General features: G+C 70.0%; 55 protein-coding genes and 1 pseudogene (1 of these 56 cut by a window edge). 32 read left to right on the forward strand and 24 right to left on the reverse strand.

What is annotated here, in order from left to right:
* The 9 genes from IPZ69_RS26490 to IPZ69_RS26530 form a co-directional block, all read left to right on the forward strand.
* On the forward strand, positions 1-220 hold a 220-nt coding region (locus tag IPZ69_RS26490; protein ID WP_374293935.1), incomplete at its 5' end, for a hypothetical protein.
* Positions 217-2,775, forward strand: coding sequence for a hypothetical protein (locus IPZ69_RS26495; protein ID WP_235457006.1), 2,559 nt, complete (start codon positions 217-219; stop codon positions 2,773-2,775). The genes IPZ69_RS26490 and IPZ69_RS26495, both read left to right, overlap by 4 nt.
* 98 nt (positions 2,776-2,873) lie before the next feature.
* A complete protein-coding gene (locus tag IPZ69_RS26500; RefSeq protein ID WP_235457007.1) occupies positions 2,874-3,869 on the forward strand; it encodes a substrate-binding domain-containing protein in 996 nt (331 codons plus the stop codon).
* Positions 3,870-3,938: 69 nt separating this feature from the next.
* On the forward strand, positions 3,939-5,510 hold the full coding sequence (locus tag IPZ69_RS26505) for an Ig-like domain-containing protein (RefSeq protein ID WP_235457009.1): 1,572 nt from the start codon (positions 3,939-3,941) through the stop codon (positions 5,508-5,510).
* A 182-nt stretch (positions 5,511-5,692) separates the two neighbouring features.
* Entirely contained in the window at positions 5,693-7,549 is a 1,857-nt protein-coding gene (locus IPZ69_RS26510; protein WP_235457010.1) for a DUF916 domain-containing protein, read from the forward strand.
* Between the two features lie 31 nt (positions 7,550-7,580).
* Positions 7,581-8,483, forward strand: coding sequence for a hypothetical protein (locus IPZ69_RS26515; protein WP_235457011.1), 903 nt, complete (start codon positions 7,581-7,583; stop codon positions 8,481-8,483).
* 21 nt (positions 8,484-8,504) lie between these two features.
* Entirely contained in the window at positions 8,505-9,812 is a 1,308-nt protein-coding gene (locus IPZ69_RS26520) for an Ig-like domain repeat protein (RefSeq protein ID WP_235457012.1), read from the forward strand.
* Positions 9,809-10,738: a sortase domain-containing protein gene (locus tag IPZ69_RS26525; protein WP_235457013.1), complete on the forward strand. Its 930-nt coding sequence runs from the start codon at positions 9,809-9,811 to the stop codon at positions 10,736-10,738. The genes IPZ69_RS26520 and IPZ69_RS26525 overlap by 4 nt, the downstream gene beginning before the upstream one ends.
* Before the next feature lie 109 nt (positions 10,739-10,847).
* The gene (locus IPZ69_RS26530; RefSeq protein WP_235457067.1) at positions 10,848-11,612 is read left to right on the forward strand and encodes a phosphate ABC transporter ATP-binding protein; all 765 of its coding nucleotides are present in this window, start codon (positions 10,848-10,850) and stop codon (positions 11,610-11,612) included.
* 7 nt (positions 11,613-11,619) lie between these two features.
* Here IPZ69_RS26530 and IPZ69_RS26535 read toward each other — a convergent pair whose 3' ends face one another.
* Positions 11,620-12,465, reverse strand: a complete 846-nt coding sequence (locus IPZ69_RS26535) for a hypothetical protein (RefSeq protein WP_235457014.1) — start codon at positions 12,463-12,465, stop codon at positions 11,620-11,622.
* Positions 12,466-12,634: 169 nt separating this feature from the next.
* Here IPZ69_RS26535 and IPZ69_RS26540 point away from each other — a divergent pair, with 169 nt between their 5' ends.
* Together IPZ69_RS26540 and IPZ69_RS26545 are read left to right on the forward strand one after the other, a co-directional pair.
* Positions 12,635-13,090 carry an NUDIX hydrolase gene (locus tag IPZ69_RS26540; RefSeq protein ID WP_235457015.1) on the forward strand — a complete coding sequence of 152 codons (456 nt, stop codon included), beginning with the start codon at positions 12,635-12,637 and terminating at the stop codon, positions 13,088-13,090.
* Between the two features lie 149 nt (positions 13,091-13,239).
* Positions 13,240-13,749 (forward strand): hypothetical protein, encoded by a 510-nt coding sequence (locus tag IPZ69_RS26545; protein WP_235457016.1) that lies wholly within the window; start codon positions 13,240-13,242, stop codon positions 13,747-13,749.
* A gap of 102 nt (positions 13,750-13,851) precedes the next feature.
* Here IPZ69_RS26545 and IPZ69_RS26550 read toward each other — a convergent pair whose 3' ends face one another.
* From IPZ69_RS26550 to IPZ69_RS26560, 3 genes are all read right to left on the reverse strand, one after another.
* The gene (locus IPZ69_RS26550; RefSeq protein ID WP_235457017.1) at positions 13,852-14,406 is read right to left on the reverse strand and encodes a L,D-transpeptidase family protein; all 555 of its coding nucleotides are present in this window, start codon (positions 14,404-14,406) and stop codon (positions 13,852-13,854) included.
* A gap of 729 nt (positions 14,407-15,135) precedes the next feature.
* Positions 15,136-16,011, reverse strand: a complete 876-nt coding sequence (locus tag IPZ69_RS26555; protein WP_235457018.1) for a PhzF family phenazine biosynthesis isomerase — start codon at positions 16,009-16,011, stop codon at positions 15,136-15,138.
* Positions 16,012-16,156: 145 nt separating this feature from the next.
* Positions 16,157-16,705, reverse strand: coding sequence for an RICIN domain-containing protein (locus tag IPZ69_RS26560; protein WP_235457020.1), 549 nt, complete (start codon positions 16,703-16,705; stop codon positions 16,157-16,159).
* A gap of 669 nt (positions 16,706-17,374) precedes the next feature.
* On the opposite strand from IPZ69_RS26560, the gene IPZ69_RS26565 reads away from it, so the two are divergent.
* The 3 genes from IPZ69_RS26565 to IPZ69_RS26575 all read left to right on the forward strand — a co-directional run bounded on the left by IPZ69_RS26565 (position 17,375) and on the right by IPZ69_RS26575 (position 20,211).
* Positions 17,375-17,578 (forward strand): cold-shock protein, encoded by a 204-nt coding sequence (locus IPZ69_RS26565; RefSeq protein ID WP_235457021.1) that lies wholly within the window; start codon positions 17,375-17,377, stop codon positions 17,576-17,578.
* A gap of 138 nt (positions 17,579-17,716) precedes the next feature.
* On the forward strand, positions 17,717-18,232 hold the full coding sequence (locus IPZ69_RS26570) for a DinB family protein (protein ID WP_235457022.1): 516 nt from the start codon (positions 17,717-17,719) through the stop codon (positions 18,230-18,232).
* 794 nt (positions 18,233-19,026) lie between these two features.
* On the forward strand, positions 19,027-20,211 hold the full coding sequence (locus IPZ69_RS26575; protein WP_235457023.1) for a type III polyketide synthase: 1,185 nt from the start codon (positions 19,027-19,029) through the stop codon (positions 20,209-20,211).
* Positions 20,212-20,393: 182 nt separating this feature from the next.
* On the opposite strand, the gene IPZ69_RS26580 is transcribed toward IPZ69_RS26575, so the two are convergent.
* On the reverse strand, positions 20,394-22,556 hold the full coding sequence (locus IPZ69_RS26580) for an ATP-binding SpoIIE family protein phosphatase (protein WP_235457024.1): 2,163 nt from the start codon (positions 22,554-22,556) through the stop codon (positions 20,394-20,396).
* 297 nt (positions 22,557-22,853) lie between these two features.
* Between IPZ69_RS26580 and IPZ69_RS26585 the strand changes: the two genes are divergently transcribed.
* The 5 genes from IPZ69_RS26585 (at position 22,854) to IPZ69_RS26605 (ending at position 27,584) form a co-directional block, all read left to right on the forward strand.
* Positions 22,854-24,023: a sensor histidine kinase gene (locus tag IPZ69_RS26585; RefSeq protein ID WP_235457025.1), complete on the forward strand. Its 1,170-nt coding sequence runs from the start codon at positions 22,854-22,856 to the stop codon at positions 24,021-24,023.
* Entirely contained in the window at positions 24,020-24,679 is a 660-nt protein-coding gene (locus IPZ69_RS26590) for a response regulator (protein ID WP_235457026.1), read from the forward strand. Before IPZ69_RS26585 ends, IPZ69_RS26590 begins: the two co-directional genes overlap by 4 nt.
* 115 nt (positions 24,680-24,794) lie before the next feature.
* Complete coding sequence (locus IPZ69_RS26595) at positions 24,795-25,433, forward strand: GOLPH3/VPS74 family protein (protein ID WP_235457028.1); 639 nt, start codon at positions 24,795-24,797, stop codon at positions 25,431-25,433.
* Between the two features lie 15 nt (positions 25,434-25,448).
* Positions 25,449-27,014, forward strand: a complete 1,566-nt coding sequence (locus tag IPZ69_RS26600; RefSeq protein ID WP_235457030.1) for a carboxylesterase/lipase family protein — start codon at positions 25,449-25,451, stop codon at positions 27,012-27,014.
* Between the two features lie 156 nt (positions 27,015-27,170).
* Positions 27,171-27,584 carry a hypothetical protein gene (locus tag IPZ69_RS26605; RefSeq protein ID WP_235457032.1) on the forward strand — a complete coding sequence of 138 codons (414 nt, stop codon included), beginning with the start codon at positions 27,171-27,173 and terminating at the stop codon, positions 27,582-27,584.
* A 3-nt stretch (positions 27,585-27,587) separates the two neighbouring features.
* Here the strand turns inward: IPZ69_RS26605 and IPZ69_RS26610 are convergent, their stop codons facing one another.
* Together IPZ69_RS26610 and IPZ69_RS26615 are read right to left on the reverse strand one after the other, a co-directional pair.
* Positions 27,588-28,016 (reverse strand): ankyrin repeat domain-containing protein, encoded by a 429-nt coding sequence (locus IPZ69_RS26610; RefSeq protein ID WP_235457033.1) that lies wholly within the window; start codon positions 28,014-28,016, stop codon positions 27,588-27,590.
* Positions 28,017-28,269: 253 nt separating this feature from the next.
* Positions 28,270-28,668 (reverse strand): VOC family protein, encoded by a 399-nt coding sequence (locus IPZ69_RS26615; protein WP_235457034.1) that lies wholly within the window; start codon positions 28,666-28,668, stop codon positions 28,270-28,272.
* Between the two features lie 93 nt (positions 28,669-28,761).
* Between IPZ69_RS26615 and IPZ69_RS26620 the strand changes: the two genes are divergently transcribed.
* On the forward strand, positions 28,762-29,751 hold the full coding sequence (locus tag IPZ69_RS26620; RefSeq protein ID WP_235457035.1) for a helix-turn-helix transcriptional regulator: 990 nt from the start codon (positions 28,762-28,764) through the stop codon (positions 29,749-29,751).
* A gap of 63 nt (positions 29,752-29,814) precedes the next feature.
* On the opposite strand, the gene IPZ69_RS26625 is transcribed toward IPZ69_RS26620, so the two are convergent.
* Both IPZ69_RS26625 and IPZ69_RS26630 read right to left on the reverse strand, forming a co-directional pair.
* Positions 29,815-30,111, reverse strand: a complete 297-nt coding sequence (locus IPZ69_RS26625; RefSeq protein WP_235457036.1) for a hypothetical protein — start codon at positions 30,109-30,111, stop codon at positions 29,815-29,817.
* A 116-nt stretch (positions 30,112-30,227) separates the two neighbouring features.
* On the reverse strand, positions 30,228-30,797 hold the full coding sequence (locus IPZ69_RS26630; protein WP_235457037.1) for a TetR/AcrR family transcriptional regulator: 570 nt from the start codon (positions 30,795-30,797) through the stop codon (positions 30,228-30,230).
* 91 nt (positions 30,798-30,888) lie between these two features.
* Between IPZ69_RS26630 and IPZ69_RS26635 the strand changes: the two genes are divergently transcribed.
* The gene (locus tag IPZ69_RS26635) at positions 30,889-32,370 is read left to right on the forward strand and encodes an MDR family MFS transporter (RefSeq protein ID WP_235457038.1); all 1,482 of its coding nucleotides are present in this window, start codon (positions 30,889-30,891) and stop codon (positions 32,368-32,370) included.
* A gap of 131 nt (positions 32,371-32,501) precedes the next feature.
* Here IPZ69_RS26635 and IPZ69_RS26640 read toward each other — a convergent pair whose 3' ends face one another.
* The 5 genes from IPZ69_RS26640 to IPZ69_RS26660 form a co-directional block, all read right to left on the reverse strand.
* Positions 32,502-33,200 (reverse strand): ABC transporter, encoded by a 699-nt coding sequence (locus tag IPZ69_RS26640; protein ID WP_235457039.1) that lies wholly within the window; start codon positions 33,198-33,200, stop codon positions 32,502-32,504.
* Entirely contained in the window at positions 33,197-34,732 is a 1,536-nt protein-coding gene (locus IPZ69_RS26645; protein ID WP_235457040.1) for an ABC transporter permease, read from the reverse strand. The genes IPZ69_RS26640 and IPZ69_RS26645 overlap by 4 nt, the downstream gene beginning before the upstream one ends.
* Positions 34,729-35,601, reverse strand: a complete 873-nt coding sequence (locus tag IPZ69_RS26650) for an ABC transporter ATP-binding protein (RefSeq protein ID WP_235457042.1) — start codon at positions 35,599-35,601, stop codon at positions 34,729-34,731. Before IPZ69_RS26650 ends, IPZ69_RS26645 begins: the two co-directional genes overlap by 4 nt.
* Before the next feature lie 64 nt (positions 35,602-35,665).
* Entirely contained in the window at positions 35,666-36,493 is an 828-nt protein-coding gene (locus IPZ69_RS26655) for an anti-sigma factor family protein (RefSeq protein WP_235457043.1), read from the reverse strand.
* 85 nt (positions 36,494-36,578) lie between these two features.
* Positions 36,579-37,121: an RNA polymerase sigma factor gene (locus tag IPZ69_RS26660; protein WP_235457044.1), complete on the reverse strand. Its 543-nt coding sequence runs from the start codon at positions 37,119-37,121 to the stop codon at positions 36,579-36,581.
* Positions 37,122-37,402: 281 nt separating this feature from the next.
* Between IPZ69_RS26660 and IPZ69_RS26665 the strand changes: the two genes are divergently transcribed.
* Positions 37,403-38,038 carry a hypothetical protein gene (locus IPZ69_RS26665; protein WP_235457045.1) on the forward strand — a complete coding sequence of 212 codons (636 nt, stop codon included), beginning with the start codon at positions 37,403-37,405 and terminating at the stop codon, positions 38,036-38,038.
* 98 nt (positions 38,039-38,136) lie between these two features.
* On the opposite strand, the gene IPZ69_RS26670 is transcribed toward IPZ69_RS26665, so the two are convergent.
* Entirely contained in the window at positions 38,137-39,144 is a 1,008-nt protein-coding gene (locus IPZ69_RS26670) for a GlxA family transcriptional regulator (RefSeq protein WP_235457046.1), read from the reverse strand.
* Between IPZ69_RS26670 and IPZ69_RS26675 the strand changes: the two genes are divergently transcribed.
* From IPZ69_RS26675 to IPZ69_RS26685, 3 genes and pseudogenes are all read left to right on the forward strand, one after another.
* A complete protein-coding gene (locus IPZ69_RS26675) occupies positions 39,123-39,818 on the forward strand; it encodes an enoyl-CoA hydratase-related protein (RefSeq protein WP_235457047.1) in 696 nt (231 codons plus the stop codon). The genes IPZ69_RS26670 and IPZ69_RS26675 overlap by 22 nt on opposite strands.
* Before the next feature lie 113 nt (positions 39,819-39,931).
* Positions 39,932-40,981, forward strand: coding sequence for a lipocalin-like domain-containing protein (locus tag IPZ69_RS26680; RefSeq protein ID WP_235457048.1), 1,050 nt, complete (start codon positions 39,932-39,934; stop codon positions 40,979-40,981).
* A 492-nt stretch (positions 40,982-41,473) separates the two neighbouring features.
* Positions 41,474-41,679, forward strand: a pseudogene (locus IPZ69_RS26685) (DUF2637 domain-containing protein); the annotation flags it as partial.
* On the opposite strand, the gene IPZ69_RS26690 reads toward IPZ69_RS26685, so the two are convergent.
* The 4 genes from IPZ69_RS26690 to IPZ69_RS26705 form a co-directional block, all read right to left on the reverse strand.
* Entirely contained in the window at positions 41,643-42,065 is a 423-nt protein-coding gene (locus IPZ69_RS26690; RefSeq protein ID WP_235457049.1) for an ATP-binding protein, read from the reverse strand. The pseudogene IPZ69_RS26685 and the gene IPZ69_RS26690 sit on opposite strands and share 37 nt — an antisense overlap.
* Before the next feature lie 196 nt (positions 42,066-42,261).
* Complete coding sequence (locus tag IPZ69_RS26695; RefSeq protein WP_235457051.1) at positions 42,262-42,399, reverse strand: hypothetical protein; 138 nt, start codon at positions 42,397-42,399, stop codon at positions 42,262-42,264.
* Between the two features lie 455 nt (positions 42,400-42,854).
* A complete protein-coding gene (locus IPZ69_RS26700) occupies positions 42,855-43,643 on the reverse strand; it encodes a zf-HC2 domain-containing protein (RefSeq protein ID WP_235457052.1) in 789 nt (262 codons plus the stop codon).
* 25 nt (positions 43,644-43,668) lie between these two features.
* Positions 43,669-44,271, reverse strand: a complete 603-nt coding sequence (locus IPZ69_RS26705; protein ID WP_235457053.1) for a sigma-70 family RNA polymerase sigma factor — start codon at positions 44,269-44,271, stop codon at positions 43,669-43,671.
* A gap of 1,044 nt (positions 44,272-45,315) precedes the next feature.
* Here IPZ69_RS26705 and IPZ69_RS26710 point away from each other — a divergent pair.
* Genes IPZ69_RS26710 through IPZ69_RS26720 form a run of 3 tightly spaced genes read left to right on the forward strand, consistent with a single transcriptional unit; the run spans position 45,316 to position 47,077 of the window.
* Positions 45,316-45,609 (forward strand): plastocyanin/azurin family copper-binding protein, encoded by a 294-nt coding sequence (locus IPZ69_RS26710; RefSeq protein WP_235457054.1) that lies wholly within the window; start codon positions 45,316-45,318, stop codon positions 45,607-45,609.
* Positions 45,609-46,619, forward strand: a complete 1,011-nt coding sequence (locus IPZ69_RS26715; RefSeq protein ID WP_235457055.1) for a metallophosphoesterase family protein — start codon at positions 45,609-45,611, stop codon at positions 46,617-46,619. Before IPZ69_RS26710 ends, IPZ69_RS26715 begins: the two co-directional genes overlap by 1 nt.
* The gene (locus IPZ69_RS26720; protein WP_235457056.1) at positions 46,616-47,077 is read left to right on the forward strand and encodes a hypothetical protein; all 462 of its coding nucleotides are present in this window, start codon (positions 46,616-46,618) and stop codon (positions 47,075-47,077) included. Before IPZ69_RS26715 ends, IPZ69_RS26720 begins: the two co-directional genes overlap by 4 nt.
* A gap of 20 nt (positions 47,078-47,097) precedes the next feature.
* Here the strand turns inward: IPZ69_RS26720 and IPZ69_RS26725 are convergent, their stop codons facing one another.
* The 3 genes from IPZ69_RS26725 to IPZ69_RS26735 form a co-directional block, all read right to left on the reverse strand.
* Positions 47,098-47,271, reverse strand: coding sequence for a hypothetical protein (locus IPZ69_RS26725; RefSeq protein ID WP_235457057.1), 174 nt, complete (start codon positions 47,269-47,271; stop codon positions 47,098-47,100).
* 138 nt (positions 47,272-47,409) lie between these two features.
* The gene (locus IPZ69_RS26730; protein WP_235457058.1) at positions 47,410-48,168 is read right to left on the reverse strand and encodes a DUF2182 domain-containing protein; all 759 of its coding nucleotides are present in this window, start codon (positions 48,166-48,168) and stop codon (positions 47,410-47,412) included.
* On the reverse strand, positions 48,165-48,779 hold the full coding sequence (locus IPZ69_RS26735; protein WP_235457059.1) for a DUF1326 domain-containing protein: 615 nt from the start codon (positions 48,777-48,779) through the stop codon (positions 48,165-48,167). Before IPZ69_RS26735 ends, IPZ69_RS26730 begins: the two co-directional genes overlap by 4 nt.
* A 914-nt stretch (positions 48,780-49,693) precedes the next feature.
* Between IPZ69_RS26735 and IPZ69_RS26740 the strand changes: the two genes are divergently transcribed.
* On the forward strand, positions 49,694-49,981 hold the full coding sequence (locus IPZ69_RS26740; protein ID WP_235457060.1) for a hypothetical protein: 288 nt from the start codon (positions 49,694-49,696) through the stop codon (positions 49,979-49,981).
* Between the two features lie 228 nt (positions 49,982-50,209).
* Here the strand turns inward: IPZ69_RS26740 and IPZ69_RS26745 are convergent, their stop codons facing one another.
* Positions 50,210-50,416: a hypothetical protein gene (locus IPZ69_RS26745; protein WP_235457061.1), complete on the reverse strand. Its 207-nt coding sequence runs from the start codon at positions 50,414-50,416 to the stop codon at positions 50,210-50,212.
* Positions 50,417-50,922: 506 nt separating this feature from the next.
* Between IPZ69_RS26745 and IPZ69_RS26750 the strand changes: the two genes are divergently transcribed.
* Entirely contained in the window at positions 50,923-51,639 is a 717-nt protein-coding gene (locus IPZ69_RS26750; RefSeq protein ID WP_235457062.1) for a transglycosylase SLT domain-containing protein, read from the forward strand.
* 326 nt (positions 51,640-51,965) lie between these two features.
* Positions 51,966-52,745: a VOC family protein gene (locus IPZ69_RS26755; protein ID WP_235457063.1), complete on the forward strand. Its 780-nt coding sequence runs from the start codon at positions 51,966-51,968 to the stop codon at positions 52,743-52,745.
* A 17-nt stretch (positions 52,746-52,762) separates the two neighbouring features.
* On the opposite strand, the gene IPZ69_RS26760 is transcribed toward IPZ69_RS26755, so the two are convergent.
* The gene (locus IPZ69_RS26760) at positions 52,763-53,239 is read right to left on the reverse strand and encodes a DUF7919 family protein (RefSeq protein ID WP_235457064.1); all 477 of its coding nucleotides are present in this window, start codon (positions 53,237-53,239) and stop codon (positions 52,763-52,765) included.
* Positions 53,240-54,013: 774 nt separating this feature from the next.
* Between IPZ69_RS26760 and IPZ69_RS26765 the strand changes: the two genes are divergently transcribed.
* Positions 54,014-56,176 carry the 5' portion of a hypothetical protein gene (locus IPZ69_RS26765; protein ID WP_235457065.1) on the forward strand. The gene runs 3 nt beyond the window's last position, so only the first 2,163 of its 2,166 coding nucleotides appear in the window; the start codon lies at positions 54,014-54,016; the stop codon falls past the right edge of the window.

Below are 56,176 nucleotides of genomic sequence, written 5' to 3' on the forward strand. Positions count from 1 at the left end.
GGTCGACCCGGACACCGGCCAGGTGATCGGCACGGACGGTTCGACGGGGGGCGGCGGCAGCGGCGGCGACGCGTATGCCGTGCCCGTCTCCACCTCCAAGGGCATCGGGGACGGCATGCAGCGCGCGCTGATGGCGCTGGCGGCCGTGCTGCTGCTGGTCATCACGGTCGGACCGCCGCTGCTGAACTCCCGGCTCCGCGCGAAGCGAGGGCGCTCATGAACGCCTCCCGCCGGTCGCTCGCCGGCCTGCTCATCGCCCTCGCCCTCGCGCTGACCGGCACCGCCGCGGCGGCCCCCCGGGCCGACAGCGGATCCAAAGCGGCGGTCACCGTCCCCGGCCACGGCCCCTACGCCAACCTGAAGGTGTCGGTCAGTCAGACCACCCATCTGGTCAACCAGGTGGTGAAGATCTCCTGGAAGGGCGCCACCCCCACCGTCTCGGACACCAACTACGCCGCCGACTACCTGCAGATCATGCAGTGCTGGGGGGACGCGGCCGACGGCCCCGACCCGGAGCAGTGCCAGTTCGGCGGTTCGTCCGCGCTCGGCGCCGGCGCGGGCAGCCAGGGAGCCGGTGCGTACACCAACACCCGGCAACTCACCTACGGTGGCCTGAAGGACCCGGCCCAGCAGCTCCCGCCGCCGACACCGACCGGCATCTCGTACATGCCCTTCCGCTCGGTGACCGGTGATGTGATCAAGACCGGCAACTGGAACGAGTTCTACGACGTCAACAGCACCAACGAAGTCCCCTACGCCCGCAGCGGTACCGACGGCACGGGCCAGGTGTACTTCGAGGTCCAGACGTCCCTGGAGGCGCCGGGCCTCGGCTGCGGCGCGGTGCCCGCGGGGAGGACGAACCCGGCCACCGGACGCAAGTGCTGGCTGGTCGTCGTGCCGCGCGGCGAGAACGAGGTCGACGGCAGCCCCTACCGGTCCCAGCCGAACGGCCTGCTGCAGTCCTCGCCGCTCAGCGCCACCAACTGGCAGCACCGCATCGTCGTACCGCTGAGCTTCGAGCCGATCGGCAACTTCTGCCCGATCGGCGCCGACGAGCGCAGCACCCTGGGCGACGAGACGGTCGCCGAGGCGGTCCTGCGCTGGCAGCCCGCCCTGTGCCAGACCGGGCGCAAGACCATCTACGGCTACGCCCAGGTGACCGACGACACCGCCCGCGCCAAGCTGGTCTCCGGCAGTCCCGGCATGGTCTTCCTCAACCGGCCGGCCATCGGAGACCAGGTGCCCGCGGGCCAGAAGCCCGTCTACGCTCCCATGACGCTGTCCGGCCTGACCATCGGCTTCTTCATCGAGAGCCGGGCGGGCTTCAACGCGCCCGGCCCCGTCAAGGCGCGCGACGGCACACGGCTCACCTCGCTCAACCTCACCCCGAGACTGGTGGCCAAGCTGCTCACCGAGTCGTACCAGGACGGGAACTCCCGCTTCGCGCCGAGCACTCAGAACAACCCGTTCAACCTGGCGCGCGACCCCGAGTTCCGAAAGTACAACCCCGACTACGCGGACCTGGACTTCGGTGGTTCCCTCGGTGACGCCATCGTGCCCGAGGCCCTGTCCGACGCCGCCTGGCAGTTGTGGAACTGGGTCGGGCAGGACCCGGCCGCCCGCGAGTTCCTCGACGGGACCGCCGACACCAAGGGACGCTACGGCGACGCCTCCTTCTCGGGAATGACGGTCAACCCGGCCTACAAGGGCATCAAGCTGCCCATCAACGACTTCCCCAAGAGCGACCCGTACTGCCAGCAGTTCCAGGACCACCCGGACAACCCGCTGTGCGTGCAGGACAAGCACCCGTACTCCTCCGACATGCACGGCGGCGCCAGGGCGGTCGCCCGCGGCGACACACTGGCCCGTACCACCTGGGACAACACCACCCTCCCGCCCGCCTACAAGAAGAACCCCCCGCAGCCCGCGGGCCAACGGGCCGTGCTCGCCGTGACCGACACGGCGACCGCGAGCCGCTACGGGCTGGTGACGGCGAAGCTGCAGAACGCGGCGGGCCGTTTCGTGGCCCCCACCAAGCCGGCGCTGCTGGCGGGTGAGGCGGCGATGAAGCCCAGCGGTGTCCCGGGAGTGCTGCAGAGCAACCCGAGGGCGAGGTCCGCGGGCGCCTATCCGCTGACCCTGCTCACCTATGCGGCGACCGTGCCGGAGAAGCTGACCAAGAACGAAGGCCAGGACCTCGCCACGCTCCTGAGGTTCGCGGTGGACAAGGGGCAGCAGCCGGGTGTGTCCGCGGGGACCCTCCCGGACGGGTACGCCTCGCTGCCGCAGGACCTGCGCCGGCAGACCGTCGCCGCGGCCGGCGCCATCTCGTCCAGGGCGGGAGCGAAGACCGGTTCCGGCTCCGGTGGCGCGAGCGGTGGTTCGGGCGGCGGCTCGGCCGGTGGTTCGGGTGGCCCGGGGTCGTCGAGCGGCGGTGGCACGTCGAGCGGCGGTGCGGGCGCCGGCGGGACCTCCGGCGGGCCGTCCGCGGGCGGTGCCGGAGCCTCGTCCAAGGCCCCGTCTTCCTCCCCGTCCGCGGGCGCGAAGCCGTCCGGCTCGCCGGCGCCCACGGCACCCGCCGCCAGCGGGACCCCCGCACTGCTCACTCCGCCCTGGGTGCTCGGCCTCGCGCGCTACACCCTCCTGATCGCCCTGGTCGTCGGGCTCGCCTCCGCCGTCAGCGGCCCCCTCCTGCCGAGGGTGGCACCACAGCTGGCGGCCGGTGTCGCGGCCTGGCGGGCGAGGGGCCTGACACCACGCGAGCGAGGGAGGTGATGCCCGTACCCGACCGATCGACAGGTCCGCGCCAACGAACTGTCTGACATGGGCGCCGGGCACCACCCGGCGCAAGCCTATCCGAGGGGTAAACCCGCGTGAACAGAAAGATAGCGATCGCCGCCGTCGGCGTCGCCGGCCTCCTCACCGGTACCGTCTGCGCCGGCGCCGCCGTCGCAGACCCGTCCGGTACTCCGACCTACCGACAGCTGTCCGGTGTGGGCTCCGACACCACCCAGGGCGTGATGAACGGCCTCGCCAACTCCATCACCATCAACGGCACCAAGGTCCTCGGTTCGTACGACGCCACCGGCTCGGCGAACATCACCACCAAGGACCCCGCCACCACGCCCGGCTGCACCATGACCCGGCCGAACGGCTCCAACGCCGGCCGCGCCGCCCTGCTGACCTCGCAGCAGGCGAACAACGGGTGCCTGGACTTCTCCCGGTCCTCCAGCCTCAACCTCTCGGCGGCGACCCCCGGCCTGACCTATGTCCCGTTCGCCGTGGACGCGGTCAGCTACGCGATCACGCCGACCAGCCAGGTGCCGCGCAAGCTCGCTCTGACCGACCTCAAGGCGATCTACCACTGCGACCCCAACTACGTGGGGACCGGGCCGAACTACAGCATGACCGTCTACCTGCCGCAGGCGGGTTCCGGCACGCGCTCCTTCTGGGAGTCCACGATGGGCATCACCGACGCCGACGTGGTCGCCGGCGTCTACCCGTGCATCAAGGACACCAAGAACGGCTCGCCCGTCGAGGAGCACGACGGACGCGTTCTCGACGACAAGTCGATCGCCCCGTTCTCCATCGCCCAGTACAACGCGCAGAGTTCGCAGACCATCGCGGACGTCCGCGGCCGGGCCATCCTCGGCACGATCGACGACGTCTCGCCGAACACCCTCAACGGCGGCTTCGGCGTGAAGCGCGACGTCTACAACGTGATCCCGACCAGCAAGATCGGCACGGCGCCCTGGAGCACCGTGTTCGTCGGGAACAACTCCCTCATCTGCCAGCAGAACAACGTGATCAACACGTACGGGTTCGCGACGAACCCGAACTGCGGCGACACCACCAAGCAGACCCCCTGACCCAGCCGGTCGAACCCCCCACGTTCGCAACCACCTTCGGCAACACCTTCGAAGAAGGAGAGCACAACCGTGTGGAAGTTCAGACTCTCGCGGGTCACGGCGGGCGGTCTCGCGGGCCTGGTGGCGCTGCTGACGGTCGGCCTGGTGGCCCCGTCGGCGTCCGCCGCTGACATCGGTACCGCCACCGTCACCCCGGCCACCGGCACCGACACCTCCAGCATGACCCTGACCACGTCGGGCGCCTGCCCGGCGAACGCCACCAACGTGATCGTGTCCGTGACCGGCACCGGTTTCCCGGCCGCCGGCCAGAACGTCGTCGGCAACTCGCCGATCAGCTCCTACGGCACGGACGCGGGCGGCGGCCTGATCATCCCGCTGACCCAGACCATGCGGGACTACGCCAACACGGCCGGCTTCACCACCCTGACGGGCAAGTACACCTTCCTCGTCACCTGCCGTACGGCGTTCAACGCCACCAGCCTCGGTGACTTCCCCGCGTCGGTCTGGTTCACGTCCAACACGACGTACCAGAACACCGACCCGTCCGCGAAGACGCCCACCACCACCTCCCTGGCGGTGAGCCCGGCGAGCCCCGTCACGACGGGCACGAACGTCACGCTGACCGCGACCGTGGCCCCGGCCGCCGCAGCGGGCACCGTGCAGTTCCGCGACAACGGCGCGGCGCTGGGCGCCCCGGTGACCGTGAACAACGGCACGGCCACCTTCAGCACCAGCACGCTGGGCGCGGGCCCGCACTCGCTGACCGCGGACTTCACGCCGACCGACCCGGCCTTCGCCGGGTCCTCCTCCAGCACGGTCGCCTACACCGTGAACCAGGCTCCGGCCCAGCCGACGACCACCGCGCTCGCCGTCTCCCCGGCCGGTACGGCGGCCCAGTTCAGCCCGGTCAACTTCACGGCCACCATCACGCCGAACGGCGCGGCCGGTTCCGTGAAGTTCCAGGACACCGTGGGCGCCACCACGACCACTCTGGCCACCGTGCCGGTCTCGGGCGGTCAGGCGACCTACAGCACCTCCAGCCTGCCCACCGGTGACCACTCCTTCTCCGCCACCTTCGTCCCGACGGACACCACCAAGTACACCGGGTCGTCCTCGGCCCAGGTCGCGTACGTGGTGGGCCCGTTCGCCGGCGTCACCGCCTCCGAGAACATCACCACCACCGTCAACTCGGGTGCGCTGGTCATCAGCGTGGACAACCCGAACGTCACCCTGCCGTCCCCGGTGCTGAACCCCACCGGCGACCTGCTGACCACCGCGGGCAAGATCAACCCGGTCACGCTGACCGACACCCGTGCCGGTAACCCCGGCTGGTCGGTGAGCGGCCAGGCGTCGGACTTCTCCGACGGCGGCACGCACACCATCAACGGCCAGAACCTCGGCTGGACCCCGAACGTGGTCGACAAGTCCGCCGGCCAGACCGCCGCGGCCGGTGCCGTCGTCGACCCGGCGAACGGTGTCGCGTCCGGTGACGCGGGCAACGCCGGTCTCAAGTCGTCCCGTTCACTGGCCACCGGCACGGGGCTCGGCACCGCCCACTTCGGCGCCGACCTCGCGCTCAAGGTGCCGACCTCGACCGTGGCCGGCACCTACACGGCCACGCTCACCCTGACGGCCATCTGACCCTCCCGGATGGCCTGGGGCGCCGTCGGCCCCCCGGCGTCGCCCCGAGAGTCCGGGGCGGGCCCCTTCCGCCCCGGACTCACCCCCGCTTCGCGGGGCGAGCCGTCCGCCCCGACTGCCTTTCGGGGCGGGCGGCCGTTCCTCCGTTCTGCCCGCGCTCGCGCCCGATCGGACGACTCGACATGATCAGCACGACAGTCCGCCGCCTCGCCGCCTTTCTCGCCGTCTGCGTCCTCGCCGTTCTCCCGGCCACCGCCGGCAGCGCTTCGGCCGCCGCGTCGACTCCGGCCGCCCGGCCGAGCGCCGCCCCGCACGGCCGCACCACCTTCGGCATCCAGCCGTCGGGGGCGAAGAAACCCGACCAGCGGCCGAACCTCTCCTACAGCGTGACCCCGGGCGCGGCCCTGCGGGACCACATCGCCGTCTGGAACTACGGCACCAAGCCGATCACGCTTCGGCTGTACGGGGGCGACGCCTTCATCACCGCCGACGGCGGCTTCGACGTGCTCGCGGCGGGCAAGAAGTCGACTGCCGTGGGCTCCTGGGTGAAGCTCGGCAAGGGAAAGGTGACGGTGCCCCGCCGCTCACGCGTCATCGTCCCGCTCACGCTGACCGTCCCGCGGAGCGCGACCCCCGGCGACCACGCGGGCGGCATCGTCGCCTCGCTCTCCGCCACGCGCACGGACGCCAAGGGCAACAAGGTCAGGGTCGACCAGCGCGTGGGCGCGCGCATCTACCTGCGGGTCTCCGGCAAGCTCACCCCGCGGCTCGCCGTCGACGGCCCGCACACCGACTACCACGGCACGCTCAACCCCTTCGGGACCGGGTCCGCGACGGTCACGTACACCGTGCGCAACACGGGCAACGTCCGGCTGGGCGCGCGCCAAGTGCTGCGCGTGAGCGACCTGTTCGGCGGCGGCGCCACCGTGCGGGGGCCGCGTGACATCGCCGAACTGCTGCCCGGCTCCGCCCTGACGTTCACCGCCTCCGCGACCGGCGTCCTGCCCACGGTGCGGGACACCGCGACGGTCACCGTCGACCCGGTCCCGGTACGCGGCGACGTCCCGCCCCCCGTCCGGCCCCGTGTCACCGCGGCCGCCGGCTTCTGGGCCGTGCCGTGGACTGTGCTGGGCCTGGTGCTGATCCTCCTCACCGCCGTGACGGTGAACCTCGTACGGCGTCGTCGGCGGCGCCGGGGCGCGGGCGCCGCGAACCGCCGTCCCGCCCCGGCCGGACCGAGCCGGGCCCCGGCCGGGCGCGCCACGGCGATGACCGCGGGCCTGGTCGCCGCGGCGATGGTGCTCGTCGGCGCGCCCTCCGCCCGGGCGGCGGACGCCGGGCAGCTCACGGTCTCTCCCGCGCACGGCAGCGACACCCAGCCCATCACCCTCACCGCGTCCGCGCCCTGCCCGACGGGGACGTCGAACGTCATCGCACGCGTCGCCGGTGCCGGATTTCCGCGCGGCGGCCAGATCGTCGTGGGCAACGCGCCCGTCGCCACGTACCCGAAGGCGCCCGGGGGAGGCTCGTCGATCCCGCTGATCTACACGATGCGGGACTACGCCACCACCGCCGGATTCCACACCCTGCGCGGCACCTACACCTTCACGCTCACCTGCCTCAAGGGGGCCTTCTCCCGTACGGGCCTGGGGGACTTCACCGGGTCGCTCCGCTTCGCCTCCGGCAAGGCCTACCGGGACGGTACGAAGGCCGAGGTGTCCGCGGCCGCGGGGGCGTCGTCGCAGCCGTCCGCGTCGGGTGGGCAGGGCGGTCCGGGCGCGTCGGCCGCGCCGGGCGGCGCCGCCTCGGGCAGCGGCGGGGCGGCACCGGCCACGCCGCCGAACGGGTCCGGGGCGCCCAACGGCGCTGCCGGTCTCACCAAGACGGTCGCCGAGGCTCCGGTCCAGCACTCGAACACCATGCTCATCGCATTCTCGTCGGTCGGATTCGTCGTCGCCTTCCTGGCCTTGCTCGTGGGCGCCGTCTTCTGGATGCGGGGCCGCCGGGCCCGCACCGTCCAGTCCGCATCGGGCGACTGAAACCCACACCAAAGCCAGAGGAGACATCAACGTGTCGATGAAACGCCTGTCCCGTCCGGCCGCCGCCGGACTCGGAACGCTGCTGCTGGCCTGCGGAACGGCGGGGCTGCTCGCCGTGCCCGGCGCGCACGCCGCCGCCGGCGGCAAGCTGGAGGTGGGCCCGGCCAAGGGCAAGGACACCGAGACCATGACGCTGACCTCGGCGGGCGCCTGCCCGTCGAACGCCACCAACCTGATCGTGTCGGTGACCGGCTCCGGCTTCCCGGCGGACGGCAAGGTCGTGGTGGGCAATTCACCGCTCGGCACCTACGGAACGACGCCCGCCGGCGGCTACGTCGTCCCGCTGACGGAGACGATGCGGGACTACGCGAACGAGGCGGGCTTCCAGAAGCTGCAGGGGCGCTACGACTTCACCCTGACGTGCCGTACCGCGTTCAACGGCACCAGCCTGGCCGACTTCACCGCGCCGATCTGGTTCACCTCCAACACCGACTATCAGAGCACCGACCCGAACGGCGGGTCCACGACCACCCCGTCCGCCTCGACGACGCACTCCGGGAGCGCGACGCCGTCGGACACGGCGACCCCGACGGACACCGCGGAGCCGACCGACACCGGGGAGCCGACCGACACGTCGGAGCCGACCGACACCGCCGCCCCCAGCGACTCGGCCACCACGGGTGACTCGGGCGGCAGCACCTCCGGCGGCGCCGGTGGTTCCGGCGGCTCCGAGGGCATCGGCACCAACGTCAACGGCGGCTCTGGTGGCGGCGGCGGATCCCTCGCCCACACCGGCGCCAACGCGGCCCTCCTCGGTTCCGCCGCCGCGGCGCTCGTCCTGGTGGGCGGCGTCCTCGTCCAGTCCGTACGCCGACGCCGGCTGCTGACCTTCGCCGACACCCCGCACCACGTCACCGACCGCTCGCACGACTGAGGCCAGGAGAAAAGACAAGCCATGATGTTCACTTCAGCGCGCCGCACACTCCCGGCCGGCATCGCCGCCGTACTTGTAGCCGGAGCGATAGGGCTCGGCGCGAGCGGAGCCGTGGCGGCTTCGCTCGGCACCCTGGACGTGAGTCCGGCCACCGGCACGGACACCACCGGGATGACCCTCACCACCTCGGCCGGGTGCCCCAGCCCGGCGACCAACCTCATCGTCTCGGTGACCGGTTCGGGATTCCCGGCGGACGGCCAGATCGTGGTGGGCAATTCACCGATCAGCGCCTACCAGACGTCCGTCGACGGCGGGATCGTGGTGCCGCTGACGCAGACCATGCGGGACTACGCGAACACGGCGGGCTTCACCACCCTGCAGGGACGCTACGACTTCACGCTGACCTGCCGGGGAGCCTTCGGCTCGACCACGTACGGCGACTTCGGCTCGCCGATCTGGTTCACCTCCAACACCGCCTACCAGAACACCGACCCGGCGGGGTCCGTGACCGCCACGACGACCACGCTCACGGCCGCTCCGGCGAGCCCGGTCGTCGAGGGCACGTCCGTCAAGCTCACCGCGACGGTCGCGCCGAACACTGCGGCCGGCACGGTGCAGTTCAAGGACGGCGCCCAGGCACTCGGCAGCCCGGTCCCCGTTTCCTCCGGAACGGCATCGTTGACCACAAGCGCCCTGGCCGTGGGCAGCCACTCGCTGACCGCCGAGTTCACACCGTCCGACGCCTCCGCCTACGCTCCCTCCACCTCGGCCGCGCTGCCCTACACCGTCAAGATCAAGGCGCCCCAGGTCGTCACGGCACCGAAGGTGACCGGCACGGTCAGGGTCGGCTCCACGGTGACGTGCAGCGCCACCTTCAGCGGCGCCACGTCCTACACCTACGCCTGGCTGCGTGACGGCACCGTGATCGGCGGCGCGACCGGGCGCACCCGCGGCCTCGTCGCCGCCGACTACCCGCACAAGATCGCCTGCCGGGTGACCGCCACCAACAGCACCGGCAGCACCACCGCGACCAGTCCCTCCGTGACCGTGGCCCTCGGCCCGGCCCTGAAGAACACGGTGCGTCCGTCGATCACCGGAACCCCGCGGGTCGGCAAGCGCCTCACCGCCAAGCCCGGCAGCTGGAACCCGACGGCCACGTCGTACGGCTACACATGGAAGCGCGACGGGCACGCGATCCGCGGCGCGACGCACTCCACGTACGTCCTCACCCGTGGGGACAAGCGCCACCTGATCACGGTGACCGTCGTCGCGAAGCGGGCCGGCTATGCCAACGGGACGATGACGTCCAAGTCGGTGAGGGTGGGATGACCTCGCCCGGCATCGTGGCGCAGGCTCCCTCCGACGGCGGGTCGCTCGACGACCTGTCGCGGGGGGAGCCCGCCCGGGTACGGCAGACCCGCTCGGCCGGCCCCGGGGTGCGTGTCCTCGGGGTCGCGCTGAGCATCCTCGGCGCGCTGCTTCTCGGATTCGTCCTGGATGTCGGCCCGTTGGGCGACCTCCGCCATGCCCGTGACCGGCAGGTCGACTACGCCGCCCTCCGGGGCGCCCTAGCCAACGGGGTCGCCCCCGTCGGCGGGGCGGTCCGGCCCGGCACGCCGGTGGCGGTGCTGGATGTCCCCGCGCTCCATCTGCGCGAGGTCGTCCGGGAGGGCACCACCGCGAAGGACCTGGCCCGGGGTCCGGGGCACCGCCGGGACACGCCGCTTCCGGGCCAGGCAGGGGTGAGTGTCGTCATGGGCCGCCAGACGACTTTCGGGGGCCCGTTCCTGCACCTGCGCGAGCTACGTCCGGGGCTGCAGTTCACGATGACCACGGGTCAGGGCAGGCACACCTTCCGGGTGATCGGTCTGCGCCGGGCCGGAGATCCGCAGCCGCCGGCCCCCGCGGCGGGCCACGGCCGCCTGACCCTGGTCACGGCGGACGGCACGCCCTTCATGCCCCGGGGCATACTGCGCGTCGACGCGGACCTGGTCTCGCAGGTCCAGGCGGCGGGGGCCCCGGGCGTGACTCCGGGCGCCCTGCCCGAGGACGAGACGCCGATGGGCGTCCAGCGCTCGGCCTGGCTGCCGTTGGTGCTGTGGGGACAGGCACTCCTGGCCGCGGCCGCGGCCGTCGCGTGGACCCACGCCCGCTGGGGCCGCCGGCCCACCTGGGTGGTCGGCGTGCCCCTGCTCGGCGCACTCGGCCTCACGGTCGCCGACCAGGCGGCACAGCTGCTGCCCAACCTGATGTGACACCCGATGTGACGCCGACCGAGGACTTGCCTTGACAGACCAGAGCAGTGCCACGGAGACCGAGACCACCCTTCCCCTCCCGCCGTACTCGGACGGCGCCGGAGCCACCCTGGACACCCGCCGGATCTCTGCCTGGTTCGGTGACCACAAGGTCCTCGACCGCGTGTCGCTGACCATGCCGGCCGGCCTGGTGACAGCTCTCATCGGCCCCTCCGGCTGCGGCAAGTCGACGTTCCTGCGGATCCTCAACCGCATGCACGAACTCATCCCGGCCGCCTCCCTGGCCGGTGAGGTGCTCCTGGACGGCGAGGACATCTACGCCCCTCGTCGCCGTCTGACCGAGACCCGGCGCCGGATAGGCATGGTCTTCCAGAAGCCGAATCCCTTCCCCGCGATGTCCATCTACGACAACGTCACCTCGGGCCTCAAGCTCACCGGCACGCATCTGCACGGCGCCGCCCGCGACGACCTCGTCGAGGAATGCCTCACCAAGGCGGGCCTGTGGCAGGAGGTGCGGACCCGGCTCCGCCAGCCCGGCGGCGCACTCTCCGGCGGCCAACAGCAACGCCTGTGCATCGCCCGCTCTTTGGCCGTACGCCCCAAGGTCCTGTTGATGGACGAGCCCTGCTCCGCCCTGGACCCGACCTCCACCCTCCGCATCGAGCAGACGATCCGCGAACTGGCCCGCGAGGTGACGATCGTGATCGTCACCCACAACATGCAGCAGGCCGCCCGCATCTCCGACCAGTGCGCATTCTTCCTGGCCGAACAGGGCACCCCCGGCGCCATCGTGGAACACGGCCCGACGTCCACGATGTTCTCCACCCCGTCCGACCCTCGCACGGCGGACTACGTGGAGGGCCGCTTCGGCTGAGTCGCCCCTACAGGGCGGCGATGGCGGGGCGCAGGAAATCCGTGGCGAGATTCGAGCGCATGAGTTCCCTGCCTGTCTCGGCACGGGAACGCCGCTCATCGGCATGCTCGACGTAGTGACGACAAGTGTCAGTAATCTTGGCGTAGTCGGTGAAAGCCAGACCGGCAGCGTACTGGGCTTCCTCTTCGGCGTCGCAGCCGTGCTCGGACACTACGAACCTGCCGTTGGCCAACAGGTAGGAAACCCTGACGATCTCAAAGATCTTGGCTTCGTAGAAGTGAACGTTCAGCACGACCTTTGCTCTGGCCATCAGCGCATCGCGCGCTTCGCCGTACAGGCCGAACCGAGCGACGGCGTTGAGCCCCTCCGAGGCAAGGTGCCGGATCGGAGCGAGGCGTCGTTCGTTCAATGAACCGATGAAGAGCACATCGATGTCCTCCTCGGCCGCTGATCGCATTTGCTCCAGCTCCGGAACATAGCCGATGGGGACATGTTGGACGCCGCCCACACCCATGCGCTCCAGTTCGGTGATGTTACGAGCGCTGTAGTCCCAGGTTTTGTGCTTCCGGAACAAATCCAGTAGACCCCGCGTGATCCAAGGGGAATCGGGGGAGACCTGATCCAGGTTGTACAGAATATGGTCCTCTGGAAAGAGATCGATCGGGTTCGGGTGATTTGCTAGAAGGTTGGATCCAAAAATGATGTGCCTGCGTCCGGGCAGTCGAGGGTCATGGGTCAGTACGCTGTCATGCCCAAGGCGCAACAGTGCCAAATGCACGGTTGTGGCGACCTCTTTGAAGGCTTCCCAGTGCTGATACCCTGCCGGGCGCAGAATGGTGACTGCGAATCGCACGAACCGCTCCTTCTGGGTAGCTCCATCGCCGACAACATAAGCTGCTTTTCGCCCTGGGGCGACTGGTCGATTGCAGTGTCAAGCTTCCTATCGGCGGTAATCCGATCCACCTTGAATTCGCGGGCAGCGGGTTATTGAGGCCGCGGTCGCCGATGTCCGGCTGGCGAGAATGGAGTTCGACGGGGCGAGCCAGGGGCTGACGACCGTCGGCCGGCGGCCCTCGGAGCCTCCTGCTGCAGAAGTGTGGGTCTTTGACGAGGACTTCGCGCGGGTGCTGCTGGTACATCACCGCTGGCGGGGTTGGGTTCCTCCGGGCGGGCGCGTTGAGCCGGGGGAAACGCCCCGAGAGGGAGCACGCCGCGAGCTCTTCGAGGAAACAGGCGTGGAGGCGGAGCTACTGCCACAACCTGCGGCGGCGACAGTGCGGTCCTATCGCCCGGAGTGGCCGGCGACTCTTGGACTGTCGTTCGTTGCGATCGTGGATGCCGCAACGCCGTTGGCCACGGAGCGTGGACAGCCGGCAGCCTGGACAGCCCTGGACGCGGACTGGGCCAGCTACTTCCCCGAGGACGCATCCCGCATCCGCCGACATGCGCGATGGCTGCGCGCGGCCTCCGGCCGTTGATGCGAAGCGTCCACCGAGCCCCTCTGGACCGGACTGCGTGTCTCCACGCGGACCGGCGTGAGACAACCTCCTGTTCGACCCGCCTCCGTTGCTGACCTGCCGACAAACTCAGGTGCCTGTCCCGGCCGGCGCTGTTACGGTTCCGCATCGTGGGTACGGACATCCATGGCGGCATCGAGTTTCGTCACCCCGGCGTCGACACCGACTACTACGAGGGCGAGCCGTGGGTGGCCGCCATGGATCTTTGGCCGCTGTACGACGAGACGGACTACGCGGCCTTCGGCTGTCTCTTCGGAGTGCGCAACTACGCGGGCTTTCAACCCCTCGCGCCAGAGCGTGGCCTTCCCGTCGATCTGTCGAGCGGGATGCGCGAGAAGTTGGGGAGGTGCGTTGCGGAGGGCGGCCTGTACGGCGCGAGCTGGGTCAGCTGGGCGGAGCTGGCATCTATGGATCTCGCGGCCGCGTCGCCCACGGATCTGCACAGCGCGACGGAACGTGTGGGGCGGAGCGCCGACGGAGTGATGTGCACATACGAACCGCGGACCGTCGGTACTGTCCTGGGTCCTGGAACGGACTGGCCGCATGTCTTCGCCGTGATGAAGGCTCTGGCAGGCCGCTTCGGTGACGACGGCGTCCGCCTGGTCGTGGCGTTCGACTGACCGGACAGAGCCTCCTCATTTCACACAACGCCCTGGTTGACCGCCGGGGCTGAGCCCGGCGGTCACGTCGGACGCCGTATTCGGACCGGGTCAGGCCGGCCGTCAGGCTCTCAGCCGCTCCCGGTCTCCCATCACCACGACGGGGTGAAGGCGGGGATCCAGGGTGTGCAGCAGGGTCTTCATCGCGGACTCGGGAACGGTGACACAGGCAGACGTGCCGTCGCCGTGGTCCAGGTGCAGCCATATGCCGCCACCCTTCTCCACTCCCTGGGGACGGCTCCAGTCGAACGGTGGGACACCCTTGAGCCGGTTGTAGTCGATGGCGATGACGTAGTCGAAGTCGTGGGCGTGCTCGTCGCCCTCCTCCGTCATGGACGCGAAGGCGTTGTCGTCGTACCAGTAGGGCAAGCGGCTGCCCGGATCACTAAGAGACCCTCCCGCATCCGTCAGCGAGAACGCACCGACGGGACTGCGCTCGTCATCCATGTGGTGGTCGGTCGTCCAGCCCAGCCTGCCGTTGTGTGCGGGCCAACTGCCCGCACGTTTCCAGGCCGTGGCCTTTTTCTCGTAGAGCACGACGGTGCTTTCGGCGGAGTCCCGGCCATCGCCATAGACGACCACCGCCTGGCGGGTGTCGGCCGGTACGCGCTTCCACATGCGGCTTCCGACGCCCGGAACGCGCGGGCCCGCTTCCGGTCCGGGGGAGCCGGGTGCCGCCGGGTTGTTGACACCCGGCGCGCCGACGCGGCTCGTGTGCTCGTCGGATCCGGCGCATGCCGAGGTGCCGGCCAGCAGGACACCGCAGGCAAGAGCCGCAGCAAGGGCAGGACGCGCGTCGCCGCGCCGCGTCGGCAGGGGACAGGGCCGTATGAGAGTAGATATCCGCATGATCAGGATCCTGTGGCGGGACGGCCCCGGCACGCATCCGGAGACGGCAACCGGCCTAACGGCCGCGCTGTGCCCGGCGCCATTGCCTCGGGGGCGACGTGGTCGGCCATTTCACAGGTCGTGCGATGATCGGGATCGTGAGCTTTGGCACGGGATCGGGTGCTGTGGCCCGCGGGGGCGATGGTCCTGGTGGGGCCGGGGTGGTGGTTCGTCAGGCACTGTTCGATCGGCTCCAGGGGTCGGCTCGGGTCACGGTCGTGTCCGCGCCCGCGGGGAGCGGCAAGACAGTGCTGCTGCGGTCCTGGGCAGGACAGGCGAACCTGGCGGGGCGAGCCGCGTGGGTCGGGGTGGGGGCCGATGAGCAGGATCCGCAGGGGTTCCGGTCGAGATCCGGACCTCACATCGCCCGCATGCCACGGCAGAACTCCGCGACGGACGACATGAAGTCCGCGCCGTGGTCGAATCTGACCCGCCGGACCGCCGTCGTGGTCGGCACTGTCAGCCGATGCGCGCTCCCGTGCCGCTGACCCGAACGCGCGGGTCACCCGTGCGCAGTGTCACCGTGAGTTCTCCGGGTCGGCCCAGGTCCTCGCCCTGGTGCAGGGTGAGGAGGGCGTCCTGGGGGACCAGGCCGAGCTCACGGGCGTACGCGCCGAACGCGGCGGCCGCGGCGCCGGTCGCCGGGTCTTCGACGACGCCGCCGACGGGGAACGGGTCACGGACATGGAAGACGGTGGCCGACTCCCGCCACACCAACTGGACGGTGGTCAGGTCCAAGCGGTGCATGAGGGCTTCGAGACGCGCGAAGTCGTACGCGAGATCAGCCAGACGCGCGCGTGTTGCCGCCGCGAGAACGAGGTGGCGGGCGCCGGCGAAGGCGATACGGGGCGGGAAGGCCGGGTCGAGGTCGGTGGCCGGCCAGTCGAGCGCGGCGAGCGCCTCTGCGAGGTCGGCGTCGGCGATGTCCTCGATGTGCGGCTCGACACTGGTGAGGGTGGCCTTGACCGTCCCGCCTTCCGCGACCACCTCCACCGGCACGGTGCCGACGGGCGTCGCGAACAGCAGCTTGCCGGGGCCCGTCCGCTCGGCGAGCGCGACGGCGGTGGCGACGGTGGCGTGCCCGCAGAACGGCACCTCGGCCTTGGGGCTGAAGTAGCGAATGCTGTAAGCCCGTTCCTCCTGGCCGCCGAGGCCCTCCGGGGGCGCGGTCAGGAACGCTGACTCCGAGTATCCGAGGTCGGCGGCGATGGCCAGCATGTCGCTGTCGTCCAGATCGGTGGCGTCCAGCACGACACCGGCGGGATTTCCGCCGTCGGGGGTGCTGGAGAAGGCGGTGTATCGGAGAACCTCGGGCCGCGGTGCGTTCGTCGTCATGATCGCGGTAACGCGGGGCGGGTGCACGGCTATTCCGGGGACGTCGACGGAGCCTACGGGTGTGACGAGCACGCCATCGAGGGCAGCCCGCCCGGCTGGGTGTGTCGCGGCCGTTCCCGGCCGGGCGGTCATTCTTCGCGAGCGGTCAGCCGACCGTGTCGAAGTACCAGTTCTGGTTGGGGTTGTAGTAGCAGTCCCAGAGCCGGGCGGGGGCGCCGTTGTCCGTGCGCCAGTCGGCGATCTCAAGGCACTTGTTCGCGGCGTAGGACCACTCCGGGTGGATCAGCCTCGGGGAGCCGGCGTTCGCGACCCAGGTCTGGTTGGCGCCGTAGTGGCAGTCCCACTGCCGGGCGGGGGCGCCGTTGTCCGTGCGCCAGTCGGCGATCTCAAGGCACTTGTCGCTCCACACGTTCTTGAGCCAGTAGACGTCGGAACGGTTGGTGTCATACACGTACCTCCACTGCTGGTTGGGCTTGCCCGTGCAGGGCCACTGGCGCACCGGTGCGCCGTTGTCCTTGCGCCAGTCGGCCACCTCCAGACACATGCCTTGGGCGTGCGCGGGTCTGATCTGGTAGACCGAGTTCGAGTCGTAGTAGGCCTGGGCAGGCGCCACGGACAGGCCGAACAGCGCGGCGAACGCGGTGACGAGTACGGCGAGGTAGCGGCGCACGGATGTGCGTGGGTTCAGCGACATGATTCCTCAGTGGATGAAGAGCCGTGTCATACGACCGGTTTCGTATGATCATTTTCCGACGCCGCATGATCGCATGCCAGGGCGCGTGTGGTGATGCCTTTTGATCAGCGCGGTGTGGCTCAACGTCCCGCAAAATTAGGCGTGTTGGCGGAACTGTTCCCTCCGGGACTTGCGTACTGCCCCAATGCCCTGGTCCGGCCTATGGCGAGGGCTGTCTGTTCGGGACCGAAGGGATGTTCATGTAGACGTCCTCTCGCTCGGGTGGTGCGGGTTTCCCGTGGGGCGACCTTGGGAGTGCGGTGACGTCGAGTGAAGGGGCGCGATGTCGGTGCCCGAGTGAACGTTCACGATTCTGCCCGAAATCGGGCAGGATTGGCGATGTTCGGCTTGGCTTTGTGCATCGGTTGCGGGCGTAGCGGCGGCGGGCGTCGGCGATCCACTGTTTCAGCGGGAGCCCGCGGGTATGGCCGGCCACCCGGTCCCGCCCGCTTCCCCGCCTCGGGCCCTTTCGGTGCCGGTAGCCGGTGCGGGTGCTCTGCGTTCGCCTCACCCGAACCGCGTAATCAAATGCGGCCGGTTTCGGTTGCAAGGTGTGGGATGGGCAGTGCAGGCAGACATGGCCTGCGCGGCCGTCCAGGCCGCAGCGTTTTCAGCATGGAGGATTGAAGCGTGGCGCAGGGAACAGTGAAGTGGTTCAACGCGGAGAAGGGCTACGGCTTTATCGCCCAGGACGGTGAGGGCCCGGACGTGTTCGTGCACTTCTCGGAGATCGAGGGAACCGGGTACCGGGGCCTGGAGGACAACCAGAGAGTGGAGTTCGAGATCACGCAGGGCCAGAAGGGTCCGCAAGCGTCACGGGTCCGGGTGATCTGATACGCGCTCTTTCTGTTGCCGCGTCGGCGCAGACTGCGAGGTCCCCTCATCACGGTTGTGGTGAGGGGACCTCGGTGCGACGGGCCGGAGGTGGCTAATCATTCGACGTGAGGCCGGGGTTGGTGGAGGATGCCCGGGATGACTGAGCGAACTGATACGCCTCCCACCTGGGATGAGCGCACACAGCTGACGACGTTTCTCGACTATGCCCGTGACACGGCGCGGGCCAAGTGTGAGGGGGTGTCCGCGGAGGACGCCCGCAAGGCCCCGTTGCCGGATTCACCGCTGATGACGATCTCTGGCCTGATCGGCCATCTGCGCTGGGTCGAGCATCACTGGGTGCAGGTGATGTTCCTGGGGGAGGAGTCTGTGGGGCCTCTCACCGAGGCCACGGACGAGGATCCGGATCCTGAGATGCGGCAGGCGGTCGACATTCCGTTGCCCCGTCTTCTTACCGAGTACGAGGAGCAGAGCGCCCACTATCGGCGCTTGCTGGCCGAGCACGACCTGAACGCGACCGCCAGCCGTCCCATCAGCGACGGCCGGCATGTGGATCTCCGCTGGATCATGCTGCACCTCATCGAGGAGATCTCGCGTCACAACGGTCACCTGGATATCGTCCGCGAGCTCGTCGATGGGCAGACCGGCGTCTAGGGTTCCACGGACTTCGCCGTTCCCGCTGGGCAGAGGCAGAGGCATGGCTTCGAGCCCAGCGGGCTGACTGTAGGTCAGGGGTGCCCTCGGGGGAGGGTGACCTCGCGGGTACCGCCGGGGAAGCCTCGCGCCGTGACCACCTCACGGGACATCTCACCGGACACCGGCAGGCCCGGCGGCGCTTCGCCCAGGTACGGCAGCTCCAGCTTCTCCCGGTACCGCGCGACCTCCGTCTCGTGCTGACGCTCCCGCGCCCGCGCCGGGCCGACGTAGCCCCCGAGGTCACCCCGGCCGCCGGCACGGCAAGCGCCCCTCTGCCACTTTTCATGTCGCCCACCGGCCCGTCGTCCGGGTCGGATGTCGCTCGGAACCGCTGAAGCTTGCTGCGAGTGGTCTGCGTCACTGTCGGGCTCGACACCGGATCCACTCGCCAGGCCGCCACCGGTGCTCATTCTGCTGGCCTCCTCCATCTCGGGTGGCAGCGTCGGTCCGCGCGGCAGTACGCCGCCACCAGCGCCCCCTGTCCGCCAACGGCTACCTGACTGGCCGTCAGTTGGAGCCTGCGGAGCCACCCTGAGGGCCCCCTCCGTTGGCAGCGGTGTGTGCCGTGTCACGGCCTGAAAGTGCTGTCCAAGTTGTCTTGGTCACAGCGTAAATGTCCCTTTGGCGTCCATGCTCGGTCCACCGACTTCCGAAGCGGAGCTCACCGGCATTCTCTTGGGCGCGAAGTCCCAAGTGGCCCAGGACACAGCACTCGTGCCGTCCTCCTAGCTCCCCCAAGAAAGGTGCGCATTATGGCCGCTTACCTCTGTCCTCCTGCCGTGATACACGGCAAGCACGCGGTGGAGACCAGCCAGATCGTGGCGGAGGTGCGCGACCGGCATCCGCATGCGGCGTGGGCGCCGCGGATCGACGGCATCGCGGCCAGTACGGGCATCCAGACCCGCGGGTGGATGCTGCCGCTGGAGACCGTCGTCGCGCCGGGCAAGGGCAGCGGCCTGCGGGATGTCGGCGTCGGGCCGGCCCAAGAGGCGCTGGCACGCGAGGGGTTCACCCAGCAGGACGTGGACCGCGTGATAGCCACCCTTGAGGCGATACCCGCGCCGCAGACCGTCCAGGAGCGCACCGCACCTGCCTGGGAGGCCGTGCAGTCCTACGGGGAGCAAGCGGCGCGCGGAGCCCTGCAGATCGCCGGGCTGGACGTCGCGGACGTCGACTGCCTGATCACCAGTCACTCCACCACCCCGGCGCTGCCGGGCCTGGACGTCGCCCTGGCCAACAAGCTTTCGCTCCGCAACGACGTGATGATGCTGCCGGCCACGCAGTGGGCCTGCATCGCGGGGACCCGCTCCCTGGCGCTGGCGGCGGAACTCGTGGCCGCGGACCCCGACCGAGTGGTCCTGGTCGTGATCTCGGAGGCGCTGAGCACGACCTACCAGCCCGCGGACGACACCCTTGAGTCCCTGATCGTCCGGCTGCTGTTCGCGGACACCGCGGCCGCCATGGTGGTCACCGGCCGCCAGAGGCGCGAGTCGGTGCTGCGACTGGACTCCGCCTGGCACCACACCCTGCCCGGCACCCAGGACCTGCACCGCCTGGAGACGCGGTCGGACGGCACCCACTTCGTGATGGACCGGCGCGGGCCGCGCGCCGTACAGGAGACGGTCACCGCGATGTGGGAGTGGCTGCGCGTCCGTTACCAGGACGACCCCGAGTCCTGGCACCCCGACGTGCTGCTCGCGCACCCCGGCGGCACCCGGGTGCTGGAGTACATGGAGCAGACGATGCCCGAAGCGTGGCCGTCGGGGCTGCTGAACTACAGCCGGGACAGCTACACCACCGGCAACCGCGGGGGCGCCGCCGTGTTCGACATCATGCGGCGGGCGCACGACGCCGGGCAGAAGTCAGGCAGCCGCGCCGTCCTGTACGCGGCGGCACCGGGCCTCAGCGCCACCGCCCTGGAGGGGGAGTGGCTGTAGTACGAGGCCGTCTCACCCGTATCGGCAAACCGCGCTGCTGATACCGGCAAACGAGCCACCCGCATCACCGGAGTCGACACCGGCACCGCTGAGGGCGCTGCCGGTGGCGCCGGCCGACGGGCGCGCCGCCCGTACCCTCGCCGTGCTCCCACGCGTCGGCGAGGGCCCGCCCCGTGGCCGCGTCACCTCGCGACTTCCGCCCAGACCACCTTGCCGGTGTCCGTCCACCGCACCCCCCACCGGGTGGTGAGCCTGTGCACGATGTACAGGCCACGACCGCGGTCGTCGAGGAGGCTGCCCCGGCTCAGGCGCGGCCTGCCGTTGCCGGTGTCGCCCACCTCGCACAGCAGTCCGTGACCGGCCCTGATCAGCCGTACCGTGACAGGACCGGTGGCGAAGCTCACCGCGTTGGTGACCAGCTCGCTGATCAGCAGCGACACGTTGTCCACGGTGTCGTCCCTGGTGTGCCATTGCCGCAGCAGCGCGGAGACCAGCGCGCGGGCACGGGCGGGCGCGTCGTCGCGGGCGGGCAGCCGCCAGGTCGCGGTGTCCGCCTTGCGGTAACCGATCATGCGCGCGAGCAGCAGGGTCACGTCGTCGCGCTGGTGCACGGGCGCCAGCGTGGAGACGACGCGCCGTGCGGCCTGCTGCAGGGTGTCCCAGGGGTGCACCGCGGACACGGCGTCCGCCAGCCTGCCGATACCCTCGTCGATCGACTCGGCCGGATCCTCCACCAGGCCGTCGGTGTAGAGGGCGAGCAGGGAGCCCGGGGGTGCGTCGAACCTGTGCACGTCGAACGGCTCCCGCAGCGCGAACTCGGCGCCCAGGCCGGGATGCGGGCGGACCGCGAGCGGGCCCGCGTGCCCGTCAGGGGACACCAGGACCGGGGGGAGGTGGCCGGCGCTGGACAGCGCCACGTGGTGGCTGACCGGGTCGTACAGGACGATGCAGCAGGTCGACCCGAGGGCGCTGTAGCCGGCCGCCAGCCCGGACTCCGCGTCGTCCAGCAGCGTCACGGTCTCGTCCAGGTGCTGCAGCACCTCGTCGGGCGCCAGCCCCGCGGACAGCAGCGCGCGGGCCTCCATGCTCAGCTGGCCCATGGTCGCCGAGGCTCCCAGGCCGTGCCCGACGACGTCACCGACCACCAGCGCGGTACGGCCGTCCGGCAGCGGAAAGCTGTTCACCCAGTCGCCGCCGACGCCCGCGCTGTCGGGGGTGGCGGGCTGGTAGACGCTGGCGATCTCGATGGTGTCGCCGCCGGTCCGGGGCAGCAGCCGGCGCTGCAGGGCCAGCACCTGCGTGTGCTCGCGCTGGTGCTGACGGGCCAGGTCGACGTGATGAACGGTCCTGGCCACCAATTCCTGCAGGTCGTACAGCTCGCTGTCGCGGAAGGGGTGGTCCGCCCGCCGCCAGACCTCCGCCACGCCCAGCACGACGGGCGGCGGGCCGTCCAGGACCAGCGGTATGCACGCCACACCCGCCGACCGGTCGCCGGGCACCAGGGCACGCACCACCCGCGGACTGCCGAGTACCCGCTCGACCGCCTCCCGGTCGGGCATCACGATGGCCTGCGGGGCATCGTCCCGCCGTACCGCCTGCGACAGCAGACGACTCGCGTCGCTGGGAAGATCGTCGCCCGGAGTCACGTAGCCCTCGGGCCACGCCCGGTCCGGCACCAGGGCCGCTCGCCGTAGCCGGATGCGCCCCAGCGTCTGCTCGGTGACTCCCTCGCCCGTCCACACGGCGAAGTCGAGGTCGACGGCGGCCACGTCTCCCCAGGCCAGCAGGGACTCCGCCAGCGACTGCGCGGTCTCGCCGATGTCCAGCGAGGTGCCGATCGCGGTCTCGGCGGCGTACAGGTGCAGCCTCTTGGCCATGGCGATCACGGAGACGGTCAGGCCTTCCTGAGGCACCGCGGCGGGCAGGATGCTCAGCGAGACCACCAGCTCCGACCCGTCGCTGCGCCGCAGGCGCTGGATCCGGGCGACGTGCGCCTCACCGGTCTCCAGCACCTGCCGCAACCGCCGGGTGATCGTCGGTACGTCCCCGGGAGGCAGGAGATCGACGAAAGGGCTCCCGATCTTGGCGTCCAGACCCGCGAACACGGGCGCGTCCAGGTTGCAACGGGTGATTCTCAGATCCCTGTCCAGGTTGACCGCGCCGAGAATCTGCTCCTGACGGCCCGCTGCCGCCGTGTCGGGTACGCGCGGACCGGTGGTGCGGTCGCCCTCCGCGTCGGCGGGGCCGGCGGCCGCTGCCGCTTTGCCGCTCGGGATGTAGCGCCCCAGAGCGCCGCTCACCAGCTCGAACGGCGAAGAAGACGAAGGGGAGGGTGTGGAGTCCATGCGGCTCTCTCAGCAATCCCCGGCGCAGCGCCGGGGCCGTACCCGGATCCGTCCGACGGGCCCGAGATCCCTGACGACACACCTCATTGAATAACACCGGGAGTCGCTTCGCCCACATCAGCGGATCACGCGGCGAACGCGGACAGTGAGGGACACCGGGACCGTCGGGGGCGCCTTCGGCTCCGGTGAGGTCCCGGTACGTCCCCGTACCCGGTGTCCTGGCCTTCGCTCTCTGCGCATGAGTGCCGGCGGTGATGTCTGGACGGCCCGGCTCACGCCGCTGGATAGGGTCGGGACGTGGACCGCAGCAGCAGAGAGTCGGACGACGCGCTCGCCGGGGAAGCGCGGGGCGAGCTGTCGCCCCGGGTGGCCCGGGCGCTGTGGTGGGGGTCGGCCGGTCTGGTGCTCGCCGTCCTGGGCGCCTCGGTGCTCGTCGCCGGCACGGACCACGGCCGGCGCCTGCCCGTGGCCCTGGCCCTGGTCCTCGCGCAGGTCTGCGCCCTCAGGTGGCAGGCGCGCGCCCCGGTCGCCGTACTCGCCGCGAACGTGGCGACGGGCCTCGCGGTGTGGGCGCTGCTGCCCGTGGTGACCTTGACGGGGGCGCTGCTCGCCGCGCAGGTCACGTTGTGCGTGCTGTCGGCCACCAGGCCGCGGCGGGTGTCGGCGTGGGCGCTCGCGGCGATGTGCCTACCGGCGCCGCTCGCGTTCGTGGCAGGTGGCCCCGCGGGCCTCGCGGTCTACCTGCTGACGGTGGTCCTGGCGTGGACCGCGGGGCAGTGGCGCAGGGCGCAGCAAGCACGTACCAGGGCGGAGACGCGCCGGGCCGTGGTGGAGGAGCGCGCGCGGATCGCGCGCGAGGTCCACGACGTCGTCGCGCACACCCTCTCGGTGATGGTCATCCAGGCGGGCGCCGCCGACGACGTGTTCACCGAACGGCCCGAACAGGCACGTCAGGCGCTCCGGGCCATCGAGACGGGCGCCCGCTCCGCGCTAGGTGAACTGCGCCTGCTGCTGCGTGCGTTCCGGCCCGACGAGGGGGAGGACGGGGCAGGGGAGCAGCGCGCGCCAGGGCCTTCCCTCGCGCGTCTGGACGAGCTGGCCGACACCGTGCGCGCGACCGGGATGACCGTGCACGTGCACCGCGAGGGCGCCACCGAGGGGCTGTCGGCCGCGGTGGATCTGGCGGCTTACCGGATCGTCCAGGAGGCCCTCACCAACACACTGCGCCATGCGCCGGGCGCCGACGAGGTGAGCGTGCGCGTGACGACGGAGCAGGAGTGCGTGCAGGTCACGGTGATCGACAACGGGCTTACGTCACAGGGTCGTTCGGTCGCTGCGGGAGCGGGACGCGGACTGGTGGGGATGAAGGAGCGCGCACGGCTCGTGGGCGGCAGCCTGCGCGCCGGTCCGCTGCCCGGAGGCGGGTTCGAGGTGGCGGCACGGCTGCCGGTGGAGCGCGCGTCATGACGCTGCGCGTGGTGGTGGCCGACGACCAGGCCCTCGTCCGTACCGGATTCCGCATGATCATCGACGCCCGGGACGATCTAGAAGTGGTCGGTGAGGCGTCCGACGGCCAGGAGGCGGTGCGGCTGACGCGTGAACTGGTTCCCGACGTGGTGCTGATGGACGTACGCATGCCCGTCCTGGACGGCATCGAGGCGACGCGGCAGATCGCGGAGTGCGGTAGTCGGGCCCGGGTGCTCGTGCTGACCACGTGGGACGTGGACGTGCACGTCGTCGCCGCACTGAGGGCCGGGGCGAGCGGCTTCCTGCTGAAGGACATGCGCCCCGCCGAACTCGTCGACGCGATCCGTCTCACCGCGCGCGGCGACGCGCTGCTGGCGCCGACCGTGCTGAGCCGCGTCCTCGACCGGTTCCTGCGCACCACACCCGACCCGGCACCACCGCCCTCCCTGCGGGACCTCTCCGGCCGCGAGCGGGAGGTGCTCACCCTCATCGGGCAGGCGCTGTCGAACGCGGAGATCGCCGAGCGGCTGCGCCTGTCGGAGGCCACCGTCAAGAACCACGTCACCGCCGTGCTGCGCAAACTGGGCCTGCGTGACCGCGTCCAGGCGGTCGTCGCCGCCTACGACCACGGCCTCGTACAACCACGCCGCCCCTGACGTCCACCGCCTCCTCCTCAAGGAGGAGGCCGGGCCGCGATCCTCCTGCGCTCCCAGTGCCGGACCGCTCCCGCGGCCGATCCGTGGCCGGGATGGCCGGCCATAGCGTCGAGGTGTGAACGACGACCTCGCCTGCCTGATGTATCTGCTCGCCCACGACGACGCGGCAGAAGGCCCGTACGACCGTTCCCGCGCGGAGCTGCTGATCCGCGCTGCCGCCCTGGTCGACCTCGCGTTGCGCGGCCGGCTGGGGGAGGACGACGGCACGGTCACCGTGTCCGGCACCCGGCCGACCGGCGACCCCGTCCTGGACGGCGTGCTGCGCGACGCCGCCGCCGGGCACGGCTGGAAGCACCTCATGCGCAGCCACCGCAAGCGGACCCTGACGGAGGTGGAGGACCGGCTCGCCGCGGCGGGCCTCCTCACCGTGAAGGCCCCCCGCACCCGCTTCGGCAAACGGCGGCTGACCGTGACGGACCGCGCCGTTCCCGCGGCCCTGCACGCGCGCGTGTCCGCGGCGCTGCAGGGGGACGGCCCCGTTCGTGAGATTCCCGTCGCCAACGCAGCACTGCTCGCGCTGGCCGCCGCGGGCGGCGTTCACCCGGTCGTCTCCCGGCAGGACCACAAGACCTTCCGGGCCCGCATCGACGCCTGCACGGGGACTCTCGCCGCCCTCGGGCCCGGCCTGGAGAAAGCTGTACGCGCGCTGCCGACCACCATGATCGCCGCGCAGGGCGGCATGGGCGGCAGCTGACCGAACGGGGAGACGATGACCACGCACCGCGTCCTGACCACCCTGGGCTGCGCCCTGACCGCCGTACTCGCCACGGCCTGGTCCACAGCCCCACCGGCACAGCCCGCCCGGCAGACCGCTGCCACGACCGTCCTCACGCACGACGGCCTGGTGCGGGGCGCCGCCCACGACGGCTACCGCACCTTCGAGGGCATCCCCTACGCGGCACCCCCGGTCGGCAGGCTGCGCTGGGCACCGCCCCACCGCGCCACCCCCTGGTCGGGGGTACGCGACGCGACCCGGCCCGCGAGCGCCTGTCCGCAGCCGTTCGGCGAGGTGCCCGGCGGCAGCATCGACGAGGACTGCCTCCACCTGAACGTCACGACGCCCGCCGGCGCGGCACCGGCACACCCCCGGCCGGTGATCGTGTGGCTGCACGGCGGCGGCTTCACCACCGGGGCGGGGAGCTCGTACGACGGCCACCGCATGGCCACCCGCGGCGACGTCGTGGTCGTCACCGTCAACTACCGCCTCGGGGCGCTGGGCTTCCTCGCACACAGCGGGCTGCCCGGCTCCGGCACCTTCGGCCTGGCCGATCAGCAGGCGGCGCTGCGCTGGGTCCGCGCCGAGATCGGCGCCTTCGGCGGCAACGCGCACCATGTGACGCTGGCCGGCGAGTCGGCGGGCGGTTACAGCGTCTGCGCCCAGCTCGCCTCACCCGCCGCCGCGGGCCTCTTCGACCGGGCGATCATCGAGAGCGGCCCGTGCACCGGCCGCCCCGATCATCCGTTCGCCCCGTCCTCCGTCCCGCTCTCCACGGCGCGGGCCGCGGGCGTGGACCTTGCGACAAAGGTCGGCTGCGGCTCCGCCCATGACGTGATGGCCTGCCTGCGCCGCGTGCACGTCTCCCGTCTGCTGGCCGCCCAGGGCACCGACCAACAGCCCGCATATGCAACCCCGTTGCTGCCCAACGACCCAGCAGCGGCGATCATGGCCGGCCGCTTCCACCGCGTCCCGGTCCTCATCGGCAACAACCACGACGAGGGCAACGGCTGGGCCGCCGGAATCATCCAGGCCGGCTACCCCGTCACCCCCGACTCCTGGCCCGACGTCGCGGCCACCTTCTTCCCCTCCCCAGGGCAGGCCAAGGCGATCGTCCGCGAGTACCCGGTGCACCGCACCGACGGCGGCCCGGTGTTCGGCGCGGTCATCGGCGACGCGAACTTCGCCTGCCCGACGGCGCGTACCGAAAGCCTGCTCGCCGCTCAAGTACCGGTCTGGCGCTACGAGTTCGCCGACGAGCACGCCCCGCCGCTCACCCCGGGCACGCCGCCGTTCCCGCTCGGCGCACCGCACGCGAGTGAACTGCCCTACCTGTTCGACCTGGGCGGCCGCCCCCGCGACCTGACCGCGGCACAACACCGGCTGGCCGACACCATGGTCGACTACTGGACCGGTTTCGCCCGCACCGCCGACCCGAACGGCCCGACTCTGCCGCACTGGACCCGGCAATCGGTACTGTCCCTGGCGCCGGACCACATCGTCCCCACGCGCACGGCGCAGTCCCGCCACCACTGCGCGTTCTGGGATGCCATCGGGTGACGGCGGGCGCTGGTCGTTGCCCAAACCCGAGCACTTGACCGCCAGTCCCGGTGGCCCGTCCGGGTGGCAGACTGCCCCGGACGGCAGAGTCACCAATGCCGCACAATTGTGATCATGAAGTCACCATGAACGACTTACTGCATGATCAGACACACGATGCGTACACTCTGCGCCGCCGCCCTCGTGGCCGCACCCCTCGCCCTGACCGCGACGCCTGCGCAAGCCCTGACCTCATGTACGGTCAACGGCAGTCCCGTGTCCGGTACGACCGTCAGTGGTACTGCCGGTGCCGACTACATCAGCTGCGGCGCCCTCGCCGTGGGCGACAGCGTCAACGGCTTGGGCGGCACCGACTACATCGTCATCAACGGCACGGTTGCCGGCACCGTCGACGGCGGCGCCGGCAGCGACTCCATCACGGCCCACGCCGGTACCACGGCGAACGGCAGCATCCTCGGCGGCGCCGACGGGGACTTCATCTCCGTCGGCCCGAACGCCGGCACCGTCGACGGCGGCCTCGGGTCGGACTTCTGCCGAGTCGCTTCCGGGAACCCGCCCATCAACTGCTAACCGTCAGCGGCGCGTTGGTTCGGCCCCTGCCGCTACGAGGAATTCGGCGGTATCGGGGTGGGGCCCGTTGTTCGCCCAGTCCAGTGGGGACCAACCTGTGCCGTGTTCTTCGCGCAGGTTGGGGTCGGCGCCGTGCGCCAACAGTTCCCGGACAGTGTCGGTGTGTCCCCAGCAAGCGGCTGCGCACAACGGTGTGCCCTCCGAGCCGGGGCCGCTGCTTTCTGTGTCGGGGGAGGCACCGGCCGCCATGAGCAAGCGGGCTACTTCGGCTGCTCCCTGTACCGATGCCAGGTATAGAGGCGTGGTGCCTTCGTTGTTCCTTCCTTCCGGGCTCGCTCCACTGTGCAACAGGGCCTTCACGCCAGTGGCGTTACCCGACAGGGTCGCCTCGAAGACACGACGGGAGAGCTTCTTCTGCTGCCGTTGCTTCATAGTCGGCGAGGCTAGTTGCGTGCGGCCGCTCGTGGTTGGAGTAGTTCACGAACTCCGCGAGTGCGACGCGGCGTTCATGCGCGCTTGTGTAGTCGTGGACGTACGCCCACTCGCGGGTGAGCGTCCCGTAATACGTCCTTCGGGCAGCGGTGCGTTCCGATGCCCCCTGCTGGTGGCGCTCCGGGGCTCGGCCGCCGCGTTCAACGGGAGCCTTGGGATCTCAGGGCTCCCGCGTGAGCGGCTGTGCGTGGTGTCAGCGTGCGAACTTTTCGATGGCCGCCGGGGTGACGGGGGTGAAGAAGTTGACCAGGTTGCCGTCGGGGTCGCGGAACAGGAGCGACCGGTTGCCCCAGGGCATCGTGGTGGGCCCGGTGACGAAGTCGGTGACGAAGCCGGTCAGGTTCTGGTGAACGCGGTCCACGTCGTCGACGAGGAATTCGGTGATCACGCTGTGGTTGTCCGCAGGGCGGGCGGAGCCCGGGGCGAACAGCGGCACCGTGCGGGTGCCAGCGATGGCGAGGGTGGCGCCCGCGGTCCTGAGTTCGGCGAAGTCCTCGGTGGCCCACGTCGCCCGCGCCCCTGTGGCTCGCTCGTAGAAGTCGACGAGGCGCGCTACGTCGCCGGTGATGATGCGGATCGAGACGAAGTCCATGGGAATCTCCTTGGCTGTGCTGGAGGCGTGCACGTCGCAGGCTAGGAGAAATAGTGGACAGAATCAGTCCTCTATTCGCGTTAGGCTGCGGACATGCCTCGACCCACCGGCCGCGTGCTGACACTCCTGGAGCTGCTGCAGTCGGGCGGCACCCGGACGATGGCCGAACTCGCCGACCGGCTCGGCGTCGAAGGGCGCACCGTGCGCCGGTATGTGGACCAGCTGATCGACCTCGACGTGCCCGTGGAATCGGTGCGCGGCCGCTACGGCGGGTACCGCCTCGCCCCCGGGTACCGCTTGCCCCCGCTCATGCTCAGCGACGACGAGGCGCTGGCCGTGCTGCTCGGCCTGGTCGCCGGCCGCCGAGCAGGGTTGACGACGACGGAGCACACGGCAAGCGAGACGGCATCGGCGAAGATCCGGCGGGTGCTGCCCAAGCACATCGCCCGTCGGCTCGACACCCTCCTGGAAGCTCTCGCCTTCACGGATCAGCCCGGCGAGTTCGTCACCCCGGACGCCGGGCTCCTGCTCACCATCGCCGATGCGGTGCGCCACCACCGACCGGTCTCGATCCGCTACACCGACCGTGACGGACGGCGTAGCGAGCGCACGCTGCACGCGTACGGGATCGTCGCCCATGCGGGCCGGTGGTACGTCACGGGCAAGGACGCCCAGATTGGCGAGGACCGAACCTTCCGGCTCGATCGCATCGCGGACGCGCGGACCCTGCCCGGATCATTCGAAGCGCCAGTGGGTCCCGCTCCGGCACAGCGCGTGTTGTCAGGGTTCGCCACGGCCGAGTACCGGCATGAGGTGACCTTGCGGATCCACGGGACGGTCGGGCAGATCCGCGCCCACCTTCCCGCCGGCGTCGCGAGCCTGGAAGAGCACGAGCCCGCGGCCGGCCAGGACCCGGCGGCCGAGCGCTGGCTTCGCGTCGAGCTGCGGGCGGAGAGGCTCGACTGGTTGCCTCCGGTACTCGCCGCACTCGACCGGCCGTTCGTCATCGAGCGCCCCGATGAACTGCGCGACCTCGTCATCGCGTTCGCCGATCGCCTCACGTCCTATGCCCGCCGAGCCTGACAGCGAGGAACCGCTGTCATGAGATGGCACAGCTGGTGCTCTGACCGCGAGGGTTCGCCGGGTTTAGGCAAGCGGACGCGGGCCCGCGCTGGTGACCGTGCCGGTCCACCAGTCCGGTTGATCGGATTCGCGCCACAGGACCCCGAGTTGTCTGTGGGTGAGTTCCTCTGCCGTCCGGAGCAGGGCTGCCTGCGCCGTGCCCGGCTCGGACGAGGAGGCGGGATCGGTGAGTGCGCCGTCGGCGACGCCGGCCGGTTCGGTGAAGTAGACGGCGTACCGCCATCTGTCGGCGGTCCGGTACAGGACGAGGGTCGTCGGTGTCCCGAGGGTGCGCCAGTACGGCCGTCGCTTCCTTGCCATGTCGGCACGGTACTTGAACGCGATCGTGAGCAGTGGCGTGATCACCGGCAGGTGTTGGACTTACGGGCCGCGGGGGCGCCGTACGGCACAGCGTCGACAGCACAAGACCGCTGCGGTCAGCGGACCAGGGGGAGGAACACCGTGTCGACGATCTCTACGAGGACGTGGTCGGGCACGGGGGCGAAGGTCGTGAGGAATTCGTGGCGCAGCAGGTCGAAGGGGAGGGACTTGATGCGTTCGGTGAGGAGCTCCGGTTTGATCTCGCCGCGGTCGACGGCGCGGTCGAAGAGCGTGTCGAGGGCCTCCTTGCGCCCCGTCGCGAGGGGGTCGCGCAGGTCACCGGGGCTGGCGCCCGTTTCCTGGTGGTAGCCGGCCAGCTGCACGCTCATGACGGTGACGAGCTGGACACGGGTGGCGTTGATCTCCCGCATGAGGGTGAGGACGTCCTCCCGCAGGCTTCCCGTGTCGGGAACGTCGAGGCGGTGCTCCTTCAGGGTGTGCACGATGGCTGCCCGGACGAGTGCGTCGCGGTCTGACCAACGGCGGTAGAGAACGGGCGGGCTGGTGCTCGCGCGCTGAACGACGGCGTCCATGGTGAACCTGGCGTAGCCGGTCTCCGTGAGTTCTTCCCAGGCCGCGTCGAGGAGAGCCTTCTCCAGTGCCGCTCCGCGGCGTCGCTCGGGCATCCACCCCTCCTTAGAAAGACTTGCCTTTCTTATTCTAGCGCCCTAGTCTGCCACCCGTAAGATAGACCGCTATATCTTAAGGTGGCTGTTCGTGAGCACTCCCAAAGGGACCGGATCCGCGCCCGCGGCGGCGGACTCCGATCGTGTGGACCCCGCCGTATGGCGTTTGGCGATCACCGTCATCGTGGGCGCCCTTGCCGTCGTCTTCGACACCACCATCGTCAGCGTCGCCCTCAACGACCTGGCGAAGGAACTCGACGCCCCGCTGTCCACCATCCAGTGGGTGAGCACCGGCTACCTGCTGGCGGTGTTCGTCACCATCCCGCTCGCCGGATGGGCCCAGTCACGGTTGGGCGGCAAACGTCTGTGGATCGCGGCCCTGGGCGTATTCCTGCTCGGCTCGGTCCTGAGCGCGCTGGCGTGGGACGCGGCCGGCCTCATCGCCTTCCGCGTCATCCAGGGCATCGGAGGCGGCATCATGATGCCGCTCACAGCCACGTTGATCATGCAGGCCGCCAAAGGCCGCAACATCGGCAGGGTCATGGCCATCATCACCGTGCCCACCGCGCTCGGCCCGATCCTCGGCCCGGTCCTCGGCGGCCTCATCCTGCATCTGGCCGACTGGCGCTGGCTGTTCTTCGTCAACATCCCCTTCTGCGTCGTCGGCGGCCGGCTCGCCTGGCGCAACCTGCCCGACGACCGACCCGCACCCGACGGCCCCCGCGCCCGCCTGGACGTCATCGGCGTGCTCCTGCTCTCGCCGGGCGTCGCCGCTCTCATCTACGCACTCTCCCGGGTCGAGGAAAGCGCGGGGTTCGCCAGCGCCACGGTCCTCGTCCCGCTGATCGGCGGCCTCGCCCTGGTCGGCGGCTTCACCGCCCGGGCACTGACGCGCACCACCGGCGCCCTGGTCAACCTGCGGCTCTTCCGCCACCGCGCGGTGGCCTCGTCCTCCACCTTGCTCTTCCTGGGCGGCATCTCCCTGTACGGGGCGATGATGCTGCTGCCCCTGTACTTTCAGCAGGTCCGCGGCGAGGACGCCCTCGGCGCCGGACTGCTGCTCATACCGCAGGGCGTCGGCGCGCTCCTCGCACGCGGCCTGGCAGGGAAGTACACCGACCGCGTCGGCCCCCGCTGGGTGGCTCTCGCCGCCTTCGCCGTCGTCGCCGCGGCCAGCGTGCCGTTCGCTTTCGTCACCGCCGAGACCAGCGAGGTGCTGCTCATGGCCGCGCTGCTCGTCCGTGGTATCGGCTTGGGCGCCGCCATGATCGCGCTCAGCGGCGCCGCCTATGTCGGCCTGGATTACGAGGAGATCCCCGACGCCAGCATCATCACCCGCGTCGCCCAGCAGCTCGGCGGCTCGGTGGGCATCGCCGTCCTCGCCGTCGCCCTCCAGCAGAGCACCGGCGACGCCCGTACCCCGGGCGCCCTGGCCGCCGGCTTCGACGACGCCTTCTGGTGGGCGGTGGCCTTCACCGCCGTCGCCGTCCCGCTCTGCCTGCTCCTGCCCGGCCGCCCCGAGCCAGTGGCTCCAGCCGACAAGGCCGAAGCCGAGGCCGCCGTTGAGGTCTAGTTCCTCGCCTGTCTGCCGCGCCAGGGGCACACAGGCAGGCCGAGAAGGACGAGCCACCAAGCTGACCCATTCCTTGGGCGGCTCCTGATAGCCAGTCGTGGCCATCCGCCGTCGTCCTTGTCAGGTGGGGATCACCGCCCACCAGAGGGAGCGGACGTGCCGCACGGAGACGTGACTGCCAGCCGCAGCGACCGGCGCGTGCGCGGTTCCGGCAGCGACAACCCCCATACCACCACCGCGACCGCCAGCACCCACCCCCACCGCTCGTGGGCCGCGGCCCACCGCGGGTCGGCCGGCCAGACGAACAGCGCCCAGCGGCTGGGCTGCATCACGGGCACGAGGATGGCGGCGCTGACGAGGCCGACGGCCACGGTGCGTCCGGGGTCCGTCCTGTCCGTGTGGCGTACGGCGAGCGTCGCCGCGGCCACGGCGACCGCGGAGGCCGCCGCGGCCTCCAGGGTGACGTCCCCGGCCGAAGGCCCGGCCGGGCCGGTGACCAAGAGGAGTACGGCCGTCCACCACAGGGCGGCGACGGGCGTCACCAGCACCACCCGCAGCACGGTGCGGACAGCCCGCCCCGTCGGGACCGGGGCCGTCGTGTGCCGGGCCGTGTCGTCCAGGAGGAAGGCGGCGCCCAGGGTGAGGGCGAGCGAGGCGAACCTCAGCAGGCCCATAGCGGACGAGCCGCCGGGTTCGGCGCCGAGCAGGCGGCAGAGCGCGGCCGGCAGCAGACCCACCGTCCCTGTCGCGCCCAGCGTCCGCCACGGCAGGGTGCGCCAGACCGCGGGCGCCAGCACCAGGGCCACCCGGCGCGTCATCACCCGCCTCATGCGTCGCACCTGTCCGGCCCGATGCGGGCGGGCACGTCCAGCAGTTCGGCCGCACGGGCCGTCGTGACGCCCCGCGATGTCAGCTCGGTCCAGTGCGCCTTCACCTTCGCGGCGACGCTGAAGAAGGGCTGGTGGAGCAGCGCGCGCACGACCTTGGTCTGGCCCGCCGTCATGGTCAGGGGCTCGGTCCGGGAGATGACGACCGCGGAGCCGGACAGGCTGTCGTCGAGGCGGACGTGGCGGAGGACGGACTCCGGGCTGGGCTGCCAGGCGAGGGACAGCCACATGATGGTGACCATCCGGCCGTCGCAAAGGCCACTCCCCGCCTTCTCGTTGCCCGCGACCAGCACCGAGGCCACGGCCGTGGAGAACTCGGGGACGCGGTTGCCGCCCCAGGAGGTGCCCACGGTCACCTGGTACGGGTTGGTGGACGGGGCGAGCGCGGCGTCGTCGAAGAGGCCGTACCGTGCCTCCACCCGCTGCCTTACGAGGAGGTGCTGCCCACGCGCGCTGCCTCCTGTGAGGGACTGGACCCGTTCGGCGACCCGCGCCCAGTCACCGATGCGCGGTGTCCACTCGGGGAAGGCGCAGTAGTCCGAGCGGCCGCGCAGCACACACGTCTGGTCCCGCTCCGGGGTGAGCGAGGCGCGTATCCGGGCCGCGGTCGTCACCGCGGGGATGCCGCCGGTCTGGGCGACCCCGCCCAGCACGGCCAGGGCCAGCGCGCCGGCGAGGGCGGCCTGGAGGGTCCGGGCACGGCCGCCCCCGGCGACCAGGACGGCGAGCAGGGCCGCGGTCAGGGCGAGGCCGGCGAGGTAGAGGGCATGCCAACCGGCCGGGCGGCCCAGCAGGGCGGAGGGGAGGGATTGGGCGCCGGTCCCGCTGACCACCGGTGCCAGCCAGGCGGTTCCGGTCTCCCGCCCGGCGGAGGGGTACATGCCGCCCACGAACAGCAGGAAGAACACCCCGACGAGCAGCGGCGCCGCCACGGCCGAGGACACCAGCCGCGCGAGCAGCACCCCGATCGCCCCGAACACCAGCACCGTCAGTGGCCCGGCCAGCAACTCGGCCACCGAACCCCGCCCGACCACACCGGGCTTGAGGGCCTCCCAGCCGAACTGGGCGGCCACAGCGACCGCGGTGAGCAGCGCGAGCGGTACGACAGCCAGCGCATGCGCCGCCGTACGGTGTGCGGGGGAGAGCACCAGCACTCCGAAGTGGCGTTCGGTGTCCCGGCGCAGGGAGCGCAGCGCAGCCTGGTTCGCGCACAGCAGCGCGACGAGGCCGACGAACAGCGGACCGCTCTGGGTGGCGCGGTCGACGTCCTGCAGGGCGGGGTAGTCGTCCTGGGGCCGCAGGGTGCGCCACCCGATCCAGGCGCCGTATCCGACGAGGGCGACGACGACCGGGACACGCAGCAGCAGCCTGCGGGTCTCGAAGCGGGCCAGGGCGAACACGGCCGCCCGGGAGCCCCGGGACGCGGAGCGCGTGGCGGCTGCCGGGGTGGCCTTCGTTGCGACCAGCGCTGTCATGCCGTCACCTCCGCGCGGTCGCCGTCGAGGGTGAGTACATAGCCGTCCTCCAGAGTCGGTTCGAGGAGGTCGGCGCCCTCGGGTGGGTCGCCGACGTTGCGGAACGTGCCCGTCCCGGTGCGCCAGCCCGCCTTCGCGCCGGGATCGCGTTCGCTACTGCTCCACACCCGTCCGGCGGCCCGTGCGCTGAGCTCGGCGGGGGTGCCGTCGAAGCGGATGCGGCCGCCGGCCATGACCAGTACGCGGTGGCAGAGCATGGCCACGTCCTCGGTCTGGTGGGTGGACAGCAGCACCGTGCGGCTCTCGCCGGCGGCGGCGATCAACTCCCGGAAACGCATGCGCTGTTCGGGGTCCAGCCCGACGGTCGGCTCGTCCAGCACCAGGAATCCCGGGTCGCCGACCAGGGCCGCGGCGAGCGCCACCCGCTGCCGCATACCACCGGACAACTTCTTGATGCGCTTGCCGCGCACGTCGGCGAGGTCGACCTCGCCGAGCACCCGCCGTACCTCCTGGTGCCGTGCGGCCCGGTCGGTCAGCTCCTTCAGGATCGCCACGTAGTCGACGAACTCGAAGGGCGTGAAGTCGAGGTGGAGGCCCGGGGTTTGCGGCAGGTAGCCCAGTTGACGCCGTACCTCCTGTCGGCCCCGCGCGGTGGCCGGGTCGTGCCCGAGCACGGTGAAGGCGCCCCGGTCGGCCGGCACGGCGGTGGCGAGGACCCGCAGCAGGGTCGTCTTGCCCGCGCCATTGGGCCCGAGGAGCCCGGTGACCCCTCGGGTCAGCCGGAGTGACACGTTGTCGAGGGCACGGGTGCCGCCGTAGCACAGACTGAGTCCGGAGGCGGAGACGGAGACAGGGGCCGAGGCGGTCACAGAGTACTCCCGGGGAACGGACGGAACAGAGGCAGAAGAAGCCGGACACGGGGAACGGGCGCGGTCATCGGGCACCGCTCGGGGACAGGTCGAATCGGTCACGGACCAGGAGGAGCAGCCCGGCGGCGAGCACGGCGACTGCCGCCGCCGCGCCCTGTCCGGCCGCGGTGAACGGCACGAGCACCTGGTCGGCGCCGGTTCGGTACGCGTGGGCCGCCAGCAACAGCGCGACCCACGCGCCACCGGTCACGGACGGCGCGAGGACTGGTCCGAGCCTGGGGGTCAGCGCGAGCCCGGTCGCGGTGAGCGCGAGGGCCGGCAGCAGCCATCCGAGGGCATCCAGCCCGTACGCGGGCAGGGCGAGGGCCGCCGCACCGCTCAGGCCCAGCACGGCGACGAGCACGGCGACCGTCCGGATCATCAGCAGGCGAAAACCGTGCATGGGCGAAACGACCGCCATCTCGTGGGTGGGATCGAGCACGGGCCCGTACGACAGGGCGACCCCGGCGAGCGGCAGCAGCGGGGCGACAGCAAGGAAGGTCGTGGTCGAATGACCGGAACGGGCGGTCAGTACCGACACGGCCAGCAACGAGACCACCGCCGTCAGCCACGAGCGGCGCAGCACCGGCGTCGCGGCCAGCAGCCGCGCCGTGTGGTCCGCCATCCCGAGCCGTACCAGGAGCCGTTCGAACAGGCTCGGCCGTGGCGCGTCCAGTTCGGCGTCCAGCCGCTCCCAGGCCGCGTCCAGCGCAACGGGGTCCCAGGCCTCGGCCAGCAGCGCCCGGCAGTCCGCGCAGGCGGCCAGGTGGGTGTCGGCGGACCACAGCAGCGGCGGCGCCAACTCCCCGCGCGCATACGCACGCAGATCGTCCTCGGCGACATGCCATGTCATGCCGACACCCCCCGCTTCTCCTCGGCGGCCCGCACCGGCCGCACACCCGACATCGGCCGCACGCCCTCGGCGCGCACGAACCCCGTCATGCCAGTGCCTCCCGCAGTTGCTTTCGGGCGCGCATCGCCCGCGTCTTGACCGTGCCCGGCGGAATACCGAGCAGGACGCCCGCCTCCCGGGTCGTCAGCCCGTCGATGACCGTCGCCTGGAGCACCGCCCGCAGTTCCGGAGAGAGCCGGACGAGCGCGCCCGCCAGGTCCCCGTGCTCCACCCCCGCGAGCACGCGATCCTCGGCGGACGCCTCGTCGCGATGCCGCAGCCGGGCCAGCGCGTGCCGCAGCCGTCCCCGCGCTCCGTCGCCGCGCAGCGCGTCGACCAGCCGACGCGAGGCGATGCGCCACAGCCACCCGGCCACGTCGCCGTCCTCGCGGTAGCGCGCTCCGCCCCGCCAGATCGCGAGGAACGTCTCCTGGACGACGTCGTCGACGACCCCGGCGTCGGCGCAGCGGCCGCGCAGGCGTGTGGTCAGCCAGGGGGCGTAACGCCGGTACAGCTCCTCGAAGGCGCGCCGGTCCCGATCCGCCGCGATGGCCCGCAGCAGGTCCCCGTCGATTCTCGTCTCGCTCACATCTCCTCATCGGACCGGCGCCGCCGATCGGTTCACGAAATCGCGTCCAATTTTCCGGCCGCTTTCCACCCGGCCCTCGATCATGCCGCTGACCTGGGGCTCTGTGGTGTCCTGTGTGGATCCGCCTTGGTGATCCGAGGCCGTAAGGGGTGGTGCGCGGGGGTGGTGCGCTGATCGGACGAGAGGCTTGTGGACGTTGAGAGGGTGGGTTCCTGCAAGGAAGAAGTCTTGCCCTCAATGCGGTAGATGTGTCGTGGGGTTTCACACGTTGAGGGGGCTTCGTGGTCTTCAATCTGGTGTCGCTGGTCCTGTCCATCGTCGCCGTGGTGGCGTCCACGTGGGGAATCTCCCGCCAAGTGGCGCGTGCCAGAGCGGACAGCGATTTGTCCATGACCACCGAACTGCTGCTCACCCATGTCAGGGACGCTGCTTTCCAGCAGGACCAGTTGTGGGTGCTGAGCGACCTTCCGCACGAGTACGGCCCTGAGAACGGAATCGAGGGGTTGCCCTATCCGGCCAACTACCGTCTGTGGAACGTTGGCATCGTCTATGAATCAGTGGCGATCATGCTGCGATTCGATCTCACCAATCCCGTCATCCTGCTCAGCCTCGCGCAACATCGTCTGATCAGGACCTGGGAGACGATGCAGCCCTACATCGAGGCCGAACGTGCCAAGCGCGGCCGTGTCGTCTTCCCCTTCTTCGAAGACGCCTACGTCTTCGCCAAAGAGGTCGACGCCAACGTCCTCTACCGGGAGATCGCGCTTCGGCATGCGGACGGATCCCTGCGTAGTGCGGTGCCCGGGGCAGCGGGACCAGGACGGCAATTCGCCCGGCAGTGGCGTCGTTGGGCAGGTCGACGTGAACCGCGCATGGCGCGCGCCGTCCGGCGTCTCCGGTCAATGGACCCTCGGTAATGATCGGAAGGATCTTCAGCGACCACGGTTCATCCTCCACGATCCACGGTGACGTTCAGCCGCGGAGGTTGCCACCGGGGCCATTTCGTCTCTGGCTCTCATTCCGGTGGCTGAAGCAGATCGCCGACATGATTCGGGCCCGCCTCTGATCGCCTCGTCAGCGGCTGACGGCCGCTCCGGAGCCGACGCACCGATGTGGCGTCCTGGTAGCCGACCCGCTGTGCGATGTCTGCCACCGGCAACGCGGTGGTGGCTCGGAGGTGTTCCGCCCGCTCCGCCCGCAGCGACCTGATGAATGCGTAGGGAGACGTACTCAGTCGGTCCCGGACATGACGTTCCAGAGTGCGCCGGGTGACCCCGAGCGCCAGTGCCGCGTCGGCCACTCCGACGGGGCTGTGCAGATGCGCACGTACCCATGCTTCGAAGTCGCTGACCAACTGATCGTGCCCCTTGAGATAGTCGGTCACCACCCCCGTGCTCGGTGTCGGCCTCTCGTCGATGAGCAGGGCACCCGCGGTCTCGGCGGCGAGCCGGGGGCTGACTTGCGCGACGATGCTGAGAGCCAGATCGATGTGCGCAAACGCCGCGCCCGCGGTGACGACGCCCCCGTCACGTACCACCATCCGCGACATGTCCAGGTGCACAGCGGGATAGCGACGCCGGAAGAAATCGCGCAGCCACCATGTGGTGGTGGCCCGCCGCTGATCCAGCAGCCCCGCCTCGGCGAGAACAAAAGTTCCCGTGCAGGCTGCCGCAAGAGCGCCTCCACCGTCCGCCCAACGCCGCAGTGCCGTGCGCACAGCTCGGATGTCCTGCCTCATCAGGGCATCGACCATGGTCGCCGGACTCTGGGCGGCCAGCGCGGGAACAAGGATCAGGTCCAGGTCCGTGGTGGCCACACAGTCGTCGATCAAACGGCCCGCGGGTATCAGCAGCCCGCCCGCCGTACGGACCGCCTCGTCCGTCGCAGTGACAACCACGCACTCCAACGCAGGGATGGTGGCATCGACGCGTGCCCGGGCAGCATCGGCCGTCCGCAGCACATCAAGCACAGCAGTCACTCCTGAGTCCCAGCATCCGCCGAGTGCCACCACACCGATCTTCATGTCGCAAACTCCCCTGCCTGCGTCGCATTCGGTACTACCGCCCTGCCTACGGTCAACCACATGGCACCCACACAGCAGGCAGCCGGCGGCCCGCACACCGACTCCGCCAAGGTACTGGTCGAGCGGGACGGCCACCTTCTGCGGACTCGATCCATGGAGCCTCTACTGGGAGCTCCACCAAGCCGGTCATCACGGCCGTCCACGGCCGCTGTTTCACCGCCGGCCTGGAACTCGCCCTCAACAGCGAAATATGCATCGCGGCAGGCGACACGGTCTTCGGTCAGCAGGAGGTCACACGCGGCATCGTCGCACTTGGCGGGGCAACGGTACGCCTGCCGCACCGCGCCGGCTGGGGCAACGCCATGCGCCACCTCCTCACCGGCGACCAGATCGACGCCCAGGAAGCCTGGCGCATGGGCATCGTGCAGGAAGTGGTACCGGCAGGCCACGAACTCGACCGCGCCCTGGAGTTGGCGCACCGTATCGCAGCCCAGGCCCGGCTTGCCGTGCAGGCCACCCCGGCCGACGCACGCAGTGCGTTGGCACCGCACATCGCGGCTTCTGCCGCCGGCCTGCGCAACGACGTCGGCCCACGACTGTTCGCGACGGCCGATGCCGCTGAAGGCATTGCCTCCTTGATCGAGCGGCGGGTTCCCACGTACGAGGGCATCTGACAGTGCCGCGACAGGCCCATCAACCGGACGCAGCGGGCCGCTGCGCCGACCACGCAGAAGCCGAGGATCTCATGCACGCACTCATAGGGGACCAGCCGCGACACTACGAGCGGTTGAGTCTCACTCCAGGTGTCATCCAGCCCTGGGAAGAGGGACTACGTACTGACCCCGCAGCCGGAACATTCGAATGGTGGTACTGCGACGCCCACCTGGAGGACGGCTCCACACTGACGGTGGAGTTCCACACCAAGCCTCCCTTCATCTCACCCAAGTCCCCCCTCACACCCTTCGTCCTGCTCACGCTCACCCGCCCCGACGGCATGAGGACGGACAAGACCTGCACCGCGGAGCCCAGTGCGTTCTCCGCCTCCTCCGAGCGCTGCGACGTCGTCATCGGTGGCAATACCTTCCGTGGAGAACAGGGCAAGTACCTCGTCCACGTCGAGATCGACGACGTCGTCCTCGACCTGGAACTGACCGCGCAGGTACCGCCATGGCGCCCAGCCACCGGCCACGCCTTCTTCGGCGCTCAGGAGGAGCACTACATCGCTTGGCTGCCTGTTGTGGCCCGGGGCTCCGTGCTCGCCACGCTGACCGCCGATGGCACCACCCGAACCCTCACCGGCAGTGGGTACCACGACCACAACTGGGGCAACATCGCCCCACGCAAAGTACTCGACCACTGGTACTGGGGACGTGCCAGGATCGGGGCCTACACCGTCGTCACTCTCATGTTCGTAAGCCACGAGCAGTACGACAAGGCGAAGCTGCCCGCTGTGCTGGTCGCTCACAACGACGAGTTCCTGGTCTCCGCGGTCGGTGACGCAGCGGTCACGTTCACCGAACGTGACGTCCGGGTCCATCCCAGCACCCACGTCCCCGTCGGCGCTCACCTCGAATACCAGGTGGCGGACGACGCCCACACCTACACCGTTTCCTTCCAGCACGAGCAGGACACCTTCCTGCTCGACTTCGGCACGGCCGGCGCTTACCACAGGTTCCTGGGGGCCGTGTCGTTGAGTCGCAGGGGAGCCGGCAGCACCGACACGGTCCAAGGCCGGGCCCTTTGGGAGCTGTTGCACTTCGCACCCAAGAAGCCAGCCGACGAGGCCGATCCACTGAGCGGATCAGGGCACATCCCGCCCGTCGGACACCAGGCCTGAACATCGTCTTCACGGTGAGCGTCTTCGCCCGGACGGTGGCCATCGCGCGAAGAACATCGGCCATTGCGAGGTCCGTGCGGGCGGCAGAGGCTTGACGGGCAGGTGTCGCGCTCATCGCTACAGGCTTACGCCTGCTCGGGCCACCTGATTCAACGGAAGCGTCTGCAGTCGTCCGGCTCGGACAGTGTGTCGACCGCACCGGCGCGCGTGGTGCTGACTCAGGAGTTATGGCGGCGCGAGGGGAAAGCGTCGAGGTGTGATTCGAGCCGGTAGGAACTATCTTCTCCCTCAGCGACGGTGAGGCGGTCTTTCTCCGAACCGCAATCTCAAACGTGGCCTCGCTTGAGATTGTCTCGTGGCCCAACGGGATTGGGGTTTGGGTTCCCTATCCCGGCGACTACGCGATCATTGACTGAAAGGGGGACGAAATCGATACGCTCTGAACTCTCCTGTAAGAGAGGAGGGCAAGCGCCTGTGTCGAGGCGCCTGACGTTGTTCCAGTCGACCTGGCTCCTGATGGCGGCCACCATTGCCTTCAACGGCGCCGCCGCCGGGTCCACCCGCTGGGCGTGGGCATGCAGGCGGTGATCCCGGTCCTGTTCGTGGTCGCCGTCGAGCGGGCCGGGCACACCATCGGCCGGATCGCCGACCTCCGGCCCGGTCATGACGAGCACCTCAGGCAGGCGCGGACTTCGCGGCCGCTGCGTGTCTGGTGGATCTCCGTCGACTGGGCGAGGTATTGGACAATGCCGGTGCCGCGACCGTGTTCGTCGGGGGCGTCGGCGGGTCGATGGCGGTCCACGGCCAGGCCGAAGTCACTGACCACAATGTGCAGAGTGTCGTGGTCGAGCTCGAGCAGCAGGGTCATGCGCTCGCGGCCGTACTGGGCCGCGTTGGCGGCGAGTTCGCCGACGATGAGAACGGCGGAGTCACGCTCGCTCGCTGGCACACTCCAAGTCTCCAGCAGATCGGCCGCGAAGTGACGAGCGGCGGAGACGTGCGCCTCCTGCGCGGGCAGCGTCAGCAGCGCGTGGCCGTGGCAGGGCTGGTCGAGCAGTGAAGTCGGGCTGGGGGAATCGGTCACAAACATGGTCTTCTGGCTCTTCTGTGGATGTACGGAGACCGGAACGGAGTGACTGCCAACAAGTTCGGGGCGGTCGGTGGGCCGGATTCTGCATAGGCGTGCTCATTTAGTTCCACGGGTGATCCACGCCGGATGGTTCGAGTCATTCGCCCCTTTTATTCGGTTTCATGTGATGCTCGTGGTCTTCCGGACGGCCCTACGGGAACGTCGCGCCGTAGAGCGGGACGAACGGACCTGTCCGCAGCTCGGCTGGGTCACGGTCCTCGGTGTGCAGACGCCCCTGGATCTTCTCTTGCGGGATTGTTGTGAAGACCGGGGCGGTGTCGCCGGTCACCCGGATATAGAGTGCATGACCCGTCGGCGCACTCACGCAGCAAGTCGGTTGAGGGCCGGGCCGGTTCGTCGGAGCCGGGGGCGAGGGTGACGAGGGCCCGGAGGCCGTCGGCGCGCCGCGGGAAGGTCCAGGCCGGAGCCCACGACCGAGCTGCAGAACTGTCTTGATGCCGACACAGCCCCCGATGACACGTTGTGGAGACGAAGCAGCCGTATTACCTGACCGTCCCAGCGATGTGCGGCACCACTGCCAATGCCGCCGCGCTCATCGGCCGGGTGTTTTGGCCGTACGGGCTCACCGATCCCGGAGTCGTGCCCCGTGGTGGCATCGGCCGACGCCGGTGATCACGCGCGTGCCTGCCCGGCCGTCTCGCGAGCAGAATCCCCCTCTGTGGCCATGTCGCCTGACGGCCAGGTGGCCAGTCGACTCTGTGACATGACCACCCTGGCATCGCCTCACGCCCGCATGGTCACCAGCTTCTGACCGTTGCCGGCGAGGATCTCGAAGTGCTCAATGGCTCCCGGCGACAAGGCAACCGCTCCCGGGATCGTAGTGCCGGGAGGGTACTCGCCTGCGCGCCAGCTCGCGCCGTCCTTTCGGACCCCGCCGGGTCCGACCGCCTGCAGCCGGCAGGTGATTCCGGCGGGTGCCCCGCCGGCGGAGACCTGCAGGGTGCTGCCCCAGGCGGTGGGCGAGACCCGCACCGAGGCGGTGACGCCGGTGGTGGGATCGCTTCCGGAGAAGGTGCGCCAGGTGGTCGGCGCGGTCGGGCCGGGCGGCGTCGCCTGACTGCCCACGGTTCCGATGGTGGCCAGCCAGGTGCCGCCGACCGCTGCCGCGATGAGCGTCAGCGAGGCGGCGGCGCCGGCCAGTTGCAGACGCCAGGTGCGGCGGCGCCGGGCCGCGGCCTGCTGGAGCAGCTTCTCCAGTACTCCCTCTTCCGGCGCCTTGGGCACCGCGGGCGCGGCGGGCCGCTCAGGCAGAGAGGCCTGCGCACTCTCGGCTGCCCGTGCCACCAGCCGGTCGGCCGCGTCCCCGTCGGCCGTCGGCACCGTCTGGCCCGAGGCTTCGGCTTCGGTCACCGTCGCCAGCAGTGCGGGCAACCCTGCCAGCTGGGTGTGTTCGGCCCGGCAATCGGCGCATTCCTCGAGATGGACGCGCACGCGTTCCATTTCCGCCGAAGGCAGAGTGCCCAGGACGTAACCTCCGAGCGCCAGCTGGAGGGCGTCGTGTTCCGCGTTCATGGTCGCCACCTCCTGCCCGGAACGGTCACGGCGTGATCCCCCGTTCCTGTAGGGCCAGCCGCAGGGCGTGCAGGGCGTAGTACGTGCGCGACTTGACGGTGCCCAGTGGGATGCCCAGCTCCTGCGCGGCCTCCGCCATGGTCTTGCCCCGGTAGTAGGTCTCCAGCAGGACGGCGCGGTGGTCCGGGGACAGTGACCGGACGGCGTCGGCAACCGCCCAGCTCTGCAGTGCCTGCTCGATCTCGTCCTCGCCCGGTTTCTGCTCGGCGGCTCGCTCCAGTGCATCTCCGCCGACCTCTGTCGGCCTGGCCTGCCGGGCCCGGTGGGCGTCGATGACCAGGTGCCGGGCGACCGTGCACAGCCATGCCCGGGCGGGGCCGCGTGCGGGGTCGAACGCGGCGGGATGCTGCCACGCTCGCAGCAGTGTTTCCTGCACCACGTCCTCTGCCCATTGCCGATCTCCTGAGGTCAGTCGCAGCGCGTAGTGGAGTAGGGCTCCTGCGTGATCCGTGTACAGAGTGCGCAGCAGTTCCTCATCCGCGGTCGAAAAGGTCCCTTCACCAGAGACACGGTGCACGGAGCGATCCGGATCGGTCCGTGGACCACGTTTTCGGGAACCCCAGGGCATAAGTCGATCATCGCGCATATGTACTGCTTTGTCCTGTAACCCGCGGGATGACTCAGGTGACACTCTGTGAGCGGCGCCGCGGGTCGCGCGTCCCCGTCAAGCCTCAGGACGTCACCAAGGCCAGCCTCGGACGCCGCCAGGGCCAAACGTGCGCAGCGCTCGGGGAAGGCCGGTTGATCTGCGGCGATACCAAGAAGTCTCACAAAAGTGCAGATCTGCCGAACCGTGGGACCCCTGCCATCCGTGGAGCCGGACAAGAACCCAATTCGGAGCAATTCCGAATCCAATCCCATTCGGTGAAGGATGGATCAAAGGTGACCCATATCCACCACGCGAGGCATACGTTCCCGCCGCCGACCACGCTCCGCCGCCCTCGTGTATCGAGGTCGGCGCCACCGCGCAGCTCCGGCCCGTGCCCAGCGCACATCGCGACGACAGCGCTACGCACACAGCGATCGAGGGCTGCGCAACCACTCGGGGAGAACTCCCCCCGGACCAGCGTGCGCACCATCCGTACGGGGCGACACCGACCTGCCCCGAGTCACTCGCGGCTCCCCGCGCGTGGAACTGCCGTATGCCGCCTGCGTCTTCGCGGCGCGCATGGGTGGGTGCGCGGCGTCGGCTACGTCGAGGCGAGTGGTCGGCGCGGGGCAACCCCCATGCCCGCTCGCCGGGTCCGCGCGGGGCAGGCGCCCCTGAACAAGGCATCCACCACACATCCCTGCGGTTGCGTGCGCCCGGTCGGCGCAGTTCCCGTCTCCGCCTGATCCGTGAGGAACGGACACCATGTATGTGAACTTTCGCCCGCCAGGTCGGCGGTCACGCGGCGCGACCGGGCTGGCCGTCGCCACCGTCGCCACTGCCGGCGTGCTGGGGCTGCTCAGCTCATACGGCCAGGCCTCGCACGCCTCGTCCACCGCGGCCGGCGCCATCACACCCGGTCCGGGGCAGCACCAGATGGCAGGGATGCCCGGTGCTACGGGGCCGGAAAACAGGGAGGGCACCGTTCTCGGCGCCTCGCCGATGCCCGGCATGACCATGCCCATGAGTCCCTCAAGCACACGGGCGGCGGACGTGCCGGTGAGCGGGAACGCCGTGGCGATCAAGAACTTCGCATTCTCCCCGGCCACGCTGAAGGTCAAAGCGGGCACGACGGTGACCTGGACCAACCAGGACAGCGACGCCCACACCGTCACCAGCGCCGGATCGGGCGGCCCCTTGCATTCGGCTGCCCTGGGCACCCACGCCACCTACAGCTACACGTTCACCAAGCCCGGCACCTACGCCTACCTCTGCACCATCCATCCGTTCATGACCGCCACCGTGGAGGTGACCTGATGTCCGACTACTACGACAGTCACGACGCGCTACCGGCCGACGACACCGGTCAGCCCGAAACCGAGCACGGTATGACTCGACGTCAACTCATGCGGCACGCAGGATGGTTCGGCGGCGCAGTGGTGCTGACCGTGGCCGGCGGAGAGGTGATCAGCCACATCGCGGACTCCCGGGACATCCATGCCGGGACCGCCGCAGCTTCCGTCGGGGCTGCCACAGAGGCAAGCGGCGCGCTGCGGTTCGTGCAGGTCTCGGACAGTCATATCGGGTTCCAGGGCCCGGCGAACATGGACGTGGCCGGCTCGTTCACCGAAGCGATCAACCAGGTCAACTCACTCGGATTCAGGCCGGACTTCGTCATGCACAGCGGCGACCTGACCCACCTTTCCACGGCCGGGCAGTTCGACCAGGTCAAGCAGATGATGACCGGAATGAAGACGGACCGCGTCTTCACCGTACCTGGCGAGCACGACTCCATCGGCGATGCGGGCCGCGCCTACCGGCGGACCTTCGGCATGGGCACGCTCGGCGATGGCTGGTACAGCTTCGACACCCACGGCGTGCACTTCATCGCCCTGGTCAACACCCTGAGCCTGGAGAAGCTCGGCCATCTCGGCAACGCGCAGATCGACTTCGTGCGCAAGGACATCGCTGGGCTGTCGTCGGACACACCCATCGTGGTCTTCAGCCACATCCCGCTGTTCGCCATGTACCCGAAGTGGGGCTGGAGCACCGACGACGCCCTCAAGGTCATCGCCCTCCTGCGCCGCTTCTCCTCCGTCACCTGCCTCAACGGGCATGTCCACCAGCTGTTCACCAAGACGGACGGCAACATCACCTTCCACTCCGCCACCACCACGGCCTACCCCCTGCCCGAACCGGGTCGCGCCCCCGCCCCAACGCCCCAGGTCGTCCCTGCCCGGCAGCTCAAAGACGCACTCGGCATCCGCAGCGTCGGCTACCGCCAAGGCGACCGCGAACTGGCCATCAAGGACCAGAGACTGGCATGAGCACCCAAAGATTCCTCGCCCCCGCCTTGCGGTCGGCGACCGCCGCAACCCTCGCCGCCAGCGGATACATCCACGCCCAGCTCTACGTCGACGGGTACCGCTTCATCCACGTCATCGGCCCCCTGTTCCTGCTCCAGGCCGGCGCATCCCTCGCCCTCGCTGCCCTGCTGCTGATCGGGACACCACCCCTGCTGCTGAGGATCGCCGCGGCAGGCGTTGCCCTTGGCGCCCTCGGCGGCTTCACCGCTTCGCGCACCGTAGGCGCGTTCGGATTCACCGAGCACGGTCTGCAGCCAGCACCACAAGCCGCCCTCAGCGTCCTCGCCGAAACGGGCACGCTGCTGCTCCTCGCCGTCTGGCAGGTGACTGTGACCAGACAACACCGCGTGGTCCGACCACCCTTCAGTACGCCCACCCGGGACCGGGCGCGCCTCAAACGGGGGTCGCCCACCTGCTGACTTCCTTCGACCGCTGGGAGTCAGTGTTTGAAGGAGTCCTTGGACTTCTCTTTCGCGCCCCGCATCTTGCCCCGCGCTTCGAGAGCGGCACCCTTTGCCGCGAGGGTGTCTTTGTGCACCGCGTGGGCCATCTTCCGCACGATCTTTCCTACAACCTGCTCGGCCTCTGCTTTGGCCTTCTCTCCGGTACTCATCTCAGCACCTCCGCACTCAGGGGCCGAGTGCCCTTGAGGCAGGAGGGAAACCCCGTGAGCGGATCGTCGCGTGGCAACGCTGCGCAGGCCAGCCGATACTCCCGGTGAACACCTACTTCGCCGCCCGGCCTCCGGTCCTCACATCCCGGCCATACCGCCACCAGTGAGGCCCGGAGCCAGCTCCGGGACCCAGAAGACGGCGACGGCCAGGGCGATCGACACGATCCCCACGACACGGGCCACGAGGTGGCCGGCCGGAGCCAGCTTCTCGGCGGTGATCACGCCGGTCAGGACCACCATGGCCCACAGGTTCATCACACCGAACGCCGCCAGCAGCACCATCAGCGACCAACAGCAGCCCAGGCAGAACGACCCGTGGTGGGCTCCGGCACGCAGATCGCGCGAGGGCCCCGGGTACGAGCCGTAGCGCAGCATCATCCCGATCGGCGAGCGGCACCTCGCCAGGCAGCGGTCTTTGAGGGGCGTGAGCTGGTAGACGCCGTTGAGGGCGAAGATGGCCGCGGCCACTGCGGTCCCCGCCACGGAGGGAAGGCCCGCAGCCCGGCCCAGCCCGGAGGCCAGCGCGTACGCCGGCAGCCCGGCAGCAGCCCAGACGAGCAGGTAGGCGACGGTGAAGGCGACCATGCGTGGCGCCCGGTGCACAGTGATGGTGCGTGCGTACAGCGCGGCGACGGGCGCCGTGGCGGGCAGCATCATCGCAGCGATCATCAGCGTCCACACGGCCAGGAAAGCGGGCAGGGCCAGGCCCATGGTGCCCGGCATCCCCGGCATGCTGCCGCGGCGCGTCACCAACCAGACCCAGGCGGCGGCCGCCGCGACCAGCAGCAGTCCGGCGGGGCCCGCCGTGCGGCGGACGGTGACCAGCCGACCGGTCACGTGGACCACGTAAAGGGCGCAGAGTGTCCGTTGCTGCCGGAGAAGTCCCAGGACCTGCCGTACACGCCGTCGCCCGTCGCCCGGATGGACCGCGCGATGGTCAACGTGCTGTTCACCGGGTGGAACATACCGGTCAGGCCCATGACCGGGCCGTCCTCGCCGAACTGTGGGGCAACCTGGTCCTCGATCTCGATGTCGATGGCGTCGCCGATCCGCGCCGCGTGATGGCGGCCGTCATCGCGGTAGTCGATGGGGGCGCGCTCCACGCCGAGGACCTCGCCGATGAGCGGAGTGAGCGCCGCCATCGGCCCGCCGGCTTGGCCGGAGAAGACCTTGCCCAGCGCCTCGGCCTGGCCGTCGTCGGCCGAAGCGTCGACGTACAGCGCCACCTGCCAGCCGCCGTCGGCCATCACTCGGGGCGCGTCGATGAAGACGGCGACGCTGCGGTCGGAGACGTCCACGCCGTCCACGTTCCCGCTGTCCACGTGGAACGCGAAGGTCACCTGGCAGCGTTCGTGGTCGGCCGGTGCGGTGAGGCCCGAGGTGGTGCAGGGGCACACCACGTCGCAGTTGCAGCTCTCCAGATACGTGCCGTTCAGATTCCAGGGCATGGCTCTTGGCCTCCCTCTTCTACGTCCCCCACGCCGAAGGGAGCGCATCGGGAGAGTCCGTTCCGTCCCGGTGCCGCTCCCGTCCAGGCTATTCCCGATGACCCCCGTCGCGCAGATCCGCTGCCGGCAGCGCTCACCGTCCTTGCCGAGCGTAAGGCCGCACCGGTGGTCAGATCTTCGGAGCGACACGGTACCGATTTGGATGAGCATGAAGTCGAGGAGACGTTCGGGCCCCAGAAGCCGTCGCCGTTGCCGATGAGTATGCGCCCGGTGAGAGGGCCGGTTACACCTATGAGAACGAGATCGCTGCAGCCACGTTCGATGGCGTGCAGGAAGAGGTGACCCTCGCGTGTGGGACGGTAGGCCCGGCTGAATCCTCTTGTGCCAGTGCCGGCAGCTCCGGGGTTCATCGTGAACAGGCTGCAGCCTTCCAGCGGGATCAGTCCGTAGTACGGGGACGCACCACTGCTACCCATGTTCGTGACGAAGTCTCGATAAGGCTGTGGGAGTTCCACGTCATGCTCGGCCTCGAAGGCGTCTACCCGTTGTGTGGGCAGGCAGGGGCCGAGACGAAATTCGTGCCGCTCTTCGCCGAAGGAATGGCTTCGACCGGGCGTGTAGGGAATGCGTGCCAGCTTGCGTCGCAGCCGCGGGATGCGGGAGTCCATGCGAGCTCTTCTCCCGTGTTGCCCGCAATCTATCGCGCGGCGCGGGAGATCAACCTGCGAGCAGGACTCGCTTCCGCAGTAGCTGGATGCCTGCCCGGCCGAACACCGGGCGCTTGAGCATCTTGATCCGGTTGACGTGGCGTTCGAGGGCGAGCTCCAACGGGGAACCCCTGGCCTGGGGAACCTTTCGCGCCGGGCCCACGTCTTCCTGCGCGACCCCAACCACACGCCCCAGGAGAACAGACCGTGGCCGACCAGGACGTAGAGCAGACCGACGAGCGGGGTTACAGCCCAAAGCCCTGGTGGGCGGACCTCGGGACGTGGGGGGCTGTTGCAGTGATCGCCTTCGGGGGTCTCGCGGCAGTGTGGGCCTATTTCCGGCTGCCCGGCACCCCGGACGAGTCGGCGTCCGGCTACTACGGCGCCGCCAAGCTCATCGCCATCGGCCTGGTGACTGTGGGATGCACCTTGCTGGGCCGCCGTCGCGCCCGGGCCGCAGCCATCGAGGAGACGAAGGAGCGGCAACGCGTCTGACACCACCGTCCGGTGAGCAACGTCAGATGGTGGCGACTTCCTGAACCCCGCAAGGGCTCTCGTACGTTCATGATGCCCAGCTCCGACATGACAGCCGGGTTCCCGAAACGGCCCCGTGTCCCGCTTCGTACGCCATGCGGGGCCCGTTTCGCCAACACGTGGACACGGCCACCGAGCATCGCTCCGGACGGGACAGCCGCGCCGCTTCTTCCAGGTCGGCCTGCCACGTCATGCCAGGATCCGCCACCCGGGATCTGCCCCCGCGCGGGCCACCTCCGCGTCGTACTCGTTGGCGTCGAAGTCGAATTCCGGCAGTCGGCCATCCCCGTGAGGAACCTGCCAGCCCGACCACTGGACGACGTTCCCCATCCGCTGCACGACCACGGAGAGGAAGCCGCAGCACTCCCCGGTGCACTCCGGCTCGCCCAACTGCACACGGCGGGGCTCCGATGTCGCCCGCAGCGGGCTGGGGAGCCCGATGGGCAACGCTTCCGCTGCCAGAGGCCCACGGCCCCCAGGGCCAACCGCCTGCTCCACTACGTCCTCGCCGTTGACCCAGAAACGCAGTTGGGCAGGGAAACGCGGTCCCGGTGGCAGCACCGTGATCTCCAACCGATCGAACATCAAGCCACCTTATGGCCACCCGCTGAACATCCCGACAGTGAGGGCGCCGGCGCCCACTGCCACCCCGGTGCCATGCGTGTCTCCCTGGCGATGGCACCGGACCACACTGCCCGATGATCCGGTCATCTGCGATCCCGAAAAGAATCCCCAGTCCGATGCAACCTGGCTCCGCGCCCGTGCGTAGAGGAGGCGATGACCACACTTATCTTGAGAGGGGAAGTCATGTACGTGGAGCGTTCTGCCAGTTGGACCGCTGGCCGTCTCAGCGTCGCTGTTGCGGCACGTGTTGCCCGTGACTCCGCAGTTGGGAGGCCGGCATGAGCGGGATTTCGGTCCGGGGTTTCGCGGTGGCTTCGGCCACGGCGGTCACCGCTGTGGGCGCCGTTACTGGTGTCGCCTCAAGCAACACCGGCCAGCCCGGAAGCGAGGCCGAGGCGACGGCAGGGGACACGACGCTTCTCGCTGACATTCCGGCGGGCCAGCAGGCTCAGGTGCAGACCGCGTCCCTGACACGGCAGGCCGACGTACAGGCCATCGCCGCCGACGCGAGCGCCAAGAAGGTTGCTGAGGAGTCGGCTCGCAAGCAGGCCGCCGCCGATGCGGTGGCCAAGCAGAATGTCGCGCGGAAGGCTGCGCAAAAGGCCGAAGCCGAAGCCAAGGAGCGCAAGCAGCGCCAGGCGGGCCGGGAGACGGCTAGCCGCTCCGCCTCTCGCGAGACCTCCGGCTTCCCGGTCCGCAGCTCCTACACCGTCGCGCAGGTCCAGGCGATGGCGCGTCAGATCGTGGGCGCGGGCCAGTTCCAGTGTTTCAGCAACATCGTGGACCACGAGTCCACCTGGAACTATCGGGCGGCCAACCCGTCGGGCGCCTACGGTCTCGTCCAGGCATACCCCGCCTCCAAGATGTCGAGTGTGGGCGCCGACTGGCGGACCAGCCCGGCCACGCAGATCAAGTGGGGCCTGAACTACATGAACCAGCAGTATGGCGGCCCCTGCGGGGCGTGGGCGTTCTGGCAGGTCCATCACTCGTACTGAGTTGTCCGTCTGTTCGAGCGCGACCGCTCATTCTCTCGGAGCCCCGCACCGCCTTTGTGGTGAGGGGCTCCGATGCGTGGTGTCAGCGGGCGATCCTGCCATCGGTGAACTGCGCGCCTCGGAAGCTGACTGTGCTGCCGGAGAAGTGCGCCTGGCTGAAATCGATGTTGCTGCCAGGGAACGCAGGACGGGACCGGTCTCGCTTGAGGCCTGGCCTGTCCGGGGCGCAGTGCTCAGCCGCTGTGAGGCTCACGGCGTGTCAGGCGGTGGATCGCGGGTGGACAAGGTGAGGGTGATGGACGGACCTCACGAGAAAGGGGCGAGAGATGCCTGAAGTCACCACCGCGTACGCGACCGGCACGCCGTGTTGGGTCGATCTGATGGCGAAGGACCAGCAGGCCGCGCTGGACTTCTATCGTGACCTGCTCGGCTGGCAAGGCCAGCCAGGTCCGGCCGAGTTCGGCGGGTACGCGGTCTGCGAACTGCAGGGCAAGGCGATGGCCGGCATCGGTCCGGCGATGGCCCCCGAGGGGATGCCGGAACCGCCGACCGTCTGGACCAGCTACCTGGCCAGCACCGACGCCCAGGCCACCCAGGACCAGATCGTCAGTGCGGGCGGCACCCTGCTGGCCCCGGTGATGGATGTCGGCACCCTCGGCCGGATGCTCATCGCCTCCGACCCGCAGGGCGCGGTGTTCGGTGTCTGGCAGCCCGGCGAGTTCTTCGGCGCGCGATTGGTCAACGAGGCAGGCGCGCTGACCTGGAACGAGCTGCACACCAGCGACGTGCCCGCCGCCACCGCCTTCTACGGCGAGGCGTTCGGCATCGAGATCGAGCCGCTGGAGGGCGCGGACTCGTACTGGGAGCTGCGGGTCGGCGGCCGCGCGGTCGGCGGCGTCACGCTGCTCGCCAACGACCCGCCGGGCACCCCAGCGCACTGGCTGACCTACTTCGCGGTCGACGACGTCGACTCCACCGTGGACGCCCTGGTCAAGCGCAACGGCTCGGTCCTTGCCCCGCCGTTCGACATGATGGCCGGCCGTATGACGGTGGTCGCCGACCCGCAGGGCGCCCCGTTCGCGATGATCAAGCCGACCCCGCTGTAGACCGCACCGCACGGCACCTAATCCACCATGCGTTCCGCGTCGTCCGGAACCCAGGGAAAGGGGACCTGGGGCCATCGTATGGAGGCCCACGCGTCGACATCGACAGCGAGAACAGCGTCGATGAAGGCCTGCGGCGGCTGATAGCCGTGGGTGGTGATGTAGTGCGTGATGAGGAACGGAGCGGCGTAGGCGATGCCGGACTCACCCGGGATCCGTACCTCGCCGTTCCCCTCAGGACCCTCTTCCGCAGGACACAGGTCGCACTCGTGTACCCCCAGGCACACGTTCATCCACTGGACTCGCTGCACAGCGTTCAGCTTCTCCATGAATGCCGCGGGTACCACTCCCGCCGTGAATGGCTTGCCGGCCTCCAGCCACCCGATGTTGAGGCGGGCGTACGCCGGGCGGTACCAGAGCCCGTGGAAGCCCGACTCCATGTCGGTGAACGAGTCATTGTCCAGGTAGTCGTACTCGCTGAGATCTTCGTAGAACATCCGCACATCATCGCCTCACCCAGTCGAAGATCGACCCGCATTTCTCCGGAACACCTAGATCTCCGTGACTCAGGTCATCTCGCAGTAATCGTTGAGGAGTTGTCCGACCTGTGGACGGCTGTCGAAGAGGGGCGACGCTTCCCGTGCCGGCGCGCGATGAGAATCAACCTGTTCAGGTGGTTTCGGCTTATGATCGGCGTTTCGTCTCGCTTTGGCTGTCACCCTTGGAGTAACGGGATTTCTCTCCGGCTCGGGGGCCGACATGACACTCACGGTTGTCTTCGCAGGGACAAAGCCCATCACCGCACCCGGCCTGGGGGAGGGGTACGCCGTCTGGTCGTACACCGTCCAGCCGGGTACCCCGCCGGAGCTACCGGTGGGCGAACGCCTCGCGTTCGCCCTGCCCTCCGGGCTCGACCTCAAGGACCCCCGGCTGTTCCCCGGCGTTCCGGAACTGGCGGACATGTTCTTACAGGTGGACGCGGCCGCCAGCCGTCAGTACGCGGGGCGGGTGATCGCCCAGCCCGGGCCGCAGACCGTGGCGTTCGTCGGTCCGGACGTGCGGGGCACCTGCGAGGCGATGCTCGTCCGGCGCGCGGCCGCGGCCACCTCGTGGACAGCGCTGACGTTCGCCGTCGGCCCGCCGCCGGCCGGCCCGGCCAACATCGTCCAGATCATCACCTCACCCCCGCTCCGCACCGGGCCGCCGGTGACCAACGGTCGCCCCGTGACGGACTTCGCCGGCACGCTGCCGTACGCCACCGAGCTGTCGGGGTGTACCAGCCGCTGGCCGGCTGGCTGGGCCGCAGCAGCGCCCAGGTCCGGCCGACCCTGGAGTCCGCGCCCCAGGAATTGCTTCCAGCCGCCGCAGGGCTGCTGTCACCGGTCGGGCTGGTGAATCTGTTCCGGGAGTACTTCTTCGAGTTCGACACCTTCCTGGGCGCTCCGGCCGGGCACATCTGGATCAGTCCCGGGGGCACGGTCGAGGTCGTCGAGAGCACCCGGCGGACCCTGGTGGAGCGGACGGCCGAGCAGTCGCAGGAGGACTCCCGCAAGGTGGAGGAGAGCCTCACCCAGCAGGACGACGTGGCCGACGCCGTCAAGGAGGACAACGCCAACGACACCAAGCTCGGCGTCACCGCGAGCGGCGGCGGCAGCCTGGGGGTCTACCACGCCGAGGCCAGCGCGAGCTTCAGCACCCAGAGCACGCGCAAGACCTCGGCGGAGACCACGCACAAGCGCTCCCGCATCCAGACCTCCAAGGTCACCAGCGAGATCAAGCGGAACTTCAAGACCACCTTCAAGACGGTGACCGAGACCACCGACACCACCAGCCGCCGCTATGTCGTGCAGAACACCACCAGTCAGCTCGTCAACTACGAACTGCGCCGCAAGATGCGCAAGGTCGGGGTCCAGCTGCAGCACATCGGCACCCGGCTGAGCTGGCAGGTGTTCCTGGAGGCGCCGGGTCGTGAGCTGGGGCTGGGCGATCTCGTCCATGTCATCCCGCCGCCGGACCTGACCTCGGTCCAGAAGCCGGACGTCGTCCCCTACCCGGCGGCGCGGCAGGAGACGTACCACCTGTCGGTGCCCTTCGTCCTCTACCAGGGCGCCGATCACGACGCGAACAACACCTACCAGACCTCCGACGAGAACCAGGACCACGGCATCTTCCGGCCGGACGTCGGCGCCAACGACATCGTCCAGTTCAGGTTCGACTACCCGCTGCCGCCGCCCCCGGACGGCTTCCGGCTCAGCCGGATCGGCGCCCTGGACTTCCACGGCGCGCAGGTCCGCTACCTCACCGACTCACCCGACCTGGGCACCAACCCCGACCCCGTGGCCAACAAGCTCGCCCTGCGCCTGACCTACGCGAACTGGGGCGGCCAGCGCTCCATGCCCTTCGACGCGGTCATGGTCTACGAACCGACCAGCGAGGCCAAGGCCGCCATCGACAAGGCCAACGCCCAGGCGCAGGGCGCCTACCAGAACCAGCTGACCGCGCTGCGCCGACAGGCCTACGGAAACGCCGTACGCGAGCGGCTCAAGCTGGCCGCCGGGATCGGACCGCGCCCTTCGGACGACCTGCGCGCCGAGGAACGGCAGACGGTATACGGGAAGCTGGTGCGCCGACTGGAGCTGACCACCGATCCACACCTGGACTCCGAGCTGATCCGGCAGATCTTCGACGTGGACGAGATGCTCTACTTCGCCGTGCCGGAGTACTGGCGCCAACTGCCCGCGGGCACCGACCCCGACACCGCCACCACCCCCGGCGAGTTCTCCCTGGGACGCTATCCCGTACCCCCGGCGCCGGATCCCTCGGCGGCCACCAACCCGGCGCACCCGCTCGCAGGGCAGACCGTCGCGAGTTGGTACAGCAACACCGACACGGACAACGCCTGGGACGCGCAGCACCACGCCACGCCCGAGTGGCGGGTCGACTACCTGATCACCGAGGACACCCGGCCCGCCCCGATGGGCAGTTCGCTGGGCTGGCTGATCCAGCTGGACGGCGACGAACGCCGCAACGAGTTCCTCAACGCCGCCTGGGCCAAGGCGGTGCTGCCCGTCCGGCCCGGCCATGAACTCGACGCCCTGGCCTGGCTCGCCCAGGCCCAGGTCGAGGGCGAGGCGGGGCTGGACCAGCCGTATCCCTTCCAGCCGGGAGACCCGGCCGAGTACCAGGGCAAGACACTGGGCCAGGTCCTGACCCTGCTGGCCAAGGAACTACAGACGAGTAACGGCGACATCGCCAACGCCCTCGCGACCGAGACGGTCTTCGAGCACGGCTTCGACCCGCTCGACGGCGGCTTCCGGCCCGCCCAGCCCTATCAGATCTTCGACCAGTGGACCGAGGTCCTGCCGACCGACCAGGTCGTCGCCGTGCAGGTCCAGTACGACCCGCGAACCGGCCAGCAACTGCCGCCGCAGGCG

It is taken from the genome of Streptomyces olivochromogenes (assembly GCF_021538895.1).
Classification (GTDB): domain Bacteria; phylum Actinomycetota; class Actinomycetes; order Streptomycetales; family Streptomycetaceae; genus Streptomyces; species Streptomyces olivochromogenes_A.

Excerpts from the sequence above, each read along its gene's own strand:
- IPZ69_RS26720 (WP_235457056.1), top strand. The coding sequence starts at position 46,616 with ATGAGCACCCAAAGATTCCTCGCCCCCGCCTTGCGGTCGGCGACCGCC.
- IPZ69_RS26755 (WP_235457063.1), top strand. The coding sequence starts at position 51,966 with ATGCCTGAAGTCACCACCGCGTACGCGACCGGCACGCCGTGTTGGGTC.
- IPZ69_RS26570 (WP_235457022.1), top strand. The coding sequence starts at position 17,717 with ATGACTGAGCGAACTGATACGCCTCCCACCTGGGATGAGCGCACACAG.
- IPZ69_RS26495 (WP_235457006.1), top strand. The coding sequence starts at position 217 with ATGAACGCCTCCCGCCGGTCGCTCGCCGGCCTGCTCATCGCCCTCGCC.
- IPZ69_RS26525 (WP_235457013.1), top strand. The coding sequence starts at position 9,809 with ATGACCTCGCCCGGCATCGTGGCGCAGGCTCCCTCCGACGGCGGGTCG.
- IPZ69_RS26645 (WP_235457040.1), bottom strand. The coding sequence starts at position 34,732 with ATGACAGCGCTGGTCGCAACGAAGGCCACCCCGGCAGCCGCCACGCGC.
- IPZ69_RS26625 (WP_235457036.1), bottom strand. The coding sequence starts at position 30,111 with ATGGCAAGGAAGCGACGGCCGTACTGGCGCACCCTCGGGACACCGACG.
- IPZ69_RS26615 (WP_235457034.1), bottom strand. The coding sequence starts at position 28,668 with ATGGACTTCGTCTCGATCCGCATCATCACCGGCGACGTAGCGCGCCTC.
- IPZ69_RS26590 (WP_235457026.1), top strand. The coding sequence starts at position 24,020 with ATGACGCTGCGCGTGGTGGTGGCCGACGACCAGGCCCTCGTCCGTACC.
- IPZ69_RS26575 (WP_235457023.1), top strand. The coding sequence starts at position 19,027 with ATGGCCGCTTACCTCTGTCCTCCTGCCGTGATACACGGCAAGCACGCG.
- IPZ69_RS26540 (WP_235457015.1), top strand. The coding sequence starts at position 12,635 with ATGGAGTTCGACGGGGCGAGCCAGGGGCTGACGACCGTCGGCCGGCGG.
- IPZ69_RS26610 (WP_235457033.1), bottom strand. The coding sequence starts at position 28,016 with ATGAAGCAACGGCAGCAGAAGAAGCTCTCCCGTCGTGTCTTCGAGGCG.
- IPZ69_RS26670 (WP_235457046.1), bottom strand. The coding sequence starts at position 39,144 with ATGAAGATCGGTGTGGTGGCACTCGGCGGATGCTGGGACTCAGGAGTG.
- IPZ69_RS26655 (WP_235457043.1), bottom strand. The coding sequence starts at position 36,493 with ATGACATGGCATGTCGCCGAGGACGATCTGCGTGCGTATGCGCGCGGG.
- IPZ69_RS26710 (WP_235457054.1), top strand. The coding sequence starts at position 45,316 with ATGAGTCCCTCAAGCACACGGGCGGCGGACGTGCCGGTGAGCGGGAAC.
- IPZ69_RS26600 (WP_235457030.1), top strand. The coding sequence starts at position 25,449 with ATGACCACGCACCGCGTCCTGACCACCCTGGGCTGCGCCCTGACCGCC.
- IPZ69_RS26705 (WP_235457053.1), bottom strand. The coding sequence starts at position 44,271 with ATGCCCTGGGGTTCCCGAAAACGTGGTCCACGGACCGATCCGGATCGC.
- IPZ69_RS26630 (WP_235457037.1), bottom strand. The coding sequence starts at position 30,797 with ATGCCCGAGCGACGCCGCGGAGCGGCACTGGAGAAGGCTCTCCTCGAC.
- IPZ69_RS26725 (WP_235457057.1), bottom strand. The coding sequence starts at position 47,271 with ATGAGTACCGGAGAGAAGGCCAAAGCAGAGGCCGAGCAGGTTGTAGGA.
- IPZ69_RS26760 (WP_235457064.1), bottom strand. The coding sequence starts at position 53,239 with ATGTTCTACGAAGATCTCAGCGAGTACGACTACCTGGACAATGACTCG.
- IPZ69_RS26700 (WP_235457052.1), bottom strand. The coding sequence starts at position 43,643 with ATGAACGCGGAACACGACGCCCTCCAGCTGGCGCTCGGAGGTTACGTC.
- IPZ69_RS26620 (WP_235457035.1), top strand. The coding sequence starts at position 28,762 with ATGCCTCGACCCACCGGCCGCGTGCTGACACTCCTGGAGCTGCTGCAG.
- IPZ69_RS26715 (WP_235457055.1), top strand. The coding sequence starts at position 45,609 with ATGTCCGACTACTACGACAGTCACGACGCGCTACCGGCCGACGACACC.
- IPZ69_RS26735 (WP_235457059.1), bottom strand. The coding sequence starts at position 48,779 with ATGCCCTGGAATCTGAACGGCACGTATCTGGAGAGCTGCAACTGCGAC.
- IPZ69_RS26510 (WP_235457010.1), top strand. The coding sequence starts at position 5,693 with ATGATCAGCACGACAGTCCGCCGCCTCGCCGCCTTTCTCGCCGTCTGC.
- IPZ69_RS26605 (WP_235457032.1), top strand. The coding sequence starts at position 27,171 with ATGCGTACACTCTGCGCCGCCGCCCTCGTGGCCGCACCCCTCGCCCTG.
- IPZ69_RS26560 (WP_235457020.1), bottom strand. The coding sequence starts at position 16,705 with ATGTCGCTGAACCCACGCACATCCGTGCGCCGCTACCTCGCCGTACTC.
- IPZ69_RS26580 (WP_235457024.1), bottom strand. The coding sequence starts at position 22,556 with ATGGACTCCACACCCTCCCCTTCGTCTTCTTCGCCGTTCGAGCTGGTG.
- IPZ69_RS26555 (WP_235457018.1), bottom strand. The coding sequence starts at position 16,011 with ATGACGACGAACGCACCGCGGCCCGAGGTTCTCCGATACACCGCCTTC.
- IPZ69_RS26550 (WP_235457017.1), bottom strand. The coding sequence starts at position 14,406 with ATGTGGAAGCGCGTACCGGCCGACACCCGCCAGGCGGTGGTCGTCTAT.
- IPZ69_RS26640 (WP_235457039.1), bottom strand. The coding sequence starts at position 33,200 with ATGAGGCGGGTGATGACGCGCCGGGTGGCCCTGGTGCTGGCGCCCGCG.
- IPZ69_RS26750 (WP_235457062.1), top strand. The coding sequence starts at position 50,923 with ATGAGCGGGATTTCGGTCCGGGGTTTCGCGGTGGCTTCGGCCACGGCG.
- IPZ69_RS26520 (WP_235457012.1), top strand. The coding sequence starts at position 8,505 with ATGATGTTCACTTCAGCGCGCCGCACACTCCCGGCCGGCATCGCCGCC.